Below are 44,312 nucleotides of genomic sequence, written 5' to 3' on the forward strand. Positions count from 1 at the left end.
GGCATCCGCCACACCACCCAGCTGATCGAGAAACCCGTCTCTCCCGGGCAGATCTCCAGCACCATCGTGGCCGAAGCGGACCGCCAGAACGCGGACCTGATCGTGCTCGGCACGCATGGCCGACGCGGCCTGCGGCGCCTGGTGATGGGCAGCGTGTCGGAAGGCGTGCTGCAGAAGAGCCACAAGCCGGTCCTGCTGGTGCGCAGCGAGACCGAGCGCTGACCGCGCGCGGGCGCGCGCGCCGCGCTCGGAACGCTCAGAACGCTCGGAATTTGTGCCGGATGCCGACTCCGGCCGTCATGCCGCTGCCCTGGTTGCTGAGCTTGTCGTACAGCGCGTTGGCGTGGAGATCCGTGCGCCTGGACATCGCGTACAGGTAGCCGATGCCCGCGTCGCGGCGGCGCACGTCGGGCTGGGCGTCGGCGCGGCTACCCACGCCCGCCCCTTCCGCGCCGGACCCCGGTTGCGCTGCCCGGACCGGGGCGGAAGGCGGCCTGCCGAGCGCGCCGCCTGAAACCGACGACCCGACGATCCGTCTTGCCCCCTCGCGCGCCGGCCGCCGGCGCCGCATCCCTTCCAGAATCCAAAATCCAGAAAGCGGAACACGGCGCGCCCGCGCGTCAGGGTAAATCCCACCCCCTGCTCTCTTGGTCCGGCCCGGCATCCTCCCTATAATTTATCAAACGATCACTGATCGTACGATAACTTGAAAGGAGCAGCGATGGCGCTGGGCAAGCTCGCACATTTTTCCATCCGCACGACCGACCTGGAGCGGTCGTGCGCGTTCTACGAACGTGTTCTCGGGTTCCGGCGCGGGTATCGCCCGCCGTTCGCGTTTCCCGGCGCGTGGCTCTACATGGGCGGCGACGAGGGTAGCTACGGCACCGTGCACATCATCGGCATCGATCCCGACGACCCGGCCGGCCTGACCGCCTATCTTGGCGACAAGCCGGTGTCCGAGCCCGGCACCGGCACGCTCGACCACATCGCCTTCCTGGCCACCGGCGTCGCGCAGATGTGGCAGACGCTGCGCGCGGAAGGCATCGCGTGGCGCGACCGCACGGTGCCGAGCCTCGGCCTGCACCAGGTCTTCATCGAGGATCCCTCGGGCGTGACGATCGAACTCAACTACCCGGCCGGGGAAGTGGCGGGCCTGGACCTGCCCGCAGAGGCGCAGGCACGGACTGGAGCACTGGCATGAATCCCGCGCAGCACACGCAACCCAGGGCGATCGTCGTCGGCGGCTCGCTGGGCGGACTGTTTGCCGCCAATCTGCTTGCGCGCAACGGCTGGGACGTCGAGGTCTTCGAGCGCACGCCGGAGGCATTGACCGGCCGCGGCGCGGGCATCGTCACGCATCCGGAGTTGTTCGAGGCGCTGGCGGCGGCCGGCGTGGCGGTCGACGACGGCATCGGCGTGCGCGTCGATACCCGCGTCACGCTGGCGCGCGACGGCGCCACGGTGTCCGCGCGCGAGCTGCCCCAGACGCTGACGGCCTGGGGCAAGATGTACGACGTGCTGGGCCGCGCGTTCCCCGGCGTCTACCGCACCGGCGCCGCCGTGAGCGCGGTCGAGTCGCATGCGGACCACGCCACGGTCACGCTGCAGGACGGATCGACGCACCGCGCCGACCTCGTCGTCGCCGCCGACGGTTTCCGCTCGGGCCTGCGCGAGCAGTTGCTGCCTTCGGCGCGGCTCGAATACGCGGGTTATATCGCCTGGCGCGGCCTGGTCGACGAGGCCCGGCTGTCGCCGGCCACGCACGCGGCCATCTTCGGCAAGTTCGCCTTCTGCCTGCCGCCCCGCGAGCAGATCCTCGGCTATCCGGTCGCCGGCGACGGCAACAGCATCGCGCCGGGCCAGCGCCGCTACAACTTCGTCTGGTATCGCGCCACGCCCGACGACGCGCTGGCCGACCTGCTGACCGACGCCAGCGGCAAGTGCTGGCGCGCCGGCATCCCGCCGGGCCTGATCCGCGCCGACGTGCTCGCCGACATGGAGAGCGCCGCCGCCACGCTGCTGGCGCCGCAGTTCGCCGAGGTGGTGGCGCGCACCGCCCAGCCGCTGTTCCAGCCGATCTACGACCTGACCGTGCCGCGCATGGCCTTCGGCCGCATCGCGCTGCTCGGCGACGCCGCGTTCGTGGCGCGCCCGCATTGCGGCATGGGCGTCACCAAGGCGGCGGGCGACGCGGTGGCGCTGGCCCGCGCGCTGGCGGCGCACCGGTGCGTCGAGGCGGCGCTGCGGGCGTACAGCGCCGAGCGCGTCCAGGTCGGGCAGGCGGTCGTCGAGCACGCGCGCCATCTCGGCGCCTACATGCAGGCGCAGCTCAAGAGCGAGCAGGACCGCGCGATGGCGGAGCGCTACCGCACGCCCGAGGCGGTGATGCGGGAGACCGCCGTGTCGCGGCAATTCTGAACCATCGCGGACAACATCCATTCGGAGACAACAACCATGCCCCAAGCCGCCCCCTATCCGGCGCATCTCGATCTCGCCGGGACCGATACCCCGGTCATACCGCACGCCATGCTGGGCCAGCCGGCCTTCGAGCGCCTGCAGCGCGCGCGCCGGCGCTTCTCGTGGACGCTGACCGCGGCCATGCTGCTGGTCTATTTCGGCTTCATCCTCACGCTGGCGTTCCGCCCCGACCTGCTGGCCCGGCAACTGGTGGCGGGCCAGCCGATGAGCGTCGGCATCCCGGTCGGCTTCGGCATGTTCGCGTTCACGTTCGCGCTCGTGGCCATCTACGTGCATCGCACCAACACCGTCTACGACGGCATGATCGCGGACATCCGCAAGGGAGCGCAGCCATGAACCGCATGCTGACCGCACTCACCGCGCTCACCGTGCTGACCGCGGCCGGCCCCGCCCTGGCGGCGACGTCGCCGGTGGGCCAGGGCATGAGCATGATCGCCATCGCGATGTTCGTGGCGTTCGTCGCCGCCACGCTCGCCGTCACGCGCTGGGCCGCCAGGCGCAACCACAGCGTGGCCGACCACTACGCCGCCGGCGGCAGGATCACCGCCATGCAGAACGGCTGGGCGATCGCCGGCGACTACATGTCCGCCGCCTCGCTGCTGGGCATTTCCGCGCTGGTCTTCACCAGCGGCTACGATGGCCTGATCTATTCGATCGGGTTCCTGGCAAGCTGGCCGATCATCCTGTTCCTGATCGCCGAGCCGCTGCGCAACCTGGGGCGCTACACGCTCGCCGACGTGCTCTCCTATCGCCTCCGGCAGCGCCCGATCCGGGCGTTCTCGGCCTCGAGCTCGATGGTGATCGTGCTGCTGTACCTGGTGTCGCAGATGGTGGGCGCCGGCAAGCTGGTGGAGCTGCTGTTCGGCTTCGACTACACCTCGGCGGTGGTGCTGGTCGGCGTGCTGATGGTGGTGTACGTGTTCTTCGGCGGCATGCTGGCCACCACGTGGATCCAGATCATCAAGGCGGCGATGCTGCTGGCCGGCTGCGCGTTCATGGCGTTCATGGTCATGAGCCGCTTCGGCTTCAGCCTGAACAGCCTGTTCGAGCACGCCATCGCGGCGCACGGCAGGCATGACGCCATCATGCGTCCCGGCGGCCTGGTCTCGGACCCGGTGTCGGCGGTCTCGCTCGGGCTGGCGCTGATCTTCGGCACGGCCGGCCTGCCGCACATCCTGATGCGCTTCTTCACGGTCGGCAACGTCAAGGCCGCGCGCAAGAGCGTGCTCTACGCCACCGGCATCGTCGGCACCGGCTACGCGCTGATCATCGTGATCGGCTTCGGCACCATCGCGCTGGTGGCCCGCGAGCCGCGGTACCACGACGGCGCCGGCGCCGTGATCGGCGGGGTCAACATGGTGGCGGTGCACCTGGCGCATGCGGTGGGCGGCAACGTGTTCCTGGGCTTCATCTGCGCGGTGGCGTTCTCGACCATCCTCGCCGTGGTGGCCGGGCTGACGCTGGCGGGCTCCTCCGCGATCTCGCACGACCTCTACGCCACGGTGCTGCGCCAGGGCAAGGCGACCGACCGGGAAGAGATGCGCGTGTCGCGCGTCACCACGCTGGTGCTGGGCGTGCTGTCGATCCTGCTCGCCATCCTGTTCGAGAAGCAGACCATCGCCTTCATCGTCAGCCTGACGTTCTCGATCGCCGCCAGCTCCAACTTCCCGGTGCTGCTGCTCTCGGTCTACTGGCGCGGCCTGACCACGCGCGGCGCCGTGGCCGGCGGCACGCTCGGGCTCGTCACCGCGGTCGTCCTCACGATCCTGAGCCCGACGGTGTGGGTGCAGGTGCTGGGGCACGCCGCGGCCATCTATCCGTACGAGTATCCGGCGCTGTTCTCGATGCTGGTGGCGTTCGCCGGCATCTATGCGTTCTCGGTGACGGACCGCTCCGCGCGCGGCGCCTGGGAGCGCGATGCCTACCAGAACCAGCGCGTGGACTGCGAACTCGGCATCGCCGGCAAACCCGGCGCCTGACCCGGGCGGCATGGCGCAAGGCGGGGGACAAACAGGCGAACACGCTCCCCGCCTTCTCGTTTATCGGGCGATTGGTAGAATCCGGACATCGTCCGCATGCCGGAAGCCGAGAGAGACAGTCATGGAGCCACCCGCCACCCCCACTCCGGACGAGACCGCCAGCAAGGGCACGCGGCGGTTGCTGCCCGAGGAACGGGAACAGCAGATCGTCGAGAAGGCCATCGAGCACTTCACGCGCAACGGCTTCGGCGGCAGCACGCGCGAGCTGGCCCGCCAGATCGGCGTCACCCAGCCGCTGCTCTATCGCTATTTCGAGAGCAAGGAGGCGCTCATCGACCGGGTCTACCACGAGGTATTCCAGTGGCGCCCCGACTGGGACCGCCAGATCGCCGACCGCGCGAAGCCGCTGGCCGAGCGGCTCCAGGCGTTCTACCTCGACTATGCCTCGGTGATTCTGCGCGAGGAATGGATCCGCCTGTTCATCTTCGCCGGCCTGACCCACGAGGGCATCAACAACAAATACCTCAGCAAGCTGCGCAGCAAGGTGTTCCTGCCCGTGCTGGCCGAGGTCCGGGAAGCCTTCGGCATCGCCGCCCCGCGCAACGCGGCGGAAACCGAGGCCGAGATCGAGATGATCTGGAGCCTGCATGCGGCCATCTTCTATATCGGCGTGCGCAAGTGGGTCTACGGCCTGAAGGTGCCGGCCAACGTGGACGCGGTCATCCGCCAGCAGGTCGACATGTTCCTGCACGGCGCGCCGGCGGCGATCCGGGCGCTGCGGGCGGGCTGACCCGCGGGCCGGGCCCGCGCCAGATCGGTATCGGGACGGACGCTAGACCGCCGACACCCCGCTCGCCGCGCCCGCGCCGTCGAGGACCGGCGGCGCGGTGACGATCGAGCGCAGCGGCGGGTCGGCCGGCCGCAGCTTGGACAGGTCCGGCAGCGGCCGGCGCAGCACGTCGGAGGCGGCGAACGCCTGTTCCATCGCGTGCGCCGCGCCCAGCGTCTGGTGGTCGGCGCGGAAGCGGCCCACCACCTGCAGGCCGAACGGCAGGCCGGCGTGGTCCAGCCCGCACGGCAGGCTGATGGCCGGATGCGTGGTCAGCGTGACCACGTAGGTGGGCGCCAGCCAGCGGTAGTAGTTCTCCTGCTTCTCGCCGTTGATGGTCTCGGCGTACAGCTCGGTCCACGGGAACGGCGACACCGGCGTGGTCGGCGACAGGATCACGTCGTAGTCTTCGAACGCCGCCTGGAAGCGGCCCAGGATGCGGGTCTGCTCGGCCTGCGCCCAGGCCGAATCGACCAGCGACATCTTCGCGCCCATCTCGTAGTTGGCGCGCGTGTTCGGGCCCAGGCTGGCGGGGTCGCGCTGGTAGGCCTCGTGCATGCCGGCGACGAAGCTCTCGGCGCGCAGCACGTCGAAGCAGCGGTGCGCCTCGCCCAGCTCGAACTTCACTTCGTCGCAACTGCGGAACAGGTGCCGCATCGCGGCGATCTTGGCGCGGAACACCTTGCGGATGTCGTCGTCGACGGCGCACACGCCGAAGTCCTCGGTCCAGCCCACGCGCAGCGAGCCCAGGTCGACGTGGCGCGGCAGCAGGAACGAGAGCGGGTCGAGCGCATAGGTGAGCGGGTCGCCGGCCGACAGGCCGGCCGAGGCGGCCAGCTGCAGGCAGGCGTCGGCCACCGTGCGGCCCATCGGCCCGACCACCGAGATCGGCGTCCAGCCCAGCAGCTTGCGCGAGCTGGGCACCACGCCCGGCGACGGCCGGAAACCCACCACGCCGCATTTGGCGGCCGGAATGCGCAGCGAGCCGCCGGTGTCCGACCCCGTGCACACGGGCAGCATGTCGGTGGCCAGCGCCGCGGCCGAGCCGCCCGACGAGCCGCCCGCGTTCAGGTTGGGGTTGAACGGGTTGCCGGTGGCGCCCCACACTACGTTGCGCGAATTGGCGCCGGCGCCCATCTCGGGCACGTTGGTCTTGCCGGTGACGATGGCGCCGGCCGCGCGCAGGCGCGCCACCAGCACGTTGTCCTGCGCGGGCACGTTGCCGCGGTAGAGCGGCGAGCCGTAGGTGGTGAGCAGGCCGGCGGTGGCCTCGAGGTCCTTCACGCCCAGCGGCAGGCCGTGCAGCAGGCCGAGCGCGTCGCCGCGCATGACCGCCTGCTCGGCGGCGCGGGCTTCGCCGCGCGCGCGCTCGTAGCAGGTGGCCGTGACCGCGTTGATGAGCGGGTTGACCGCTTCGATGCGGTCGATGCAGGCGTCCAGCAGTTCGACGGGCGAGAGTTCCTTGCTGCCGATCAGGCGGCGCAGGGCAACGGCGGACTGGGACAGCAGAGCGTTGTGCTGGTTCATGGCGGAGTTCCGGGTGCTGTGAATCGGGTGATCGGATGGCGTGGGCGGATGCGTTGAAACGGAACGGGCGGGCTCAGCGGCTGAGCCCGCGCGCGGCCACCGGCCACAGGCTGGCGACGGCCTGCCCGCGGATGCCGACGATCTCATCGTACAGGTTGAGCGTGGGATCGCAATGCCCCGGCACCAGCAGCATCTGGCTGCCGAGCGCCGGCAGCGCGGCGGCGGTGGCGCCGGCGCGCGGCTCGACGATGCCGTGCTCGTCGTTGGCGGCCACGTAGTCGAGCGTGGCCGAGCGCCCTGCCGCACTCCAGGCCAGCGGCAGGCCGGAGTCCACCGCCAGCGACTTCAGGCCGGCGTCCACCACCACGCGCGGCGCGGCGCCGTGCGCGGCGGCCACGCTCATGACCGTGCTGGCGACGAACAGGCTGTGCTCGAAGCGCAGCGCCCCGCCGTATTCGTTGCTGCCATAGTCGCCGTCCATGAAGACGTAGGAGCCGGGCTGGAGCTCGGTGTAGACGCCACCGGCGAGGTCGAACTCCGCGCTGCCGCTGCCGCCGCCCGTCACCGTCTCGCAGGCCACGCCGGCCTCGGCCAGCGCGGCCACCGCGGCCGCGGTGCGCGCGCCGGCCGCCGCCACCGCGCGCGCGCGCTCGGCGGCGCCGCGCACGTGCTGGAGCCCGCCGTGATAGGCCTGCAGCCCGCGGAACGCGAGTTGCCCGTGCGCGCGGATGGCCTGCACCAGATGCAGCGCGGCGGGCGCGTCGGCCACGCCGCAGCGCCCCTGCCCGATGTCGATCTCGACCAGCACGCCGATGGTGCTGCCGGCCCGCGCGGCCGCGGCGGCCAGCTCCGCCACCTGGCGCGCGTCGTCCACGCACACGCTCATGCGCACGCGCAGGGCGAGCTGCGCCAGCAGCGCGGCCTTGGCCGGCCCGGCGATCTCGTTGCTGATGTGGATGTCGGTCACGCCGGCCTGCACGAACGGCACCGCCTCGCTGACCTTCTGGCAGCAGATGCCGACCGCGCCGCGCGCGATCTGCGCCAGCGCGATGGCCGGCGTCTTGTGGGCCTTGGCGTGCGGGCGCAGCTTCACGCCGGCCCGGTCGGCCGCCTGCTGCATGCGCGCGAGGTTGCGCTCGAACACGTCGAGGTCGAGCACCAGCGCGGGCGTGTCGATGGCGCCGGCGGGCTGGCCGACGCTTGCCGCGGGCGGAATGAGGATGGTCATGGCGTGCCTGTCTCGTGGGCGCTTGTCGTCGCGCCTGTCGTTGAAATGGTCGGGATGGTCGGAATGGCCGCGGGCCGCCGGCGGCATCGCGCGCCGCCGCGCCGGACCGGCCTCAGTCTGCCCGGATGTTGGCGCGCTGGGCAATGGCGCGCATGGTCGGCAGTTCGCGCGTGATCAGCGCGGTCACGGCGGCGCCGTTGGCGTAGGCCGGCTCGAAGCCGTTGTCCAGCAGCTTCTTCTTGGTCTCGGGGTCGGCCATCGTCGCGGCCAGCGCCTTTTCCAGCTTCGCCTTCACGTCGGCCGGCAGGCCGCGCGGCGCCACCACGGCGATCCACGTGTCCATGTCGATGCCGGGATAACCGGCTTCGGCGGCGGTCGGCACCTCGGGCAGCAGCGTCGAGCGCCGGGCGGTGGTCACGGCGATGGCCTTGACCTTGCCCGACTTCACCTGCGGGATCGCGGCGGAGACCGTGTCCATCGAGAACGGGATCTGGCCGCCGATCAGGTCGGTCATGGCCGGCGAGCTGCCCTTGTAGGGCACGTGCAGCATCTTCACGCCCATGCCGTTGAGCAGCATCTCGCCGGCGAACTGGGCCGTGGAGCCGGTGCCGAACGAGCCATACGAATACTTGTCCGGCGCGGCCTTCAGCGCGGCGGCGAGCTGCTTGAGGTTGCTGATGGGCTGGTCGCGGTTGGCCAGCAGGATCAGGCCGGTGCGCCCGGTCAGGCCGATCGGCTCGAAGCTCTTGAGCGGGTCGTACGGCAGCCGCGCGTTGATGGCCGGGTTCACCGTGAACGTGGTGCCCGAGCTGACCAGCAGCGTGTAGCCGTCGGGCGCGGCCTTGGCCACGTAGCCCGCGCCGACGATGGTGCCGGCGCCCGGACGGTTGTCGATCACCACCGACTGGCCCAGCTGGTCGCCCATCTTCTTCGCCAGCAGGCGGCCGACGATGTCGGTGGCGCCGCCCGGCGGGAACGGCACCACCATCTGCAGCGGATGCGACGGGAACGTGTCGGCCAGGGCATTGCCGGCCGGGGCAGCCAGGCAGGCGGCGGCCAGGATCGCGAGCTTGAAGGATCGGGTGAGCATGATGGTCATTCTCCTGCTGGGCAGAGGCCGCCGGCAATGTGGCCGGCACGCGTGCCAGGGTTGATCGGTGGATTGCGTGCGTGCTGCTTGTCTCGTGTGTTTTCGGAGGTGCTGCGTGCCGGCCCGCTCAGCGCGCGAGCGCGGCCGCCCTGGCCAGGAAGCCGTCGTATTCCGCCGGCGGCACGAACAGCCCGCCGGTGGTCCAGACCAGGTGCGTGGCCTGCGGCATCTGCCCGGCCAGGCCGTGCCGCGCCAGGTAGTCGCGCCCGGCATCGCTCTCGCACAGCATGCGCGGGCCGCTGAAGCCCGCCGCGGCCGACGGCTCGATGCGCAGGCCCTCGGCCTGCAGCAGCAGCGCCAGATGCGCGAACAGCGTTTCGTCGGCAACCGTGAACACGCCCGACAGCAGCGGCGCCATCACCGCCGCGGCGAGTTCGGAGGCGCGCGGCACCGCCAGGCCGTCGGCCTCGGTGCGGTTGGTCAGGCCGAAGTCGTAGACCGACGGATTACCCTTGCCGGCCATCATCTGCACCAGGAAGCACGGCGACTGCACCGGCTCGGCGAAGAAGCAATGCACGTGCGGGCCGAACAGCTGGCGCAGGCCAAAGGTGATGCCGGCCGGCGCGCCGCCCACGCCGCACGGCAGGTAGACGAACAGCGGATGCGCGGCGTCCACCTGGATGGCTGCGGCGGACAGCTGGTCGCGCAGGTGCAGCGCGGCCGCGCTGTAGCCCAGCAGCAGCGACAGCGAGCGCTCGTCGTCGACGAAGTACGCGAACGCATCCTGCTGCGCCTGGCGGCGGCCGGCGGCCACCGCTTCCTCGTAGTCGCCGGCATGCTCCACCACCTCGACGCCGCGATCGCGCAGCCGCGCCTTCTTCCATTCCTTGGCGTCCGCCGACATGTGCACCGCCGCGCGGAAGCCCAGCGCCGAGGCCATCACGCCGATGCTCAGCCCGAGGTTGCCGGTGGAACCCACGGCCACCCGGTAGCGCCCGAACAGCGCGCGCGCCGCGGGTTCGCCGAGCGCCAGGTAATCCTCGGGCCGGTCCCTGCCGGGGCCGATCAGGCCGTGGCGCAGCGCCAGGCCCTCGGCGAACTCCAGCACCTCGTGGATGCCGCCGCGCGCCTTGATCGAGCCGGCCACCGGCAGGCCGTGATCGCCCTTGACGAACAGGCGGCCCAGCGCCGGATCCAGCCCCAGGCTGCGCTGCATGGCCGGCGCGGCGACGAGTTCCGATTCGATCACGCCCTGCGTTCCGGCCAGTTCCGGGAACAGCCGCGCCAGCAGCGGCGCGAAGCGGCGAAAGCGCGCCTGGGCCGACATGACGTCAGCCAGACTAATACTCCGCGCCCCGGCGGCCTGTTCCCCGGGCGGGGTCTCGACGCGGCCCGGGTTGCACCACAACAGGGGCGTGGCCGCGCCCAGGGCGGCCTGCAAGGCGGCGGACGGGCTGGCGGCGGGCGGTTGGCTGGGGATCGGCTGGCTCATTGTCTCGGGGTCGTTGTACGCGGTTTGCGGCGGAAGCCGTGGTGGCTTCCCGGATGACTCCATTGTTGGTTTCCCCCGCCCCGGCCGCAAACGGTTTATATTAGCCAGTGCATTAGTCTTGCTAATGCCTGATGCACCACGATCATGCATGCCCGCCATGCCGCCCCGCAGACCCCCAATGAGCACCCTGCTTTCCTCCTCCGTCCTTAGCTGGCTGCGCTGCTTCGAAGCGTCGGCGCGCCACTGCAACTTCACGCGCGCGGCGGCCGAGCTGTGCATCACGCAAGGCGCGGTCAGCCAGCAGGTCAAGCAGCTCGAGCAATGGCTGGCGCGGCCGCTGTTCATCCGGGCCCCGCGCGCGCTGGTGCTCACGCCCGAGGGCGAGCGGCTGCGCTTCGTGCTGCGCGAGTCGTTCCAGGCCATCGAGAGCACCCTGACCCAGCTGCGCAAGCCACGCGAAGGCGGGCCGATCGCGCTGAGCTGCGCGCCCTCGTTCGCGATGCGCTGGCTCACCCCGCGGCTGGGCGATTTCTTCCGCGACCATCCCGAGGTCGGCCTGCGGGTGTATGGCGAGTTCCACACGCTCGACAGCACCCGCATGGCGCGCGACGGCATCGACGCAGCGGTGCGCTTCGACCTCGGCGTCTATGAAGACCTCAAGGCCGGGCGGTTCCTCGACGAATGGCTGCTGCCGGTGGCCAGCCCCGCCTTCGTCGCCGCGCACCCCGAGCTGCGCGCGCCGCGGGACCTGAAAGGCGCGTGGCTGCTGCACGACGTCAGCCCGTGGGAAGGCGCGGATGCCTTCGCCGAATGGGACCACTGGCTCCGGCATGCCGGCGCCGCCGTGGACAACCTCGGCGCGGGGCAATGCTTCAACCTCTCGCAACTGGCGGTCGGAGCGGCGCTGGCGGGACAGGGCGTGGCGCTGGGCCGCTCGGCCCTGGTGCTGGAAGACATCGCCGCCGGGCGGCTGGTCGAGCTGTTCGGCATCCGCGTGCGCTCGCAGGCTTCGTACTACTTCGTCTCGGCGCACGGGCAGACGCCGCAGATCGCCACCGTGGAGCACTGGCTGGCCGCCGAGGCCATGCGCTTCGATGCGCAGCGCGCCAAGGTGCTGGGCAAGGGCGAGGTGCGCGGCGGCGCCTGAGATCCTCCCCGCGCGCCCGGCGCCGGCCCGCTTTTCGTTTGCGCATCGCACCACAACCGTGCCGCCGTCCCCAATATCGCTTCGGCCACCGGGCCGAACGGCCCGTTCCGGCACCAACATCGGCCACCCGGCGCGCCCTGGCGCTGGCACGCATGTTGCGTCACGGCATTCAAGTAACTTGAATTTTGCGGATCATGGGAATACTTTCGTTCAAGTCACTTGAAGACCAATCCAGCCGGCCGCTGCCGGCTATCTGCCCGAGGGGATGAGGATGCGTAGGAAGAACACCGTAGTGGCCGCCGCCATGCTGGCGGCTTCGGCAGGACTGGCGCTGGCGTCGGTGCCGGCGGCCGCCAAGGACGTGGTCAAGATCGCCTTCGTGGGGCCGCTCACCGGCGGGGTCTCGGCCATCGGCCTGGGCGGGCGCAATTCCGCCGACCTGGCGGTGCGCCTGCGCAATGCGGATCCCAAGTCCAGGTACACCTACGAGCTGGTCACGCAGGACGACGAGTGCCGCCCCAACGTGGGCGTGCAGGTCGCCACCAAGATCGCCGCGGACCGCAGCATCGTGGCCGGCGTCACGCATTTCTGCTCGGCCGTGGCGATGGGCACGGTGGGCGTGTACAACCGCTTCCAGCTGCCGGTGGTGGTGTGGGGCGCGGTGCTGCCCGACGTGACCTACGGCAACGACTTCAAGGAGATCCATCGCGTCAACGGCACGATGATCAACCAGAGCGACGTGGCGGCCAAGTTCATGACCGGGCTGGGCTACAAGAAGTGGGCGATCATCCACGACACCACCGACTACGGCAAGGGCCACAACAAGTACTTCAGCGAGTTCCTCAAGAAGGACGGCGGCACCGTGGTGGGCACCTTCGGCGTGACCGCCGACCAGCAGGACTTCACCACCGAGCTGACCAATATCCGCGAGCTCAAGCCCGACGTGGTGTATTTCGGCGGCCTGACGCCGCTGGGCGTGCGCATCCGCACGCAGATGGAAAAGCTCGGCATCAAGGCGCAGTTCGAGGGCACCTCGGGCATCAAGGCCGACGCCTACATCCAGGGCACGGGCAAGGACCTGGCCGAGGGCTCGCTGGCCTTCATCGAAGGCGCGCCGTGGGAGAAGCTGCCCGGCGGCCTGTTCTTCCAGGGCAAGTACTCGCAGCAGAAGTACAGCGATCCGCCCGAAGCCTACGGCCCGTTCGCGTTCGCCGCGGCCAACCTCATCATGGACGCCGTGGAGAAGGTCGGCCCGGACCGCAAGAAGGTGCGCGACACGCTCAACGCCACCAAGGACGTCGACACCATCGTCGGCAAGGTGACGTTCGACGACCATCGCCAGAACATCGTGCCGCTGGTGACCAAGTACGTGGTCGAGGACGGCAAGTGGGTGATCTGGGAAGACAGCGCCTACGGCAAGGGCAAGAAGAAGCTGGCCGGCCTGTAGGCGGCACGGCGGCGCCCCCGCCCCGCTACGCCGCTGCCCTGCCGCGCTGCCGCCGCAGCGCGGCAGCACGGCAGCGCCTCGCCATTCCTGTCGCGGCCGCCAGGGCCGCAAGACGCGCCATGCACTGACGCGGAGAATCCATGAGTGTGATTGCCCAATATGTGTTCAACGGCCTGATGCTCGGCATGATCTATGCCATGGTCGCCGTTGGATTCACGCTGTTCTTCGGCGTGCTCGATGTCATCAAGTTCTCCCACGGCGACACGCTGATGGTGGGCGCCTTCGCCGGCCTGGCGGCGTCCACCGGCGTGCTGATGCTCGGCATCGACACGCCGTGGATCCAGCTCCTCGCCGTGGTGGCCTGCGCGGTCAGCGTGACCGGCCTGCTGGGCGCCGGCATCGCCAAGTTCCTGATCCTGCCGCTGCGCAAGGCGCCGCCGCTGAACACGCTGCTGGCCACGCTGATGCTGGGCACGGTGATGCGCGAATGCGTGCGCCTGTTCTATCCCGACGGCTCCAACCCGAAGCCGTTCCCGCGGCTGCTGCCCTCGGCCTCGATCGAGCTGGGCAGCCTGTCGCTGCGGGCCGACAACCTGATCCTGCTGGCCACCGGCATCGCCATCATCGTCGGCGTGCACCTGCTGATCACGCGCACCCGCTTCGGCATGGCGATCCGCGCGGTGGCGCAGGACGGCGAGACCGCGCGGCTGATGGGCATCGACTTCGAGGCCGTGGTGCTGTTCACCTTCGCGCTCGGCTCGGCGATGGCGGCGCTGGCCGGCGTCATGAACGGCCTGTACTACAACGAGATCAATTTCAACGTGGGCCTGCTGCTCGGCGTGATCGGCTTCGCCGCGGCCATCCTGGGCGGGCTGGGCAACATCTACGGGGCGATCCTGGGCGGCTTCCTGTTCGCCGCGCTGCAGGTGATCGGCAGCGCCACGCTGCCGGCGCTGATCCCGGACATTCCGAGCGCGTACAAGGACGTGTTCGCCTTCGCCGTGGTGATCGTGCTGATGGCGTTCAAGCCGACCGGGCTGATCGCCGAGAAATCCAGTGAACGGGTCTGAGGCCACAGGGGAAACCAACACCATGAACCAACCATCCATCCCGATGCGCGCCCCCGCCGCGGTGCTGGCCGCGGCCGGCATCGCCATCACGCTCTACCTGTGGCTGTTCCTGCATGCGGAGTCGCAGCTGAGCGTGGCCATCCTGCTGGCGGTGGCGCTGGCCGCGGTGGTGGCCGGGCACCGGCTCGGCGCCACGCGCCGCCTCGAGGCCGCCGGCATGAGCCGGCCCGGCCTGGCGCGCCTGTGGGCGGCGGCCGGCACGCTGGCGCTGATCGCGGCGTTCTACGACACGCACTTCGCGCTGCTGATGATCTGCACCGTGCTGCTGTACACCACCGCGTGCCTGGGGCTGACGCTGCAGTTCGGCTTCTCGGGCGTGGCCAATTTCGCCGGCGCGGCGTTCTTCGGCATCGGCAGCTACGCCACCGCGGTGCTGGCCGCGCACAGCGGCCTGCCGCACCTGCTGATCATCGTCATCGCCGGCGTGATCTCGGCGCTGGTGGGCTCGCTGCTGATCGCGCCGGTGCTGCGCACGCGCGGGCACTACGCGGCGCTGGTCACGATCGCCTTCGGCATCCTGTTCAAGACCTTCATCGAGGTCAACGACGTGCTGGGCGGCCCGCAGGGCCTGCAGGTGCCGGGCATGCGCCTGTTCGGCTACGCCCTCAACGACGGCTTCACCGTGTTCGGCGCCGACGTGTCGTTCTACGTCAGCTACGCCCTGCTGAGCCTGGGCATCTGCGGCGGCGTGTTCGCCGTGGTCAAGGCGCTGGAGCGCTCGTGGGTGGGCCTGGCGATGGACGTGGTGCGCACCGACGAAACCGCCGCGGCCACGTTCGGCCTGCATATCGCGCGCTGGAAGGTGGTGGCCTTCATGCTCGGCAACTTCTTCGCCGGCATCGCCGGCAGCGTGTACGGCATGGTCACGGGCTTCGTGGCGCCCAACAACTTCACGTTCTCGGATTCGCTGCTGATGCTGTCCATCGTGATCCTGGGCGGGCTGGGCAACGCGGTCGGCCTGGTGCCGGCCGCGATCATCGTGCTGGTGCTGCCGGAAAAGCTGCAGTTCATCCAGGAATACCGCTTCCTGTTCTACGCGGCGCTGGTGATCGCCATCCTGCTGTTCCGCCCCGCCGGGCTGATGCCGCGCAAGACGCGCCTGTTCTTTGCCGGGGAGGCTTCGCGATGAGCAGCGTGAACGATACCGGCGTCATGGTGGAAGTGCGCGGCCTGACCATGCGCTTCGGCGGCCTGACCGCGCTCGACAGCCTCGACATGCGCATCCGCGAGGGCGATATCCTCGGGCTGCTGGGCCCCAACGGCTCGGGCAAGACCACCTTCTTCAACGTGCTGACCGGGCTCTACAAGGCCAGCGGCGGCTCGATCCGCTACCGCGGCGAGGAAGTCATCGGCAAGTCGCCGCAGGAGATCTACCGCGGCGGCGTGGCGCGCACGTTCCAGCGCTCGCGCCTGTCGCTGCCGCTGACGGTGTTCGACAACATCGTGATCGGCGACTACCAGCACATGCGCCACGGGCTGGGCTTCAACCTGTTCCGCCGCAAGGCCTTCCGCGCGGAATACGATGCCTACGTGGACAAGGTCAAGGGCCTGCTGGAGATCTTCAGCCCGCCGCTGGTGGCGCGCCTGTTCGAGCCGGTGGAGACCTTCACCATGATCGACCGGCGCCGCATCGAGGTGTGCCGCGCGCTGATGAGCCAGCCGCGCCTGCTGCTGCTCGACGAGCCCTCCGCCGGCATGACGCACGACGAGACCCACGAACTGATGAACGACATCCTGGATGTGCGCGGCAAGCTCAAGAGCCTCTCGGTGGTGCTGATCGAGCACGAGATGAACGTGATCGAGCGCATCACGGACCGCTGCGTGGTGCTGAACTACGGCAAGAAGATCGCCGAAGGCACCTACGCGCAAATCACCGCGGACCCGGATGTGCAGACCGCCTATCTTGGGGAGGAAGCGGCATGAGCACGCTGAGCGTGAAGGGCCTGAGCACGGGCTACGACAAGGTCAACGTGCTGCACGACGTGTCGATCGAGGTGGCGCCGGGCAAGATCACCTGCATCCTGGGCGCCAACGGCGCCGGCAAGAGCACGCTGATCCGCGCCATCCTGGGCCTGACGCCGCCGCGCCAGGGGCAGATCCTGTGGGACGGCCGGGACCTCGCCGGCGAGAAGACGCACAAGATCATCGCCAGGGGCATCTCGTGCATTCCCGAGGGCCGCAAGGTGTTCCCGCGCATGACGGTGGCGGAGAACCTGGCGCTGGGCGCGTTCCTCGAGAGCAACGCGCCGCTGGTGCGCGAGCGGCTCGGCAAGGTCTACGATATCTTCCCGCGCCTGAAGGAGCGCGCCGCGCAGCTGGCCGGCACCATGTCCGGCGGCGAGCAGGCGATGGTGTCGATCGGGCGCGGGCTGATGGCCGAGCCCAGGCTGCTGGTGATCGACGAGCCTTCGCTGGGGCTGTCGCCGCTGTACGTGAAGGAGAACTTCAAGGTCATCAAGCAGATCAACGCGCTCGGCATCACCGTGCTGCTGGTGGAGCAGAACGCGCGCCAGACGCTGGCGATCTCGCACTACGGCTACGTGCTGTCGCAAGGCCGCGTGGTGGCGCAAGGCACGGCCGAGGCGCTGTCCGCCAACGATGAAGTGCGCTCGGCCTATTTTGGCTAGACTCGCGGCCGAACGCGCCGGAACCACAGGAGAAAACCTGCCATGAACGATTTCCTGACTCTTCCCGTGCGCGAGCTGGCGGTGCGCATCGCGCGGCGCGAGCTGAGCGCGCAAGCGGTGGCGCGGGCCTGCATCGAGCGCATCGAGGCGGCCGAGGCCGGCGTCCTGGCCTGGCAGCATTTCGATGCCGCTCAGGCGCTGGCGCAGGCCCGCGCGCTCGACGCCGCGCCCGCGGCCGGCGCGCTGCAGGGCGTGCCGCTCGGCGTCAAGGACCTGATGGACACCGCCGACATGCCCACCACCTACGGCTCGCCCATCTACGCCGGGCACCGCCCGGCGATGGACGCGGCCTGCGTGGCCGCCGCGCGCGCGGCCGGCGCGCTGGTGATGGGCAAGACCGTCACCACCGAGTTCGCCACCTTCCAGCCCGGCGCCACGCGCAACCCGCGCGCGCCGGCCGACGCGCCGCGCACCCCGGGCGGCTCGTCCAGCGGCTCGGCCGCGGCGGTGGCCGCGGGCATGGTGCCGCTGGCGTTCGGCACGCAGACCGCCGGCTCGATCGTCCGCCCGGCCGCGTACTGCGGCGTGGTCGGCTACAAACCCACCTACGGCACGCTGCCGGGCGCCGGCATCAAGCCGCTGGCGCCGAGCCTGGACACCGTGGGCGTGCTGGCGCGCACGGTCGACGACGCGGCCTTCTTCATCGGCACGCTGGCGCGCCTGCCGCTCGCGCCGGCGGATGCCCCCGCGCCGGCCCGGCTGCGCGTGGGCATCTGCCGCACGCCGCACTGGGAGCGCGCCGGCGAGGACAGCCGCCGCGCGCTGGCCGATGCCGCGCGCGTGCTGCAGGCGCAGGGCGCCACCGTGGGCGAGCTGGCCATGCCGGAGGCCTTCGCGCGCCTGACCCAGGCGCAGATCGACATCATGGCCTACGAGGCCGCCGCCGCCTTCGTGCCCGAGCTGCGCGCGCGCCCGGAAGGCTTCAGCGCCGCCTTCGCCGCGCTGCTGGCCACCGGCCAGCGCATCGACGGCACGCATTATTTCGCCGCGCAGGCGCTGGCCGCCGAGGCGCGCCGCGCGTTCGAGGCGGCCTTCGGCCAGTTCGACGTCGTGCTCGCGCCCAGCGCCGAGGGCGAGGCGCCGGCCGGCCTGGGCGCCACCGGCGACCCGATCTTCAACCGCATGTGGTCGCTGCTCGGCAACCCCTGCGTGCACGTGCCGACCGGCACCGGCGCGCACGGCATGCCGGTCGGCGTGACGCTGGTCGGCCCGTGCCGCGGCGACGCGCAGGCGCTGGCCGCCGCGCACGCGCTCGAGCGCGGCGTGGCGTGAGCCGCGGCGCGGACCGGAACAACATCCCAGGAGCACCGTTTTGACCTTTCAGGAACAACAAGCCGCCGAGCGCGCCCAGGACCACGTCGACGGCGCGCGGCTGCAGGCCGCCATCGCCGAGCTCGCCGCGTTCGGCGGGCGCGACGACGGCGGCGTCTCGCGCGAGGCGCTCACCGACGTCGACCTGGCCGCGCGCCGCCACCTGATCGCGCGCGCCCGCGCGCTCGGCTGCGAGGTGAGCACCGACGACTGCGCCAACCTGTTCTTCCGCCGCGCCGGCACCGCCGAGCTGCCGCCGGTGCTGACCGGCAGCCATGCCGACACCCAGCCGGTGGGCGGCAAGCTCGACGGCGCCTATGGCGTGCTGGCCGGCCTGGAAGTGATCGCCGCGCTCAACGACGCCGGCATCCGCACCCCGCGCCCGATCGAGGTGGTGGCGTGGACCAACGAGGAAGGCAGCCGCTTCGGCCCCGGCGCGATGGGTTCGAGCGCGTTCGTCGACCCGGCCTGCCTGCCGGCCTACCGCGACGCGGTCGACGGCGCCGGCGTGCGCTTCGGCGACGCGCTGGACGCGGCGCTGGCGGCCTCGCCCGACGTGCCGCGCCGCCCCATGCGGCAGCCGATGTCGGCCTGCGTGGAGCTGCATATCGAGCAAGGCCCGGTGCTGGAGCGCGCCGCGGTGCCGCTGGGCGTGGTCGGCGGCATCCAGAGCGTGCGCTGGTATCGCGTGACGTGCGCCGGCACGATGGGCCACGCCGGCACCACGCCGATGCGCGAGCGCAGCGACGCGATGGCCACCGCCGTGGACGTCGCGCAGCAGCTGTACGCGTTCGCCGCGACGGAATCGGGCGCCGCCGCCGGCACCGAGCTGCGCCTCACGCTGGGCCGCTGGCAGGTGTCGCCGAACTCCGTGAACACGATTCCGGGCAAGGTAGAATTCACGGTCGATGCGCGCTGCGTGGACGAGGCGGTGCTGGAGCGCTTCGAGGTCAGGCTCGGCGAGATCGCCGCGCGGCAGCACCGCGGCAGCGTCGGCTTCGCGTGCTTTTTCCGCCGGCCGCCGACGCTGTTCCCGCCCGCGATGCTGTCGCTGGTGGGCCGGGCCTGCGAGCGCGCCAGCGCGCGCGCGGGGCTGGCCGCGCCGCTGCAGCTGACCTCGGGCGCGTTCCACGATGCCATGTACCTGGCCGGGCACTGCCCGACCGCCATGATCTTCGTGCCCAGCAAGGGCGGCATCAGCCACAACGCGGCCGAGGACACCGCGCCGCACGACCTGTTCCTCGGCGCGCAGGCGCTGGCCTACACCGTGGCCGCGCTCGCGCACCAGTGACCAACGCAGCGGGCGGCCGGCAAGCCGCCGGCTTGCCCTCATTCCTGGACGGATCGAATTGAAAGCGAAGAACGCACAGCCCGCCAAAACGGCCGCCGCGGCGCCGGCAGCCAGGGCCAAGCCGGCAGCCGGAGCGGCGCCCGCGGCCAAGGCCGCGCCGCGGGCAACGCGCCGGGCCGCGCCCGGGAAGGCCGCCGGCGCGGGGTTGCCGCCCGCGCCACCCGCCGCGCCCTCGCCCGCCGCCACGCTCGGCCTGCAGCTGCGCCACGCCCGCCTGGTGGCCGGCTACACGCTGCTGCAGCTGTCGCACAAGGCCGGCTGCTCCGAAAGCCTGATCTCCAAGCTCGAGCGCGGCCACGCCACGCCGTCGTTCGCCATGCTGCACCGGCTGGCGGTGGCGCTCGACACCAACATCGCGGCGCTCACCAGCGACGAGGCGCCCGGCGAAAACCCGATCCTGCGGCGCGGCGAGCGCTCGGTCATCAAGGCCGGCGGGATCGCGCTCGAGCGGCTGGTGCTGCCCAAGCGCGGCGGGCTGCTGCAGGCGAACATCCATATCGTGTCGCCGGGCGAATCCAGCGACGGGCAGATCGAGCACGTGGGCGAGGAAGTCGGCTACGTGCTCGAAGGCGTGCTGGAGCTGATGCTCGGCGACGTCACCTACACCATCGCCGCCGGCGACGCCTTCACCTTTCCGAGCAGCGTGCCGCACGGGTACCGCAACATCGGCACCGACGTGGCCAAGGTGCTGTGGGTGAATTCGCCGGCGACGTTCTGACTCTCGAACCTTACTCGAACGGCTGCGGCCGCTTGGTGGCGTCGCTCGACGGCGGCAGGATCGGCAATGTGAGGCGCGGCTGGTCGCCGGTCAGCGTCTTGAGGAAGGCCACGATGTCGGCGTTCTCCTGGGCCGTGAATTTCCGCCCGAGCTGCAGGCGCCCCATCGTGTCGACCGCCTCGCCCAGCGTGTCGGCGGCGCCGTCGTGAAAGTACGGATAGGTCAGCGCGACGTTGCGCAGCGTGGGCACCTTGAAGTTGAAGCGGTCGGCATCGCGCCCGGTGACGGCGTAGCGGCCTTCGGCCGGGTTCGAGGTCTTGTACGGCTCCACCAGCCCCATCTTCTGGAACGAGTTGCCGCCGAGATTGGGGCCGTTGTGGCAGGCGATGCAGCCCGCGCTCTTGAACAGCTGGTAGCCGCGCAGCTCCTGCGCGTCGATGGCGGTCTTGTTCCCCTTGAGCCACTTGTCGAAGCGCGCGTTGGGCGTGACCAGCGTGCCCTCGAACGCCGCGATCGCCGCCGTCACCTCTTCGATGGTGAGCTTGTCGTTGCCGAAGACCTGGCGGAATTCCGTCACGTATTGCGGGATGGAATTGAGCATGTCCACGGCCAGCTCGTGCGAGAACGCCATCTCGCCGGGATTGGCGATCGGGCCGCCGGCCTGGGCCTGCAGGTCCTTGGCGCGGCCGTCCCAGAACTGGGCGAGGTTCAGGCTCGAATTGAGCACCGTGGGCGAATTGATCGGGCCCTTCTGCCACTTGTCGCCGATCGAGGTCTTGAGGTTGTCCGAGCCGCCCATGCTCAGGTTGTGGCACGAGTTGCAGGAGATGAAGCCCGAGCGCGACAGCCGCGGATCGAACCAGAGCTTCTCGCCGAGCCGGACCTTGGCCGGCTCCGTGACCTTGGCGGCGGAAATGGGCTGCACGGGCTCCTGCGCCGCCGAGTGCGCGGCGCCCGACAGCAGCACGAAAACCAGACCTGACATACCCCGGACGAACGAATTCTGGAAAAGCCGTTTCATGGAGGACTCCGTTTCTTGTTTTTGAACAGGAGGCACCATCGGGATGAAACGAAGCGGTCGCGTCGCCGGGACCCGCCCGATGGCGCCTCTTATCGACATGCGCCAGAAAAGCGTATCGATTAGGCGCCGGCGGCCATCGGCGGGCCTTGATGCCAGTCAAGAAAGCCTGCGGGTTCGCCGCGACTGTCTCCATGCGGGCACGCGCGGCCCGCCCCGAACGGCAATGTCGCTAATGTCTTGGCCGCAACGCCGCGTGGATGGCCTCATGGCGCATCCGGCGACGCGGCCCGTCAGCCGACGGCCGGCTCCTGCGACGCGGTTTCGGCGACGATCCGGTCGCGCCCGCCCTGCTTGGCCTGATACAGCAGCAGGTCGGCGCGCCGCATCAGCCCGTCCGCGTCGCGGGTCTTGCCGGGCACGGCGAAGGCCGTGCCGAAGCTGGCCCGCAGGCTGAACCGCTCGCCGCTGTCGGCCACGAGCATCGTGGCCGACAGGCGCTCGCGCAGGCGCTGCGCCATGTCCACGGCATCGCTGCCCGCCGGCACGCAGGCCAGCACCGCGAACTCCTCGCCGCCGATGCGCGCCACGATGTCCTCCTCGCGCCAGACCTCCCGGCTCAGCGTGGCGACGCGGCGCAGCGCGCGGTCGCCGGAGGCGTGGCCGTAGCGGTCGTTGATGCGCTTGAAGTGGTCGATGTCGAATATGGTCAGCGACAGCAGCCGCCCGTCGGCGCGCCGCCCCGCCCCCGAGCAGGCATCCTTCAGCCTGCGGTCGAAGGCGCCGCGGTTGAGCAGGCCGGTGAGCGCGTCGGTCTCCGCCATCTTCGAGAGCTTGGCGATCAGGTGGCGGCGCTCGTTCTCCAGCCGGGCCCGCTCGATGCTGTTGCCCTGCAGGACCTGCACGGCATCGAACAGCTCGCCGATCTCCCCGCGGTATGGCCTGGGCGACAGCGGCGCGGCGAGGTCGCCGGCCGCGATGGCGCGGATGGCGCTGGCGGCCTCGGCGAAAGGCTGGACCACCTGCCGGCGAAACAGCCAGACGCCGAGGAACAGGCAGGCGACCACCACCGAGAGAATGGCGACGATGCCGCCCAGCCACGCCAGCCGGACGTCGCGCCGCGCGCCCACCTGCTGCTGGACCAGTTCGAGGACCTCGTCCCGGAAATTGGTGATGGAGCCCATCAGGGGCACGTAATGCCGGGCGAACTCGGCAGTCGAGACGCCCGCGTCGCCGGGCAGGCTCGCCAGCGCGCGCACGCGGGAGAAATAATCCAGGCCCACGCGGAAATACTGCATCTCCACCAGCTGAAACGCGCCGCGCGGCAGCGCCTGATCGTTCAGCACGCGCGGCTGGAGCAGCGCCCGCAGTTGCGCGATGGTGCCCAGCGTGCGCTCGATGGCGAACTGCTCGGCGTCGGTCAGCGGCCGGCCGGTGCCCAGCGCCGGCGTGAGCTGCGAGCCGAGCAGCCCGGCCTGTTCCCGCAGCAAGGCCGCCAGCCGGGCCGCCAGCAGGCGGCTGAGCGCGCCGGGCGCGCCCCGGTCGACCTTGGCGGCGCTGACGTCGGCGATGGCCGTGAAGTGCGGGACCACCTGGATCATGCCGGCCACCGCGCGATGCAGCGCTTCGCCCGTGCGGGCGCCGCGCGGCTGGTCCAGCAGGCCGTCGATGAAGGCCCGCGCCCGAACCAGATCCGCGCGTGCCCGCAGCACCGCGTCGCGTTCGTCGAGGCAATCGCGGCACGCCGGCGCCTCAAGCTGGCTCAGCAGGTCGGCGATGCGCCGGTCGCTTTCCGCGCGCGCCTCCCGCAGCGCGCGCTCGCGCGCCGGTGGCGGCGGCGACGCATCGCCCAAGGCGGCGTTGCTGGGGCCGCGCTCCACCGAGACCTTCTCCATCGCGAGCAGGATCGAGTGGAAGACGCGCAGGTCGGCGAGCGCGCGATCGGCATTCGCGTAGGCGGCCCACTGGTACGAGAACAGCCAGGCCGACAGTGCCAGCAGGACCACGGCCAGGGTTGCGGCGATCAGGGCAAAGCGGCGTTCCAGCGGCGAGGTTGGCAAGGGAATCTTTAGCATCGTGAGCGGGCACTACCGGGGCCGGGGCCGATGCGTGTCGCCGCATCCGGCCCGGGCTTCAGGGTGTGTCGAGGCCGCGCGAAGGACTCCAGGCGGGACCTTGCCGCCTGAGCGGCCGCAAGGTCGAAAATCCTCGGAACAAGGAGCGTATTTTAGCGGCGGCGGATTCGGCGGTGTTGCAGGGTCGACTTGACCCATGCCGGCAGGGCATGGTATGGCGGCGGCCTGCCCGGACCCCGCCGGCACCGGCGGCGGCGACGGATTCGCCCTATTTCCCCGCCGGCTGCCCGGGGGACGCCACGGGGGGCGCGAGATAGGGCTCGACGCGCGCGGCCTGCATGGCGTAGCCGGCATATCCCATCATGGTTTCCGCGCGCTCCACGCGCATGACGCCGCTGATCCAGACCGTGTCCATCGTGCGCAGCCCCGGCAGCGGCTGGTCGGTACGCACGTGGATGACCTGGTTGGCGGGCGGCGGCGGCACGTGGATGCAGGCGCCGAAATACGGCACCAGCAGGAATTCGCGCATGGCCTCGCCTTCCGCGTCGAGCGAGACCACGAACCCGGGCAGCCGCACCGGCGCGCCGTCCAGGCCGCGCTCGACCGGCGCGTTCTTCCAGTATTGCCGCGCCTTGTACAGCGCGACCTGCGCGCGCGGGTCGCCGTCCTCCATCTGGTCGAGCTTGAGTCCCTTGAACGGCGCCATCGGGTCCCAGCCCCTGGGCAGCAGGGCCTGCCAGTCGATCTCCCGGAAGGCGGGGTCCGGCGGCCGGGCGGCGGCGGGCGCGTGCGGCAGCGGCTGCCCCACCGCGTACTCCGCGCGGGCGGCGGATGCGGGATTGCCGGCCGGCTCGCCTTGCGCCAGCGGGCGGAACGCGCGCACCCCCGCGATGGTGAGCGCGGCGAGCACAATCGCGATCGCGACCGTGGCCGCGACGGCGGCGCGCGTTCGTTCTGACATGGGTGCGGGCTGTGCCGTTCGTCGCATCTGCGCGCCTACCTGCCGCCCGGCCTCTCCACGTAGGGCTCGACGAGGCTGCCGCGCATCGCGTAGCCGGCGTCGCCCATCACCGAGGAAAAGCGTTCGATCCGGAGGGTGCCGCTGACCCAGACCGAGCTCATCGTCCTCAGCCGGTTCCTCAGCGGCTTTTCCATCAGCACGTGGACGACCTGGTTGGCCGGCGGCGGCGGCACATGGATGCAGGCGCCGAAATACGGCACCAGCAGGAATTCGCGCACGATGCCGGCGTCGCCCGACATCGGCACGACGTAGCCGCGCAGGCGCGCGCGGGCGCCCTGGAGGGACGGCTCGACCGGCGCGCTTTTCCAGTAGTCGCGCGCCTTGAACAGCGCCTCCTGCGCGCGCGGGTCGCCGTCCTCCAGCTCATCGAGCTTGAGGCCCTTGAAGGGCGCCTTCGGGTCCCAGCCCCGGGGCAGCAGCGCCGACCACGGCAGGGTCGGAAACTCGTCGCCGCCCTCGGCGCGCGCCTGCGGCAACAGCGCCGCGCCGGCGCCGGCCACCGCGGCGCGCAACATCGTTCGTCTGGTCGGCATGGGATGCACCTCAGGTATTGGGCGTCAGGCCGTCGGCCAGGCTCAGCCGGTAGGCGCGCCACCCCGGCAGCAGCGACGCGGCGGCCCCGGTGGCGACGATCGCGGCCAGCAGCGGCAGCTCGCTCGCCTGCGGCCAGGCGACGGGCAAGGCCAGGCCGAGGCTCGCCTCCAGCCACGGCGCGACCGCCACCGACAGCACGGTCAGCAGCAGGTAGCCCGCCAGCGTGCCGGCCAGCATCAGCACCAGCCCCTCGGCCGCCAGCAGCATCAGCAGGTCCAGCGGGCGCGCGCCCACCGCGCGCAGGATGGCCAGTTCCCGCCGCCGCTCGCCCAGCGCGGCGAGGATCGAGGAGACCAGCCCGGCCAGGCCGACCGCGACCACCAGCGCCGACATCAGCAGCAGGCCCTTCTCGCCGATGCTGACGATGTCCCACAGGTCGTCGAGCGCCACGCCCGGCAGCACGGCCATCAGCGGCTCATGCGGGTCGTCGGCGATCTCGCGCTGCAATGCGAACACGCGCGAGCGCAGCTTCAGGCCGACCAGCACGCCGGTGATGCTCTTGGGCGTGAGGTCGAACTTGCGCACCAGCCCGGGCGGGATCGACAGGCCGGGGATCGGGGTGCCCGCCTGCCAGTCGAGGTGTATCGCTTCCATCGCCTCCAGGCCGATGTGCACGGTCCGGTCCACCGGCGTTCCGGTGGGCGCCAGAATCCCGGTGACGACGAACGGCTTGTCCGCGTGCTGGAGCTGCCCCGCCATCGGCCCGGTGGCGTCGCCGTGGCTCAGGACGATGCGGTCGCCGAGCCGGTAATTGAGCCGGCGCGCCACCTCCGCGCCCAGCACGGCGTCGAACAGGCCCTGGAACGGCTGCCCCTGCGCGAGCACCAGCGGGCGCCGGTCGCCGTAGCGGAAATGGCGGAAGTAGTCCTGCGAAGTCGCCAGCACCGGAAAGCCGCGATGGGAATCGCCCAGCGAGATCGGGATGGTCCAGGCCACCAGCGGATGCCGCGCGATGCGCAGGGCGCTGTCCCAGCCCATGTTGTTGGTCGCGCCGCCGAGGCGGAACACGGTGTAGAGGATCAACTGCGTCGGGCTCGAGCGCGCGCCGACCACAAGGTCCGTTCCCGAGACCGACTGCGAGAATCCGGCCCGGACCTGATGGCGGATGCGCTCGACGCCGAGCAGCAGCGCGGTCGACAAGGCAATCGCCAGCACCATCAGCAGCAGGTTGTAGCGGCGGTTCCAGGCGCTGCGCGCGGCCAGCCCGAGCAGCGGCATCAGGCGGCCTCCGCGGCGCCGGCCGCCGGCATGGCGAAGCGGCTGCCGAAGCGCGCCGCCAGCCGTTCGTCATGGCTGACGAAGACCAGGCTGGCGCCGACCGCGCGGCACTCGCGCTGCAGCAGGTCCATGAACGCGGCCTGGCGGCCCGCGTCCAGCGCCGAGGTCGGCTCGTCGGCCAGCACCAGCTCCGGGCGCCCCAGCAACGCCCGGGCCGCCGCGACGCGCTGCTGCTGCCCGACCGAGAGCCGCGCCGCCGGCCGCCGCCACAGCGGCTCCGGCAGGTCCAGCCGCGCCAGCAGCATGCCCGCCGCCGCCGCGGGGCTCGCGCCCTGCTGCGCCGAGCGCCGCCGGCGCAGCGCGGAGAACTTGCAGGCCAGCAGCACGTTGTCCAGCACGGACAGATAAGGCAGCAGGTTCAACTGCTGGAAGATGATGCCGATGTGGTCGGCGCGGAAGCGGTCGCGCTGCGCGCCGCTCAGGTCCCGCAATGCCGTGCCTTTGAGCAGGAGCTGGCCCTGCCCCGGCACCAGGACCCCGGCCAGCAGGCCCAGCAGCGTGCTCTTGCCGCTGCCGCTGGCCCCCGAGACGAAGACATGCTCGCCGGCCGCCACGCGGAAGCGGTCCAGGGTCAGGCACGCCGCCTGCTGGCCCGGCCAGGCGAAGACCACATCCGTCAGGTCGACGACCGGTTCGCTCACCATGCGGTGCTCACCGCGGCGCTCACCATGCCAGCCGGTAGCCGGCGCGCGTCAGCGTGGCCCCGGCCTGCTTCGCCGGCGTGACCAGCTGCACCGCGGCGCGCTGCAGCGCCGGAAACGCGTCGAACAGTTTCACGTCGATCTGGCGCAGCGCGGACGCCGCCTTGCAGCGAAACACATAGTCGGCGTCGAGGTCGGCATGCTCGTCCCGGGCCGCCGCCTGCGGAGCAGCCGCAGCCACCGCGGCGCCGTCGCCGGCGGGCATGAAAGCGCGGTTCAGCGGGCCGAAGTCGAACCGCACCGATTCCAGCCGGCAGCCCGCGGCGGGCGAGGCGACGAACAACTTCTCGCCATCGCGCAGCCGCGCCATGCCTTGCTGCGCGGCAGCCTGCTCGGCCGCGCCATGCGGAGCGTGCTCGAAGCCGAACAGGTTCATCAAGGGCGACGCCAGATGCACCGTGAGCACGGCCCCGTCCTGCACCACGTCCAGCTTCGCCGTGCCGTGCACATGCGCCTCGTGCGCACCCGCGCCGGCCATCATCAGCAAAGCGGCGAGCGCCGCGCCTGTCCGTCCCAGATTCATTGCGTCCACCAAGAAGAGAAAGCCGAGAGCGCCAGGGCAGCCGCTTTCACCCCGCAATCGCGGTACCCAGATGCGTTTCCGCGGCCCGTGGGATCCGATGCCCAGGCGATGCCCCGGAAGGCGCCGGCGCTCTCGCGCAAGCGGGTTCGGCAGAACCGTCGCTTGCGCGAAAGCGCGGCCGCCTCGCGGTGGCCGCCGGCGTGCAGTCACGATTGGTACTCACGACTGGCACTCACAATCCGCGGCCACGGTTTGCAACCGAGTTGCACGGCAATCATAAATGCAACAAAGTTGCATGGCAAGGGTGGGGGTGAAGAAAGCGTGTGGTTTCGGCCGCTGCCGCCATGAAGCAGACCGTCACTTCAGGCGTCGATCGTGCTACCAGGACCGTCAGCAGCGATACGCCTCCATTTCGCACTACGCCCCTTGCCCGTTGATTCGATCAACCCCTCTGCTTTCATCGCCCGCAGCACCAGTCGCACCATGTCCCGGCTCACGCCCGGGCATGCTTCCTCAATCTCGGAAATCGAAAACAGCAGGCTGCGCCCCAGCACTTCCGCCCGCACCCGGTCGCCCTTGCTGCCACGCCCCCGCTCGATGGTGCCGACACGCTCCTCGAACTCGCGGTAGGCCCGCAGCAAGGCACCCCAGAAGTAGTCAAGCCACGGTTTGGCGTCGTGCTGCCCCTGGTGCCAACCCTGCGAACTGGCTTCCAGCGTCTCGTAATAGCCTTCCTTTGTGTCCTCGAAGATGCGTTCCAGGCTGATGTAGCGGCCCACGGCATAGTCGAAGTGGTAGAGCAGCAGCAAGGTCAGCAAGCGGGACATGCGGCCGTTGCCGTCCGGGAAGGGGTGGATGCACAAGAAGTCGAGCATCGCCAGCGGCACCAGCACCAGTGGGTCGGCCAGGTGCTGATCCAGCGCGGTAGCGTAGTGTCGACTCAGATCGGCCATGGCCATCGGCGTCAGGTGCGCAGCGACCGGCTGGAAGCGCAGACGCGAGGTGCCGTCCGGATGGCGTTCGATGATGTCGTTGTTGGTCGCTTTCCAGCGTCCGCCCGCCTGCGGCATATAGCGGTACAGCAGGGTATGCAGCTGCAGCACCACGCCTTCGTTGAAAGGCATATGCACGGCGGACTCATGGATTAGGGCCAGGGCGTCGCGGTAGCCGGCGATTTCTTGTTCGGAGCGACTCTTCGGGGTTGCGTTGCGGATAACCAGGGACTTCAGCCGTGAGGGCGCGACGACAACACCTTCCAGCCGGTTGGAAGACTCGGTGGACTCGACCACCGCGATCTGGCGCAGGCCCTTGAGGACTTCAGGTGATTGCGCGGCGTATAGCTGCTGCTTGCCCCGGTACTCGCCCAGTGAGCGCAACGTGGCCGCCTGGGTGCCATCGAAGCGAAGCGCGGTGAGGTACTCGGGGGTAAGCGAGTGCATGGAAATGTCGGCCCAGGCGGTCTAAATGGGGCAATCATATCCCTTAAACAGGGTATTTTCTCAAAAAATACCTCATTAAGATCATTCGACTACCCTGTTTCCACGACTGTAGTGCGGGCTGCGGCGGGCCTCGCGGAGAGGGATGCCGACCTCGGGGACAGGGGGTGAGCAGGTGAGCCACAGCCCAAAATGGGGATTCAATACCAAAACTACCCCCTTTACCCGATGGATTACCCTATTTCTGCTTCCCAGTCCTTTGCAGAAACAAACGGCAGCCGCGCGCGACAATGCGGGGCAGGATGCGCCTGCCGACATAGGCGCGCCCTGCCCCGCATGACGTGGCCGGCCGGACCGGAGAAGCCGGACTGGAAGGCTAGAGATCCAGCTCCAGGCGCGGCGACCGGCTGCCCGAGCAGCAGATCATCATGGTGCCGCGGCGCTCGTGTTCCGCCGCCGCGCGCACCGCGTCCCGATGCAGCGGCTGGCCGCCGAGCACGCGCGTTTCGCACGCGCCGCAGACGCCCTCCTCGCACGAATAGGACACGTCGATGTGCTCGCGCATCAGCGCCCCGAGGATCGATTCGCCCTCGCGCACCTGCACGTCGACGCCCGAGCGCCGCAGCGTGACGACGAAGGTGCCGGCGCCGGCCGCCGCGCCGGCTTCCGCGGAGGAAGATGGGGCGGCGGCGCCAAAGCGCTCCACGTGGTTGCGCTCCGGCGGCCGCTGCGCGGTGAGGCGCGCGAAGTCGTCCAGCATGCGCGCCGGCCCGCAGCAATAGACCTCGGTGTCGTCGGACACGCCGTCCAGGACCGCCGCGAGCGAACCGCCGGCGCGATCCGGCCCGCCGGAGTAATGCAGCGTCACGCCGGGCCGCCCCTCCAGTTCCGCGCGGAACAGCACGTGCCCGGCCGAGCGGCACCAGTAGTGCAGTTCGACCGCGCGGCCGAGCGCCCGCAGGCGCGCGAACATCGAATAGACCGGCGTGATGCCGATGCCGCCCGCGATCAGCAGCGTGCGGCCCGCGCGCTCGTCCAGCGCGAAATGGTTGCGCGGCCCGCCGATCGTGAAGGTCGCGCCCACCCGGCATTCGTCGTGCAGGCGCCGCGAGCCGCCGCGTCCGTCCGCCTCGCGGCGAACCGCCACGACGTAGGACGAGCGCGTCGACAGCGGCGTGACCAGCGAGTACTGCCGCACCAGGCCGGGGCCGATGCGCACGTCGATGTGCGCGCCCGGCTCCGGCTCGGGCAGCGGCGCCGCATCCAGCGCCGCGAACTCGAACAGCGAGACGTCCGGCCCGGCGTAGCGGATGCTGGCCAGGCGAGTGGCGTAGCCCACTTCAGCAGAAGGTGCCATAGGTGACGCCCATGTTGCGCAGCCAGCTGCGGTACTTCTGCCCAAGCAGGTCGCTGCGATGATGCAGTTCGTAGCGCAGGTCCACCGGAATGCGTTCCGGGCGCTGTGTATCGACGATCTCGCTGTCCTGCGCGTAGACCAGGTCCTGCCGCTTGCGCACTTCCTCCGGGGTCGGCGCCGGCGAGAAATTCATCGCGCAGCAGATGCGCACGATGCTGTGGGTCTCGTCGATCTGCTGCGCGGTCAGGAACGTGCAGAAGCGGTCGTTCGGGTTGCCCTCCGCCGCGCGCGCCGGATCGGAAATCTCCACGCGCTTGCGGAAATAGGCCACGAGCGGGCGCAGGCAGCGATAGGCGTAGTAGGCGATCACCGGCACGTTGCGCGGATCGCCATAGGGCTGCGTCACGCGGACTTCGTTGGTCGACAGGCCGTCCTCGGTTTCGTCGACCTCATAGGGCGCGATCACGTCGGGGTTGTCGATGAGGCCGTTCACGCCCGCGTGCACGAACGGGAAATGCGTGGTGTCGATGAAGTTCTCGATCGCCCGGTATCCCGAGCGGAAATGGTACGGCCCGCACAGCACCTTGGTGTACGACGGATCGTCCCATTCGGGGAACGCCGGGATGTCGTTCGACGGCGTGCCGAGGCACACCCAGATGAAGCCGTAGCGCTCCACGACCTGGTGCGCGATGGCGCGCGCCTTCTTCATCGGGGTCTCGGTGGGCGCCGCCGGCATCAGCACGCATTGCGAGGTGCCGTCGTAGTTCCAGCCGTGGTACGGGCACACGACGCGGTCCTCGCAGATGAAGCCCTTGGACAGCCGCGCGCCGCGATGCACGCAAAGGTCCTCCCAGACATGCAGGCTGCCGTCCGCCTGCCGCCACATCACCAGGTCGCGCTCGAGCAGCGTCACCGGCACCAGCTTGCCCGGCACGACGTCCTCCGACACGCCCGTCACATGCCAGTCGTTCAGCAGGACGGTGTCCTGGCATCCTTGCAGTTCCTTCGCCAATACGCTCACTCTGTTCACTTGCATTCTCCTGTCTACGTGGGGGTGGTTTGATGTGCCTGCCCGGGGCCATTGCGGCGCGGCACCGCGTTGCGGCGCGCAGTCGCGCGCCGGCGCGCCGGCTGCTCAGCGCGCGTCCGGCTGCACCGCGGCAAGCGCGAGCCGATGCAGCGTGATGTGGCGGATCGCGATGCGCGACGCGCCGATGTGGGCCTTGACCAGCATCTCCGCGCGATCGGCCTTCCTGGTCATCAGGCAGCGCAATATCGCCCTGTGCTCGTCGAACGCCGCCGAGATCCGCGCCGCGTCGGTGAAGTCGAGGCGCCGGATGATGCGGATGCGCTCGGTCAGCCGCGCGGACGTGCGCGCCATCTCCCGGTTGCCGGCCAGCTCGACCAGCGCCTGGTGGAATCGCTCGTCCTCCTGCGCGACCCGCTTGCCGTCGAGGTTCCTTTCCGCCTCCGGCACCATCCAGAACCTGCACAACGCCGACAGGTCGGGCGGCGAGTCCATCGCGCACAGGCGGCGCACGGCAATCACCTCGATGCTGGTGCGAAAGTCATAGAGATCGTCGTAGTGCGCCAGGTCGAACGGCTTGACCTGCCAGCTCGAATGGCCGTCGAGGCGCTGCAGATACCCTTCGTGCGCGAGCAGATGGAGAGCAAGACGCAGCGGCGTGCGCGAGATGCCCAGCGCATTGGCGAACTCCTGCTCCGAATAGCGTTGCCCCGGCGGCATGCGGAGTTCGAAGATGTCCTCCTTGATCCGTTCGTAGGCATCGTTGACCATCGAGTTCTTGCCTCGGGTCGCCGACGCCTGGTCCTGCACGATTTCCAGCCTCTGCGCACCATCCCGGTTCATCGTCATCTCGTTCACGCACATGTTTTGGACATCAATTCGGATTTCAATTTGGATCCAAATAGAAATCCACTTATGGATTCGGAATTACGCGGGAGTTATGCAAGATGCTTGCCAGCGCGGGCGGCGCCGGCCCGTGGGGAGCCGCGCGGACAACCGGCGCAGACAACCGGGACGCTAGATGCGGGGCTGGTGGACTGGCGGCGCGCCGTTTGCGCCCCACCCTCACTGATAGCTCAGCGTGAACGCGGCAATGCCGACGACGTCGCCCGCCTGCACGGCGCCGGTGGCGACGTAGCGCACGGTCAGCGGAATGCTGGCCAGGCCGGCCGACGATCCCACCAGCCACTGGCCGGGATTGCCGGGCGCGATCGACGGCGCGCCGTAGTTGACCGGCACATTGCCCGCGCGCAGGATGCGCAGCCGCACGCCGCGGGCCGCGGACGCGGTGGTCAGGTTCAGCAGGTCGCTCCGGTTGGCCGGATCGGTGAGGTCGGTCAGGGTCACGTAGACCCTGGCGCCGGCGGCACAGGTCAGGCCGATGCTGAACGGGGTGTCGCCGGTGCCGCTGGTGCCGGCCGCGCTCAGGACGCCGGCATTGACCGGCGGCATGGGGACGTTGACCGGAGTCGCATTCACCGTGCAGGTCCGGGCCATCAGCCTGCCCTGTGAGGTGCCCGACCATCTGCTGACCCAGGCGAGCGGGCTTGGCCCGGCGAAGTCGCCAAGCGGGTTTGCGCTGTCGTTGAAGCGGAACTGGTCGAAGTTGCTGAAGTTGAAGCTGCAGACACTCGACGCGGGGCCGCAATAGATCACGTTGCCCCCGGGCTGCGGGTTGTCATAGAGGACGTCGCTGACCTTCACCAGTTCATAGGTGATTGCCACCGACCCCGAGCAAGGCGGCACGCAGGGTGCCGTCCATGACCTGTCGTACCATGTCTTGGTGTTGTTAAAGGGGATGTTGGAAATCAGCTGGCCGTTGACGTATATACGCACGCCCAGCGTGGCGGCCTGGTTGCGGACCCTGACGCCAGGCACGGCCGTGCTGTTCACCCAGACCGGCGCATATTGCGGGGTGTAGGTGCGGGGCGTGGATGCCTTCGGGCAGTTGTACTGGTAATGGACAGTCTTCGAGGCGAGAACCGTGCCGTTGGGTGCCTGCGCCTTGGGCGGCAGCAGGAACAGCGGCCAGATGGCGATGTCCTGGCAGCCTGGCGAGCAACTCGTGTTCAGCGGCGGCGTCATCGAGCACAAGACAAGCTCGGCGTGGGCCGCGGCGTGCAGGCCGAGCCAGAGAACCAGGACGGCCAGGCAACGGCGGCAGTATTGCATCGGGTTCATGGGAAATTCGCTCCTGCCGGCGCGCCGGATTCGTCGGGGATGGGGAACAGGGTTCGGGAATCGCTGGCCGGCGCCAGCGCGAGCGGCACATCGCCGCTGTCGCACACCGCCGCGAGGCTCGCATGGGCATTCCCGCCCGCGGCGGGCAGGCGGTACGCGAACGTGCAGCGCTCGCCCGGGCGCGCGCCCCAGGTGGCGCTCAGCCGGCCGGCCTCCGGCAGGCCTCGCGCGAACAGGCGGCCGCCGTGGCCGGCGATGCCGACCCTGTTGCCCTGCTCGTCGAGCACGTCGGCGCCGAACGGCAGCGCGGTGCCGTCGGGCAGGCGCGCGCGGATCAGCACGGCGCGGCCACTGACGGTGGCGAAGCGCACCTTCACCACCGCGTTGGCGCGCGGCGCCACCCGTTCGCTGGTGGTCCGCAGTTCGATGTCCAGCGGCGTGCCCTTGGGGTCGATGCTGACGGTGTTCACGGCATAGGGCGTCAGATAGGGCACCACCGCGTAGCCGCGCGCGTCGATGCGCAGCCCCGAGATGCCGTTGACGCGCGCGCCTTCGGCGCCCCTGGCCTCGACCACCGCCACGGTCTCGCCCAGCGCGTTGCTCAGGGTCACGCCGCCGGCGTAGGCCACCACGGCACCCGAGATGCCCAGCGACTGCTGGGTGTAGCCGCGGCCGCCGGCGACGCCGGCCGAGAGCGTGGCGACGGCGCCGCGGTACTGCATGCTGGCGCCGCCGTTGCCGTTGCCGGCGGCGCGCCCCGCGCTAACGTTGTAGTTCAGTGCGCTGTCTTCGCCGAGGCCGCCGCCCAGGCTGACCTGCTGCGAGCCGCCGCCGTTGTTGCTGTGGCCGTAGCTGCCCGTCAGCAGCGGCGCCGGCCGGCCGCGTCCGAGCGGCAGCGAGACGCTGGAGAACACCTGGTTTTCCAGCCTGCCGGAGAAACCATCGCGCTGGCGCGACAGCGAGAGATTGACGCTCAGATCCAGTCCGCCCACGCGGAAATGGCCGTTGTAGCCGATCTGGAACTGGGTCATGGTCCCGCGCTGGCGCCAGTAGTCGGTGGTGGAACCCACCGCGTAGAGGTTGCCCCAGCGCACGCCCAGGTTCTGATTGAGGGTCAGCTGCAGCTGGTTGCGCTGGCGGTAGGCGAGCGCCGGGTCCTGGCCGCCGCCGCGCCCGCCGCGGCCTTCGCGCGCGCCCAGGGCATCGCGCACGCTCCGGTAGCCGCTCGAGGAATAGCGGTAGGCGGCCACGGTGATGCCGGTGCCGGTCTGCTCCAGAAGCTGGCTGTAGCTCAGGCGCACGCTTTGCCCGCTGGCCCGGCCGGCGCGGGCGATGCTGGCGCGGGCCTGGGTGACGTCCAGCGCCACCGCGCCGGCCAGCGTGTTGAAGGCCGCGCCCAGCAACCCCGCCATATAGCCGTTGGCAGCCAGGACGCCGGCGTAGCCGGTGAACAGGTTGGTGAAGCCATGCTGCGCCGTGGCCTGGACGATGGTGGCGCGGCGGCCGACCAGCCGCTCGCGCAGCCTGCCCGCGCTGACGTTGAAGCGGCTCGTGCCCGGGCGCAGCGATTGCGCCACCGCGGCATAAGGCACGCCGAAGCTGCGCTGGCTGCCGTCCGCCTCGGTGATCGTCACCAGCAGGTCGCCGCCGTAGCCGGTGGGGTTGAGGTCGTCGATGCGGAACTCGCCCGGCGCCACGTTGATTTCATAGAGGGTATTGCCGTTCTGCGTGACCTTGACGTGCGCGTTGCTGTTGGCCACGCCGCGGATCAGCGGCGCGTAGCCGCGCACGGACTCGGGCAGCATGCGCTCGTCGCTGGCCAGCGTGGCGCCGCGGATGCCGAGGCTGTCGAACATCGCGCCGTCGGTGAAGACGTCGCCCAGGGTCAGCTGGCTGCGCAGCGCGGGCAGGTCGCGCTGCAGGTAGGTGGCGACGCTCTGATAGGTACCGCGCCCGCGCGATTGCAGGCTCGCACTGCCGTGGTGGCGCAGATGCCAGCCGCCGGCGTTGAGGCCGCCATTGAGCCCCAGGTACGACGAGGTGGAGGTGGAGGCGCCGCCGCTGCCGGACATCCGGAAGGCGCTGAAGTTGTATCCCAGCGTGGCCGAGGGGATGCCCGCATCCCAGAACTCGGGACTCACGTAGCCGCGCGGATTGCGCAGCAGCACGGCCTGCGGCAGGCTCAGGTCCAGGCGCAGCTTGCCCAGGTCGAAGGCATAGGAAGCGGCCGCGGCGATGCGCGCGAAATTGCCGCACTCGCCGCCGCGCATGCGTGCCAGTTCGTCGCGCCCGGCCGCGTCGAGAGCCGCGGCGTCCAGGCCCAGGCGCTCGATCAGCGACGGCGCGAAACACGGCGCCGCGCTGTGGTCGGCCGGCGCGGCGGCGAAGCGCACGCTGGTGTTGCCCAGCCAGTTGCCGTTGAGGTACAGGTCGAGCCGGTAGTCGCCGGGCGGCACCGGGCTGCCGCGCGCGAAGCGCGAAACGTCGATGCGCTCGCCCTTGCGGTTCATCAGGAAATCGTTGTCGAAGTGCACGGCGGCGATCGCGGGCGCGTCCGGGGCGACGGCCTCGGCCAGCGCGGCCGCCTTCCAGCCACCGAGCATCGCCAGGGCGAGCGCATGGCGCCCGCGCATCGTTGCGGTACCGCGTGGCGAACGTCTGCGGCGGGCGCGGGGCATGCCGGCGCTCAGCGCGGCGGCGCCTGGTAGGCGCCGTCCTGGCTGCCGCCGAAATCGTCGAGATAGCGGTACTCCACCGAAAACGGCCCGGCTGGCGGCGCCGCCAGCAGGCCCAGCGGAAAATCGGCGCTGGCGCCCGGATCGACCATGCCGCCCTCGTCGTTGCTCCAGGTCTCGCCGCCGGCCCTGGCCACGATCCGGCTGAAGGTCACGTGGTAAGCGCTCGGGTTGCTGGCCCGCAGGACGTAACCGGTGCCGCCGCGCGCGAACCGCCAGGTCACGCTGCCCGGCGCATCGCGCGCCGCGCCGGCGAGCGCGGCCGGACGGAAGAACAGCTTGATGCGCGTGCGGAACGCCAGGCGCAGGGCATTGCGGCGGTCGTTGCCGGCGGCCTTGGGCGGCACTTCCAGTACGTTGAGCCAGAACAGCGACTCCCTGTCCTGCGGCTGCGCCTCGCGGGTATGGAACAGGCGCAGGCTCTGCCCCTTGCCGGGGTCCAGGCGAAACAGGGGCGGCGTCAGCGTGAACGGCGCGGTGGATTCGTCCGGCGTGGCGGTCAGGTCGCCGCCGTCGATCCAGGCCTGCACCAGGGCCGGGGAGCGGCCGTTGTTGTCGAGCTTGACCGTGACTTCGCTCTCGCGCTCGGGATACACCACACGCGTGGCGTTGATGACGATGGAGGCCGCGGCGCTGCCCGGACCGAGCGCGGCGCAGGCCATCAGCGCGGCCAGCGCCGCGCCCGGCCGGGCTCTGTGCTTGACTGGCATATGCGTTTCCATCCCGGCGCCGCCCGCGCGCCCTTCGGCCAGGGCGGCGGCCGTTGCCGCGTTATGCAGGTGTGCGGGTTACGGGTAGACGATCATGTACGGCACCGAGGTTTCCACCGTGCCGTTGGTGACCGGGAAGGACGCCGCGTAATAGCGCGCCTTGTAGGTGAGGTCCGCCGCGCCGCCGGTCAGCGCGACCGGCTTCGAGTTCTGCGCACCGTCCGGCTTGCCGACGAGGATCGCGGTGTCGTCGCCGTTGACGATCTGGATGTCGGCGTTGCTGCCGCCGGTGGCGGCATTGTTCAGGCGATTGGTCACGACGTTGGTGTTGGCGCCCGGCATGAAGCGCGTGTGCACGTTGCCGGTGCTCGGCGAGCAGCCGGTCAGCCTGATAGTGAACGGCTTGGCACCGGCGAAAGTATTGATGCCGGAGAACGCGGATGCCGGCACATTGTCCAGGTAGACGTAGACATCCTCGTTGTTGGTGCCGGTGATGGTGCAGGTGGATGCCGTTACCTGGCCGGTGATGTAGATGGTGCCGTCATTGGTCTGGGCCCGGGCGGAAGACGCGGCCGCCGCCACGCCGGCCAGCACGAAAAAAAACGAGAGAAGTTTCTTGGACATGGCAGTGCTCGCTGTATCGGTTGGCCGTTCGCCTCGAACGGTGAGGAAGCCCGCCACCGCGCCGGCCATTCGGCCGCAGGACGGATTTCGAGGGCGAGTGTCGATCAGAAAATGCGCGCCGGTTTGCGGACACATCTGCAATTGCATAGAGAAAAATCGGATTAATTCGAGAGAATTTTCTGATGACTCATTGGGCGCATTTGTGACGCGGGTGGTGGTGTCCTTGTGTTTGCGGCGACGCCGCCATTGAGATCCGGACGCCAGCAGCCCGCCCCAGGCATCGCGCGCGGATGACCGGCGCGCCGGGCAAGAACGAGACAACGCAAACGTCGGCAAGCAAACGCAATTCGCATGGCAAATGCGCCGATCGTGACGGTGCGCGAACGCCAACCTCGCCGGGACAAATACCCGAAACAGGGTATGCGCCATTCGGCAGCGCTTCTTAGAGTGCGGGCTTGAGCCCCAGTTTGAAACGCAACCCTGCCGGCAGGACTGCCCAGCCGGCGCATGCGTTCACGCACCCTCAGGAAGCCACCGTGAATCGACGCCTACCTTTCTCTTTGCCCCTTTGCCGGGCTGGCTGTTCCCTGATGGGCGCTCCCCTCGCCCTCCTCGCCCTCACCGGCCTGGCGCACGCCCAGGTGCCGACCGACGCCGGCCATCTCCAGCGCCAGCTGGAACAGACCCTGACCCCGCCCGCCGCCACCGCGCCGACGCCCGCGGCGCCCGCTGCCCCGGAAGACCGCAGCGGGCCCAGCGTGGTCATCCGGCGCGTCGTCATCGAGGGCGCCACGCTGATTCCGGCCGAGGAACTGGCCCGCCAGCTCGACGCCAGCCTTGGCCGGCCGCAGACCCTCGGCGAACTGCACGCCGCCGCCCAGGCCCTGGTCGGCTACTACCGCACGCGCGGCTGGTTCGTGCGGGTGCTGCTGCCGCAGCAGGACGTGACCGGCGGCACCCTGCGCATCCAGGTCGTCGAAGGCCGCTTCGGCAGCCTGCTCATGGCGCCGGGCCAGACCCGCGCCCGCCAGGACTTCGTGGCGCGCATCGTCGGCCGCCGCCTGGACGCGGGGCAGCCCTATTCGCAGGCCGATCTCGAACGTGGCCTGCTGCTCGCCAACGACCTGCCCGGCATCGCCGCCGACGGCGTACTGCAGGCCGGCGCCGCGCCGGGCAGCACCGACCTGGCGCTGAGCGTGCGCGACGGCCCGTGGGTCTCCGGACAACTCGGCCTGGGCAACCTCGGCAGCCGCACCACCGGCGCCTTGCAGGGCTACGGCATGGTCGCGCTGAACAACCCGAGCGGCTATGGCGACCAGCTCAGCCTGAGCGCCGCCGCCGCCGGCCACCTCGACTACCAGACCCTGGGCTACGGCGTGCCGCTGGGCCATGACGGCCTGCGCCTGTCGCTCGGCTACAGCCAGCTGCATTACCGCCTGGGCAAGGAATTCGAAGCCCTCGATGCCAGTGGCCAGGCCCGCACCGCCACCGCCGGGCTGGCCTACCCGCTGCTGCGCGGCGCCGAGCGCAACCTGTGGCTCGCGCTGAACCTCGGCCAGCGCCGCAACCGCGACGACAGCCTGGGCTTCACCCTGCGCGAACGGCGCCTCAACACCCTGGGCCTGTCCCTGTACGGCGACAGCCGCGACGCCTTCGGCCGCGGCGGCCAGACCGCCTGGCGCGCCGAACTGACCCAGGGCAACGCCGCCCTGCGCCTGGCCGACGACCGCCGGCAGGATGCCGCCGGCCCGCGCGTCGCCGGCGGCTTCACCCGCCTCAACGCCGATCTGCGCCGCGACCAGGTGCTGGGCGCCGCCAGCTACCTGCGCGTGCGCGCGGCCGGGCAATGGTCGGCCGACAACCTCGATTCCTCGCAGCAGTTCGGCCTCGGCGGCCCCTACGGGGTACGCGGCTATCCGGCCAGCGAAGGCTACGGCGACAGCGGCGCGCTGGCGCAGGTGGAACTGCATGCCTTGCTGGCCCCGGCGCTGCCAGGCCTGGACGCCTACCTGTTCGCCGACGCCGGCGTGGTGCGCCAGCACCGCGCGCGCTGGCCGGGCTGGGACATGCAAGGCACGAACCGCAACACCTACGCCCTGTATGCCACCGGCCTCGGCCTGCGCTGGAGCCTCCCGCGCGGCTTCGCGCTGGATGCGGTGTTCGCCGTGCCGCTGGGCCACAACCCGGCCAGCGCCAACCCCGGCCGCAACCAGGACGGCAGCCGGCGCGGCGCGCGCCTGTGGATCAGCGCCAGCCTGGCGTTCTGAACGGACCTACCGAGAAAAGGAATCCGACCATGTGGAAGCATGCCAGCATCAACCGCGCCTATCGGCTGGTTTGGAATTGCGCCCAGCAGGCCTTCGTGCCGGCGCCGGAAACGGCCCGCGGCCACAGCGCGGGCGGGGCGGCCCGCGCCCGGACTCGCCACGGCGGCGCCGTCGTCCCGAGTGACAGGCGGCCCCTTTGGCGGGTCTTGAACGTGGCGCTGGCGCTGGCCGGCCTGCTCGTCAGCCCGCTGGCGCTCGCGCTTGACGCGGGTGCCCTGCCCCAAGGTAGCAGCGTCGCTGCGGGCGCGGCAAACATTGCCGGCTCGGGCAACGCGCTGACCGTCACCCAGAGCAGCGACCGGGCCATCGTCAACTGGCAGTCGTTCGACGTCGGCCAAAACGCCGGCGTCCGTTTCGTCCAGCCCTCCACCACAGCGGCCACCCTGAACCGTGTCACCGGTGGCCCGGCCAGCCAGATCCTCGGCACCCTGAGCGCCAACGGTCAGGTCTACCTGGTCAACCCGGCCGGCGTGCTGTTTGGTGCTACCGCGCAAGTCAACGTGGGCAGCCTGGTAGCGTCCACCCTGCGCATCGCCGATAACGACTTCCTCGCCGGCCGCGACCGCTTCACCCTCGACGGCGCCACCGGCGAGGTCAGCAACCAGGGCCGCATCACGGCGGCCCAAGGCGGCCGCGTGGCCCTGCTCGGGGCGCGCGTCACCAACACCGGCACCCTTCATGCCCCGCTGGGCAACGTGGCTCTGGCTGCCGGCCGGCAGATCACCCTGTCGGCCGGCGCCAACGGCCACCTCCAGATCGCCGTGGATCCCGCCGATCTCGCCACCCAGGTCCATAACGGTGGCCTGATCCAGGCCGAGGGCGGCCAGGTGATCCTCACCGCCCAGGGCGCCGACGCGCTGGCCTCGTCGGTGGTCAGTCACACCGGCACCGTGCAAGCGCAGACCGTGGCGACGCGCGAAGGGCGCATCCTGCTGCTGGCCGACCCGGACCGCGGCACCACCAAGGTGGCCGGCACGCTGGACGCCAGCGCGCCGCACGGCGGCAACGGCGGCTTTATCGAAACCAGCGCCGCGCGCGTGAAAGTCGCCGACAGCGCCACGGTGACCACCCGCGCTGGCAACGGCACGACCGGCACCTGGCTGATCGATCCCAACGACTTCACCATCGCCGCGGCCGGCGGCGACATGACAGGCGCGGCGGTCAGCACGGCGCTGCAGAACACCGACTTCCAGATTCAGAGCGTCAGGGGGAGCACGTCCGGCAAGGGCGACATCTTCGTCAACGACACGGTGAGCTGGAGTGCCAACACGCTCACCCTCACCGCCGAGCGCGATATCCAGATCAACGCCGCCCTGAACGGCTCGAACACGGCAGGGCTGGCGTTGAAGTATGGCCAAGGCGCGCTAGCCGCAAACAATACCGCCACCTACCAGGTCCGTGCGCCGGTCAACCTGGCCTCGACCGGCCGCTTCAGCACCACGCTGGGCAGCGATGGCGCCACGCTCAACTACACCATCCTCACCCGCCTGGGGGAGCAAGGCAGCACTTCGCGTAACGACCTGCAGGGCATCAACGGCAATATGAGCGGTCGTTACGTGCTGGGCAGCGATATCGATGCCAGTGCCACCCGGGAGTGGTACGGCGGTGCAGGATTTTCTCCGATCGGCTATGCCGAGAACACCCCGTTCAGGGGGACCTTTGACGGCCTTGGCCATGCTATCGCCGGACTGACCATTAACCGGCCCGGCCAGAACCATGTGGGGCTGTTTGGTTTCGCGACAAATGCCACGATTCGCCACGTCGGGCTGGATAGGGGCAGCGTCTCAGGAAACGCATACGTCGGTGGGCTGGTCGGATACAACCTTGCCCGCGACGGCACGGCCTCTCTCGACCATGTTTGGTCGAGCGCAAACGTGACGGGCCAGGGCAACTACGTCGGCGGCCTGGTCGGAAGGAACTACGGTTTCACTGGCGGCACGGCCCGCATTAGCAACGCCTATGCCACAGGCGCCGTAGAGGGTGGTGACAGCCTTGTCGGCGGCCTGGTTGGAGAAAACTCTGTCGGTCGCGGCACGGCCAGCATCAACAACGTTTACGCCACAGGCGCCGTGAAGGGTAAGTACAACGTCGGCGGCCTGGTCGGACACAATGCTAGTAGCGCGGCCAGTATCAGCAAGGCCTATGCCACAGGCGCGGTGACGGCTAATGGCAACGCCGGCGGCCTGGTTGGACAAAGCTCCGGCTCCATCACCAACAGCTACTGGGACCGCTTTTCCACCAAGCAAAATGATGGCGTCGGGGCCGGCGGGAGCTGGAACCTCCATTGGGTCACCAGTGACCCCGCCCAGTCCGGCGCCGCCAACTACGCCTTCAAGGTCAGCGCCTACACCAACAACCTGGGCGAGGACGCCGTTGCCACAAGCAAGAACGCCGGAGCCAGCTGGTACATGATCGACGGCCAGACCCGGCCCTTCCTGGCCTCGGAATACAGCACCACCGCCACCAATGCCCATCAGTTGCAGTTGATGGCCATGGACCTTGGGGCCAACTACACCCTGGCGCGCAACATCGACGCCGGTGCAACCGGCCTCAACGATGGCACGGCGGAGGTCTCGGGTGGCATGTGGACTATGGCTGGATTCTCGCCCATCGGCGGCGGCGCGGCCGCCCCCTTCAAGGGCACCTTCGATGGCCAGGGCCACGTGATCAGCGGGCTGACCGTCAACCGGCCCAGCCAGGACTATGTGGGGCTATTTGGCCGGGCACAGAATGCCACGATCCGTAACGTCGGGCTGGACCGCGTCAGCGTCTCAGGAGGCTCACAGGTCGGCGGACTGGTTGGACACAACTATGCCAACAGCGGCGCAGTCTATCTCGACAACGTCTGGATGACCGGAAAGGTGGCGGGCCGGGGTAACGAGGTAGGAGGACTGGTCGGAACGAACGAAGCCAGCTTCGGCGCGATCAACATCAGCAACGCCTATGCCACGGGCACCGTAAAGGGCAACGACAAGGTCGGCGGCCTGGTCGGATGGAGCCTTGGCAACGGCGGCCACACGGCCCGCATCAGCGACGCCTATGCCACAGGCGCTGTAACGAGTAGTGGCGTTTTTGCCGGCGGCTTGGTCGGACTGAACGACACCAACTCCATCATCAACAACAGCTACTGGGATATCGGCACCACCGGACGAACCGCTGGCGTAGGCGGCGGGAACAGCGCAGGCGTGATCGGCAAGACCAGCGAGCAACTGAGGGACCTGGGCACCTATGCCGACTGGAGCATCGACAGCCAGGGCGGCACCGACCGCATCTGGCGCATCTACGACGGCGACACCATGCCGCTGCTGCGCAGCTTCCTCAAGCCCATCACAGTCACCGCGAACGACGCCGACAAGACGTACGACGGCCTCGCCTGGTCGGGCGACAACGGCGTCACGCAAAGCGACCCGAACGCCTCGCTGGCCGGTGCGCTGCGCTACACCGGCAACGCCCAAGGCGCGATCAATGCCAATGCTGATGACGCCAGCTACGCCATCACACCGGGGGGCCAGTATTCGTCGCAGCAGGGCTACGACATCACCTTCGTCGACGGTCACCTGACGATCGGCAAGGCACCGCTCACCATCACCGCCCTCGACAAGGGCAAGACCTACGATGGGTTGACCTACACCGGCAGCTACGGCGTCACGTACGACGGCTTCGTCAACAACGAGACATCGACCGATCTCACCGGCACGCTGACCTACGGCGGCAGCGCCCAGGATGCGGTCAACGCCGGCAGGTACACGATCACTGCTAGCGGCCACGGTGCCACCAACTACGACATCGCCTACGTCAACGGCACGCTGACGGTCGACAAGGCACCGATCACCGTCACCGCCACCAGCGGGCGCTCCACCTACGGCGACGCCCCGAGCAACCCGGGCTTCACCGCCGACGGTCTCGTCAACGGCCAGGACGTGAGTGTGCTGACCGGCCTCGCCAACAGCTTCGGCATCGACCGCACCACCGACGCCGACAAATACACGCTCACCGTCACCGGCGACCTGGCCAAGGGCAACTACCGCGTCATCGAGCGCAACGTGGGCAGTTGGGTCGTCGATGCCAAGGACATCACCGTCACCGCCACCAGCGGGCGCTCCACCTACGGCGACGCCCCGAGCAATCCGGGCTTCACTGCCGACGGTCTCGTCAACGGCCAGGACGTGAGTGTGCTGACCGGCCTCGCCAACAGCTTCGGCATCGACCGCACCACCGACGCCGACAAATACACGCTCACCGTCACCGGCGACCTGGCCAAGGGCAACTACCGCGTCATCGAGCGCAACGA

General features: G+C 70.0%; 37 protein-coding genes (1 of these 37 only partly in view). 17 read left to right on the forward strand and 20 right to left on the reverse strand.

All coding sequences use genetic code 11. From position 1 onward, the window contains the following. Positions 1 to 222: the 3' portion of a universal stress protein gene (locus tag AC3WXD_RS10890; RefSeq protein ID WP_059413191.1), read on the forward strand. Its footprint begins 234 nt before the window's first position; the window shows 222 of its 456 coding nt (coding positions 235–456); the start codon falls outside the window, past its left edge; the stop codon is at positions 220 to 222. A 34-nt stretch (positions 223 to 256) separates the two neighbouring features. On the opposite strand, the gene AC3WXD_RS10895 is transcribed toward AC3WXD_RS10890, so the two are convergent. Continuing rightward, positions 257 to 436, reverse strand: a complete 180-nt coding sequence (locus AC3WXD_RS10895; protein WP_492323687.1) for a hypothetical protein — start codon at positions 434 to 436, stop codon at positions 257 to 259. Positions 437 to 721: 285 nt separating this feature from the next. On the opposite strand from AC3WXD_RS10895, the gene AC3WXD_RS10900 reads away from it, so the two are divergent. The 5 genes from AC3WXD_RS10900 to AC3WXD_RS10920 all read left to right on the forward strand — a co-directional run bounded on the left by AC3WXD_RS10900 (position 722) and on the right by AC3WXD_RS10920 (position 5,247). Then, positions 722 to 1,201, forward strand: coding sequence for a VOC family protein (locus tag AC3WXD_RS10900; protein WP_492323688.1), 480 nt, complete (start codon positions 722 to 724; stop codon positions 1,199 to 1,201). Beyond that, positions 1,198 to 2,418 carry an FAD binding domain-containing protein gene (locus AC3WXD_RS10905; protein ID WP_492323689.1) on the forward strand — a complete coding sequence of 407 codons (1,221 nt, stop codon included), beginning with the start codon at positions 1,198 to 1,200 and terminating at the stop codon, positions 2,416 to 2,418. Before AC3WXD_RS10900 ends, AC3WXD_RS10905 begins: the two co-directional genes overlap by 4 nt. A 36-nt stretch (positions 2,419 to 2,454) precedes the next feature. After that, positions 2,455 to 2,814 carry a DUF485 domain-containing protein gene (locus tag AC3WXD_RS10910; RefSeq protein ID WP_492323690.1) on the forward strand — a complete coding sequence of 120 codons (360 nt, stop codon included), beginning with the start codon at positions 2,455 to 2,457 and terminating at the stop codon, positions 2,812 to 2,814. 5 nt (positions 2,815 to 2,819) lie between these two features. Further along, complete coding sequence (gene actP / locus AC3WXD_RS10915; RefSeq protein WP_492323792.1) at positions 2,820 to 4,457, forward strand: cation/acetate symporter ActP; 1,638 nt, start codon at positions 2,820 to 2,822, stop codon at positions 4,455 to 4,457. 121 nt (positions 4,458 to 4,578) lie between these two features. Continuing rightward, a complete protein-coding gene (locus AC3WXD_RS10920; protein WP_082079671.1) occupies positions 4,579 to 5,247 on the forward strand; it encodes a TetR/AcrR family transcriptional regulator in 669 nt (222 codons plus the stop codon). A gap of 42 nt (positions 5,248 to 5,289) precedes the next feature. Here AC3WXD_RS10920 and AC3WXD_RS10925 read toward each other — a convergent pair whose 3' ends face one another. From AC3WXD_RS10925 to dsdA, 4 genes are all read right to left on the reverse strand, one after another. Beyond that, on the reverse strand, positions 5,290 to 6,813 hold the full coding sequence (locus tag AC3WXD_RS10925) for an amidase (protein WP_492323691.1): 1,524 nt from the start codon (positions 6,811 to 6,813) through the stop codon (positions 5,290 to 5,292). A 73-nt stretch (positions 6,814 to 6,886) separates the two neighbouring features. Then, the gene (locus AC3WXD_RS10930) at positions 6,887 to 8,041 is read right to left on the reverse strand and encodes a DSD1 family PLP-dependent enzyme (RefSeq protein ID WP_492323692.1); all 1,155 of its coding nucleotides are present in this window, start codon (positions 8,039 to 8,041) and stop codon (positions 6,887 to 6,889) included. Between the two features lie 112 nt (positions 8,042 to 8,153). After that, positions 8,154 to 9,140 carry a Bug family tripartite tricarboxylate transporter substrate binding protein gene (locus AC3WXD_RS10935; protein WP_082079677.1) on the reverse strand — a complete coding sequence of 329 codons (987 nt, stop codon included), beginning with the start codon at positions 9,138 to 9,140 and terminating at the stop codon, positions 8,154 to 8,156. 118 nt (positions 9,141 to 9,258) lie between these two features. Then, positions 9,259 to 10,623, reverse strand: coding sequence for a D-serine ammonia-lyase (gene dsdA / locus AC3WXD_RS10940; RefSeq protein WP_492323693.1), 1,365 nt, complete (start codon positions 10,621 to 10,623; stop codon positions 9,259 to 9,261). Positions 10,624 to 10,801: 178 nt separating this feature from the next. Between dsdA and AC3WXD_RS10945 the strand changes: the two genes are divergently transcribed. The 9 genes from AC3WXD_RS10945 to AC3WXD_RS10985 all read left to right on the forward strand — a co-directional run bounded on the left by AC3WXD_RS10945 (position 10,802) and on the right by AC3WXD_RS10985 (position 20,414). Continuing rightward, the gene (locus tag AC3WXD_RS10945; protein WP_454731295.1) at positions 10,802 to 11,770 is read left to right on the forward strand and encodes a LysR family transcriptional regulator; all 969 of its coding nucleotides are present in this window, start codon (positions 10,802 to 10,804) and stop codon (positions 11,768 to 11,770) included. 271 nt (positions 11,771 to 12,041) lie between these two features. Then, a complete protein-coding gene (locus AC3WXD_RS10950; RefSeq protein ID WP_492323694.1) occupies positions 12,042 to 13,217 on the forward strand; it encodes a branched-chain amino acid ABC transporter substrate-binding protein in 1,176 nt (391 codons plus the stop codon). A 140-nt stretch (positions 13,218 to 13,357) separates the two neighbouring features. After that, positions 13,358 to 14,287, forward strand: coding sequence for a branched-chain amino acid ABC transporter permease (locus AC3WXD_RS10955; RefSeq protein ID WP_059413238.1), 930 nt, complete (start codon positions 13,358 to 13,360; stop codon positions 14,285 to 14,287). Positions 14,288 to 14,309: 22 nt separating this feature from the next. Further along, complete coding sequence (locus tag AC3WXD_RS10960; protein ID WP_492323695.1) at positions 14,310 to 15,476, forward strand: branched-chain amino acid ABC transporter permease; 1,167 nt, start codon at positions 14,310 to 14,312, stop codon at positions 15,474 to 15,476. Then, the gene (locus AC3WXD_RS10965; protein WP_492323696.1) at positions 15,473 to 16,270 is read left to right on the forward strand and encodes an ABC transporter ATP-binding protein; all 798 of its coding nucleotides are present in this window, start codon (positions 15,473 to 15,475) and stop codon (positions 16,268 to 16,270) included. The genes AC3WXD_RS10960 and AC3WXD_RS10965 overlap by 4 nt, the downstream gene beginning before the upstream one ends. Next, positions 16,267 to 16,974, forward strand: a complete 708-nt coding sequence (locus AC3WXD_RS10970; protein ID WP_059413241.1) for an ABC transporter ATP-binding protein — start codon at positions 16,267 to 16,269, stop codon at positions 16,972 to 16,974. Before AC3WXD_RS10965 ends, AC3WXD_RS10970 begins: the two co-directional genes overlap by 4 nt. Positions 16,975 to 17,016: 42 nt before the next feature. Continuing rightward, positions 17,017 to 18,306 carry an amidase gene (locus tag AC3WXD_RS10975; protein ID WP_492323697.1) on the forward strand — a complete coding sequence of 430 codons (1,290 nt, stop codon included), beginning with the start codon at positions 17,017 to 17,019 and terminating at the stop codon, positions 18,304 to 18,306. Between the two features lie 40 nt (positions 18,307 to 18,346). Next, on the forward strand, positions 18,347 to 19,636 hold the full coding sequence (locus tag AC3WXD_RS10980; RefSeq protein WP_492323698.1) for a M20 family metallo-hydrolase: 1,290 nt from the start codon (positions 18,347 to 18,349) through the stop codon (positions 19,634 to 19,636). A 205-nt stretch (positions 19,637 to 19,841) separates the two neighbouring features. Next, entirely contained in the window at positions 19,842 to 20,414 is a 573-nt protein-coding gene (locus AC3WXD_RS10985; RefSeq protein WP_454732456.1) for a helix-turn-helix domain-containing protein, read from the forward strand. Between the two features lie 10 nt (positions 20,415 to 20,424). On the opposite strand, the gene AC3WXD_RS10990 is transcribed toward AC3WXD_RS10985, so the two are convergent. From AC3WXD_RS10990 to AC3WXD_RS11060, 15 genes are all read right to left on the reverse strand, one after another. Beyond that, entirely contained in the window at positions 20,425 to 21,399 is a 975-nt protein-coding gene (locus AC3WXD_RS10990) for a cytochrome-c peroxidase (RefSeq protein ID WP_492323793.1), read from the reverse strand. 326 nt (positions 21,400 to 21,725) lie between these two features. After that, positions 21,726 to 23,492, reverse strand: coding sequence for a GGDEF domain-containing protein (locus tag AC3WXD_RS10995; protein WP_059413246.1), 1,767 nt, complete (start codon positions 23,490 to 23,492; stop codon positions 21,726 to 21,728). A 283-nt stretch (positions 23,493 to 23,775) separates the two neighbouring features. After that, positions 23,776 to 24,468 carry a DUF3299 domain-containing protein gene (locus AC3WXD_RS11000; RefSeq protein ID WP_492323699.1) on the reverse strand — a complete coding sequence of 231 codons (693 nt, stop codon included), beginning with the start codon at positions 24,466 to 24,468 and terminating at the stop codon, positions 23,776 to 23,778. A 35-nt stretch (positions 24,469 to 24,503) separates the two neighbouring features. Then, positions 24,504 to 25,061, reverse strand: a complete 558-nt coding sequence (locus AC3WXD_RS11005; RefSeq protein ID WP_454731291.1) for a DUF3299 domain-containing protein — start codon at positions 25,059 to 25,061, stop codon at positions 24,504 to 24,506. 10 nt (positions 25,062 to 25,071) lie between these two features. After that, entirely contained in the window at positions 25,072 to 26,340 is a 1,269-nt protein-coding gene (locus tag AC3WXD_RS11010; RefSeq protein WP_059413249.1) for an ABC transporter permease, read from the reverse strand. Further along, positions 26,340 to 27,044 carry an ATP-binding cassette domain-containing protein gene (locus tag AC3WXD_RS11015; RefSeq protein WP_454731289.1) on the reverse strand — a complete coding sequence of 235 codons (705 nt, stop codon included), beginning with the start codon at positions 27,042 to 27,044 and terminating at the stop codon, positions 26,340 to 26,342. The genes AC3WXD_RS11010 and AC3WXD_RS11015 overlap by 1 nt, the downstream gene beginning before the upstream one ends. Positions 27,045 to 27,063: 19 nt before the next feature. Continuing rightward, on the reverse strand, positions 27,064 to 27,624 hold the full coding sequence (locus AC3WXD_RS11020; RefSeq protein WP_492323700.1) for a DUF2796 domain-containing protein: 561 nt from the start codon (positions 27,622 to 27,624) through the stop codon (positions 27,064 to 27,066). A gap of 362 nt (positions 27,625 to 27,986) precedes the next feature. Next, positions 27,987 to 29,063 carry a Fic family protein gene (locus AC3WXD_RS11025; protein WP_492323701.1) on the reverse strand — a complete coding sequence of 359 codons (1,077 nt, stop codon included), beginning with the start codon at positions 29,061 to 29,063 and terminating at the stop codon, positions 27,987 to 27,989. 373 nt (positions 29,064 to 29,436) lie between these two features. Beyond that, complete coding sequence (locus AC3WXD_RS11030) at positions 29,437 to 30,417, reverse strand: PDR/VanB family oxidoreductase (RefSeq protein WP_492323702.1); 981 nt, start codon at positions 30,415 to 30,417, stop codon at positions 29,437 to 29,439. Further along, positions 30,401 to 31,447 (reverse strand): Rieske 2Fe-2S domain-containing protein, encoded by a 1,047-nt coding sequence (locus AC3WXD_RS11035; protein WP_197090402.1) that lies wholly within the window; start codon positions 31,445 to 31,447, stop codon positions 30,401 to 30,403. The genes AC3WXD_RS11030 and AC3WXD_RS11035 overlap by 17 nt, the downstream gene beginning before the upstream one ends. A 105-nt stretch (positions 31,448 to 31,552) precedes the next feature. Further along, positions 31,553 to 32,287 carry a GntR family transcriptional regulator gene (locus AC3WXD_RS11040; protein ID WP_063923053.1) on the reverse strand — a complete coding sequence of 245 codons (735 nt, stop codon included), beginning with the start codon at positions 32,285 to 32,287 and terminating at the stop codon, positions 31,553 to 31,555. A gap of 222 nt (positions 32,288 to 32,509) precedes the next feature. Continuing rightward, positions 32,510 to 33,625, reverse strand: a complete 1,116-nt coding sequence (locus AC3WXD_RS11045) for a fimbrial protein (protein WP_492323703.1) — start codon at positions 33,623 to 33,625, stop codon at positions 32,510 to 32,512. Beyond that, entirely contained in the window at positions 33,622 to 36,258 is a 2,637-nt protein-coding gene (locus AC3WXD_RS11050; RefSeq protein WP_492323704.1) for a fimbria/pilus outer membrane usher protein, read from the reverse strand. Before AC3WXD_RS11050 ends, AC3WXD_RS11045 begins: the two co-directional genes overlap by 4 nt. Before the next feature lie 53 nt (positions 36,259 to 36,311). Beyond that, positions 36,312 to 37,070 carry a fimbrial biogenesis chaperone gene (locus AC3WXD_RS11055; RefSeq protein WP_492323705.1) on the reverse strand — a complete coding sequence of 253 codons (759 nt, stop codon included), beginning with the start codon at positions 37,068 to 37,070 and terminating at the stop codon, positions 36,312 to 36,314. Positions 37,071 to 37,148: 78 nt separating this feature from the next. Continuing rightward, complete coding sequence (locus AC3WXD_RS11060; protein WP_059413255.1) at positions 37,149 to 37,694, reverse strand: fimbrial protein; 546 nt, start codon at positions 37,692 to 37,694, stop codon at positions 37,149 to 37,151. Between the two features lie 590 nt (positions 37,695 to 38,284). Here AC3WXD_RS11060 and AC3WXD_RS11065 point away from each other — a divergent pair. Both AC3WXD_RS11065 and AC3WXD_RS11070 read left to right on the forward strand, forming a co-directional pair. Beyond that, complete coding sequence (locus AC3WXD_RS11065) at positions 38,285 to 39,961, forward strand: ShlB/FhaC/HecB family hemolysin secretion/activation protein (protein WP_492323706.1); 1,677 nt, start codon at positions 38,285 to 38,287, stop codon at positions 39,959 to 39,961. 29 nt (positions 39,962 to 39,990) lie between these two features. Further along, a partial coding sequence (locus AC3WXD_RS11070) for a two-partner secretion domain-containing protein (protein WP_492323707.1) occupies positions 39,991 to 44,312 on the forward strand: 4,322 nt, incomplete at its 3' end.

Source organism: Cupriavidus sp. FW216-B1 (genome assembly GCF_058789195.1).

What these genes read in the sequence shown, in the direction of transcription:
- AC3WXD_RS10925 (WP_492323691.1), bottom strand. Translation starts at nt 6,813, where the DNA reads ATGAACCAGCACAACGCTCTGCTGTCCCAGTCCGCCGTTGCCCTGCGC.
- AC3WXD_RS10970 (WP_059413241.1), top strand. Translation starts at nt 16,267, where the DNA reads ATGAGCACGCTGAGCGTGAAGGGCCTGAGCACGGGCTACGACAAGGTC.
- AC3WXD_RS10935 (WP_082079677.1), bottom strand. Translation starts at nt 9,140, where the DNA reads ATGACCATCATGCTCACCCGATCCTTCAAGCTCGCGATCCTGGCCGCC.
- AC3WXD_RS11065 (WP_492323706.1), top strand. Translation starts at nt 38,285, where the DNA reads ATGGGCGCTCCCCTCGCCCTCCTCGCCCTCACCGGCCTGGCGCACGCC.
- AC3WXD_RS11015 (WP_454731289.1), bottom strand. Translation starts at nt 27,044, where the DNA reads ATGGTGAGCGAACCGGTCGTCGACCTGACGGATGTGGTCTTCGCCTGG.
- AC3WXD_RS10900 (WP_492323688.1), top strand. Translation starts at nt 722, where the DNA reads ATGGCGCTGGGCAAGCTCGCACATTTTTCCATCCGCACGACCGACCTG.
- AC3WXD_RS10965 (WP_492323696.1), top strand. Translation starts at nt 15,473, where the DNA reads ATGAGCAGCGTGAACGATACCGGCGTCATGGTGGAAGTGCGCGGCCTG.
- AC3WXD_RS11010 (WP_059413249.1), bottom strand. Translation starts at nt 26,340, where the DNA reads ATGCCGCTGCTCGGGCTGGCCGCGCGCAGCGCCTGGAACCGCCGCTAC.
- actP (WP_492323792.1), top strand. Translation starts at nt 2,820, where the DNA reads ATGCTGACCGCACTCACCGCGCTCACCGTGCTGACCGCGGCCGGCCCC.
- AC3WXD_RS11060 (WP_059413255.1), bottom strand. Translation starts at nt 37,694, where the DNA reads ATGTCCAAGAAACTTCTCTCGTTTTTTTTCGTGCTGGCCGGCGTGGCG.
- AC3WXD_RS11050 (WP_492323704.1), bottom strand. Translation starts at nt 36,258, where the DNA reads ATGCGCGGGCGCCATGCGCTCGCCCTGGCGATGCTCGGTGGCTGGAAG.
- AC3WXD_RS11020 (WP_492323700.1), bottom strand. Translation starts at nt 27,624, where the DNA reads ATGAATCTGGGACGGACAGGCGCGGCGCTCGCCGCTTTGCTGATGATG.
- AC3WXD_RS11030 (WP_492323702.1), bottom strand. Translation starts at nt 30,417, where the DNA reads ATGGCACCTTCTGCTGAAGTGGGCTACGCCACTCGCCTGGCCAGCATC.
- AC3WXD_RS10960 (WP_492323695.1), top strand. Translation starts at nt 14,310, where the DNA reads ATGAACCAACCATCCATCCCGATGCGCGCCCCCGCCGCGGTGCTGGCC.
- AC3WXD_RS10950 (WP_492323694.1), top strand. Translation starts at nt 12,042, where the DNA reads ATGCGTAGGAAGAACACCGTAGTGGCCGCCGCCATGCTGGCGGCTTCG.
- AC3WXD_RS11055 (WP_492323705.1), bottom strand. Translation starts at nt 37,070, where the DNA reads ATGCCAGTCAAGCACAGAGCCCGGCCGGGCGCGGCGCTGGCCGCGCTG.
- AC3WXD_RS10905 (WP_492323689.1), top strand. Translation starts at nt 1,198, where the DNA reads ATGAATCCCGCGCAGCACACGCAACCCAGGGCGATCGTCGTCGGCGGC.
- AC3WXD_RS10955 (WP_059413238.1), top strand. Translation starts at nt 13,358, where the DNA reads ATGAGTGTGATTGCCCAATATGTGTTCAACGGCCTGATGCTCGGCATG.
- AC3WXD_RS11000 (WP_492323699.1), bottom strand. Translation starts at nt 24,468, where the DNA reads ATGTCAGAACGAACGCGCGCCGCCGTCGCGGCCACGGTCGCGATCGCG.
- AC3WXD_RS11040 (WP_063923053.1), bottom strand. Translation starts at nt 32,287, where the DNA reads ATGAACCGGGATGGTGCGCAGAGGCTGGAAATCGTGCAGGACCAGGCG.
- AC3WXD_RS11025 (WP_492323701.1), bottom strand. Translation starts at nt 29,063, where the DNA reads ATGCACTCGCTTACCCCCGAGTACCTCACCGCGCTTCGCTTCGATGGC.
- AC3WXD_RS10930 (WP_492323692.1), bottom strand. Translation starts at nt 8,041, where the DNA reads ATGACCATCCTCATTCCGCCCGCGGCAAGCGTCGGCCAGCCCGCCGGC.
- AC3WXD_RS10910 (WP_492323690.1), top strand. Translation starts at nt 2,455, where the DNA reads ATGCCCCAAGCCGCCCCCTATCCGGCGCATCTCGATCTCGCCGGGACC.
- AC3WXD_RS10945 (WP_454731295.1), top strand. Translation starts at nt 10,802, where the DNA reads ATGAGCACCCTGCTTTCCTCCTCCGTCCTTAGCTGGCTGCGCTGCTTC.
- AC3WXD_RS11005 (WP_454731291.1), bottom strand. Translation starts at nt 25,061, where the DNA reads ATGCCGACCAGACGAACGATGTTGCGCGCCGCGGTGGCCGGCGCCGGC.
- AC3WXD_RS10975 (WP_492323697.1), top strand. Translation starts at nt 17,017, where the DNA reads ATGAACGATTTCCTGACTCTTCCCGTGCGCGAGCTGGCGGTGCGCATC.
- dsdA (WP_492323693.1), bottom strand. Translation starts at nt 10,623, where the DNA reads ATGAGCCAGCCGATCCCCAGCCAACCGCCCGCCGCCAGCCCGTCCGCC.
- AC3WXD_RS11045 (WP_492323703.1), bottom strand. Translation starts at nt 33,625, where the DNA reads ATGAACCCGATGCAATACTGCCGCCGTTGCCTGGCCGTCCTGGTTCTC.
- AC3WXD_RS10990 (WP_492323793.1), bottom strand. Translation starts at nt 21,399, where the DNA reads ATGTCAGGTCTGGTTTTCGTGCTGCTGTCGGGCGCCGCGCACTCGGCG.
- AC3WXD_RS10920 (WP_082079671.1), top strand. Translation starts at nt 4,579, where the DNA reads ATGGAGCCACCCGCCACCCCCACTCCGGACGAGACCGCCAGCAAGGGC.